At 67.1% G+C, this 57,671-nt stretch carries 39 protein-coding genes (2 of these 39 only partly in view); 22 read left to right on the forward strand and 17 right to left on the reverse strand.

Annotated elements, in window-relative coordinates; genetic code table 11:
* Positions 1-40 carry the final stretch of a DUF6250 domain-containing protein gene (locus tag ASC70_RS17865; protein ID WP_056052566.1) on the forward strand. 644 nt of this gene lie to the left of the window's left edge, so 40 of the gene's 684 nt are visible here — the last part of the coding sequence; its start codon lies off the left edge, out of view; the stop codon is at positions 38-40.
* Here ASC70_RS17865 and ASC70_RS17870 read toward each other — a convergent pair.
* The gene (locus tag ASC70_RS17870) at positions 20-2,623 is read right to left on the reverse strand and encodes a hypothetical protein (protein WP_056052569.1); all 2,604 of its coding nucleotides are present in this window, start codon (positions 2,621-2,623) and stop codon (positions 20-22) included. The genes ASC70_RS17865 and ASC70_RS17870 overlap by 21 nt on opposite strands.
* Positions 2,624-2,720: 97 nt before the next feature.
* Positions 2,721-6,359, reverse strand: coding sequence for a TonB-dependent receptor (locus tag ASC70_RS17875; protein ID WP_056052572.1), 3,639 nt, complete (start codon positions 6,357-6,359; stop codon positions 2,721-2,723).
* Positions 6,360-6,745: 386 nt separating this feature from the next.
* On the opposite strand from ASC70_RS17875, the gene ASC70_RS17880 reads away from it, so the two are divergent.
* Together ASC70_RS17880 and ASC70_RS17885 are read left to right on the forward strand one after the other, a co-directional pair.
* Positions 6,746-8,617 (forward strand): rhamnogalacturonan lyase, encoded by a 1,872-nt coding sequence (locus ASC70_RS17880; protein WP_304439108.1) that lies wholly within the window; start codon positions 6,746-6,748, stop codon positions 8,615-8,617.
* On the forward strand, positions 8,614-9,957 hold the full coding sequence (locus tag ASC70_RS17885) for an oligogalacturonate lyase family protein (protein WP_235519439.1): 1,344 nt from the start codon (positions 8,614-8,616) through the stop codon (positions 9,955-9,957). Before ASC70_RS17880 ends, ASC70_RS17885 begins: the two co-directional genes overlap by 4 nt.
* A 14-nt stretch (positions 9,958-9,971) precedes the next feature.
* On the opposite strand, the gene ASC70_RS17890 is transcribed toward ASC70_RS17885, so the two are convergent.
* The 6 genes from ASC70_RS17890 to ASC70_RS17915 all read right to left on the reverse strand — a co-directional run bounded on the left by ASC70_RS17890 (position 9,972) and on the right by ASC70_RS17915 (position 18,066).
* Complete coding sequence (locus ASC70_RS17890) at positions 9,972-13,031, reverse strand: DUF4982 domain-containing protein (protein ID WP_056052577.1); 3,060 nt, start codon at positions 13,029-13,031, stop codon at positions 9,972-9,974.
* A gap of 231 nt (positions 13,032-13,262) precedes the next feature.
* Positions 13,263-14,492: an SGNH/GDSL hydrolase family protein gene (locus ASC70_RS17895; protein ID WP_082539775.1), complete on the reverse strand. Its 1,230-nt coding sequence runs from the start codon at positions 14,490-14,492 to the stop codon at positions 13,263-13,265.
* A 30-nt stretch (positions 14,493-14,522) separates the two neighbouring features.
* Positions 14,523-15,293: a rhamnogalacturonan acetylesterase gene (locus tag ASC70_RS17900; RefSeq protein WP_056052580.1), complete on the reverse strand. Its 771-nt coding sequence runs from the start codon at positions 15,291-15,293 to the stop codon at positions 14,523-14,525.
* Positions 15,290-16,432 (reverse strand): FMN-dependent L-lactate dehydrogenase LldD, encoded by a 1,143-nt coding sequence (gene lldD, locus ASC70_RS17905; RefSeq protein WP_056052583.1) that lies wholly within the window; start codon positions 16,430-16,432, stop codon positions 15,290-15,292. The genes ASC70_RS17900 and lldD overlap by 4 nt, the downstream gene beginning before the upstream one ends.
* Positions 16,433-16,450: 18 nt before the next feature.
* Complete coding sequence (locus ASC70_RS17910) at positions 16,451-17,212, reverse strand: SDR family NAD(P)-dependent oxidoreductase (protein ID WP_047413288.1); 762 nt, start codon at positions 17,210-17,212, stop codon at positions 16,451-16,453.
* Positions 17,213-17,235: 23 nt separating this feature from the next.
* Complete coding sequence (locus ASC70_RS17915; RefSeq protein WP_056052586.1) at positions 17,236-18,066, reverse strand: IclR family transcriptional regulator; 831 nt, start codon at positions 18,064-18,066, stop codon at positions 17,236-17,238.
* Between the two features lie 226 nt (positions 18,067-18,292).
* On the opposite strand from ASC70_RS17915, the gene rhmD reads away from it, so the two are divergent.
* From rhmD to ASC70_RS17955, 8 genes are all read left to right on the forward strand, one after another.
* Positions 18,293-19,471, forward strand: a complete 1,179-nt coding sequence (rhmD, locus tag ASC70_RS17920) for an L-rhamnonate dehydratase (RefSeq protein ID WP_056052590.1) — start codon at positions 18,293-18,295, stop codon at positions 19,469-19,471.
* A 22-nt stretch (positions 19,472-19,493) separates the two neighbouring features.
* Positions 19,494-20,357, forward strand: coding sequence for a fumarylacetoacetate hydrolase family protein (locus ASC70_RS17925; RefSeq protein WP_056052593.1), 864 nt, complete (start codon positions 19,494-19,496; stop codon positions 20,355-20,357).
* A complete protein-coding gene (locus ASC70_RS17930) occupies positions 20,354-21,106 on the forward strand; it encodes an SDR family NAD(P)-dependent oxidoreductase (protein WP_047413281.1) in 753 nt (250 codons plus the stop codon). Before ASC70_RS17925 ends, ASC70_RS17930 begins: the two co-directional genes overlap by 4 nt.
* 9 nt (positions 21,107-21,115) lie before the next feature.
* Positions 21,116-22,024, forward strand: a complete 909-nt coding sequence (locus ASC70_RS17935; protein ID WP_056052597.1) for an amidohydrolase — start codon at positions 21,116-21,118, stop codon at positions 22,022-22,024.
* A 39-nt stretch (positions 22,025-22,063) separates the two neighbouring features.
* Positions 22,064-22,414 carry an L-rhamnose mutarotase gene (gene rhaM, locus ASC70_RS17940; protein WP_235519443.1) on the forward strand — a complete coding sequence of 117 codons (351 nt, stop codon included), beginning with the start codon at positions 22,064-22,066 and terminating at the stop codon, positions 22,412-22,414.
* A 2-nt stretch (positions 22,415-22,416) separates the two neighbouring features.
* Positions 22,417-26,181, forward strand: a complete 3,765-nt coding sequence (locus ASC70_RS17945; protein WP_156396248.1) for a beta-galactosidase — start codon at positions 22,417-22,419, stop codon at positions 26,179-26,181.
* A gap of 46 nt (positions 26,182-26,227) precedes the next feature.
* The gene (locus ASC70_RS17950; protein ID WP_056052600.1) at positions 26,228-27,337 is read left to right on the forward strand and encodes a glycoside hydrolase family 105 protein; all 1,110 of its coding nucleotides are present in this window, start codon (positions 26,228-26,230) and stop codon (positions 27,335-27,337) included.
* An 86-nt stretch (positions 27,338-27,423) separates the two neighbouring features.
* The gene (locus tag ASC70_RS17955; protein WP_056052604.1) at positions 27,424-29,001 is read left to right on the forward strand and encodes an MFS transporter; all 1,578 of its coding nucleotides are present in this window, start codon (positions 27,424-27,426) and stop codon (positions 28,999-29,001) included.
* On the opposite strand, the gene ASC70_RS17960 is transcribed toward ASC70_RS17955, so the two are convergent.
* The 6 genes from ASC70_RS17960 to ASC70_RS17985 are packed head-to-tail and all read right to left on the reverse strand — an operon-like array spanning position 28,998 to position 34,101.
* A complete protein-coding gene (locus ASC70_RS17960) occupies positions 28,998-29,603 on the reverse strand; it encodes a response regulator transcription factor (RefSeq protein WP_056052607.1) in 606 nt (201 codons plus the stop codon). The genes ASC70_RS17955 and ASC70_RS17960 overlap by 4 nt on opposite strands.
* Positions 29,600-30,769, reverse strand: coding sequence for a sensor histidine kinase (locus tag ASC70_RS17965; RefSeq protein ID WP_056052901.1), 1,170 nt, complete (start codon positions 30,767-30,769; stop codon positions 29,600-29,602). Before ASC70_RS17965 ends, ASC70_RS17960 begins: the two co-directional genes overlap by 4 nt.
* Positions 30,770-30,771: 2 nt before the next feature.
* A complete protein-coding gene (locus ASC70_RS17970; protein ID WP_056052610.1) occupies positions 30,772-31,509 on the reverse strand; it encodes an ABC transporter permease in 738 nt (245 codons plus the stop codon).
* Between the two features lies 1 nt (position 31,510).
* Positions 31,511-32,503: an ABC transporter ATP-binding protein gene (locus ASC70_RS17975; protein WP_056052612.1), complete on the reverse strand. Its 993-nt coding sequence runs from the start codon at positions 32,501-32,503 to the stop codon at positions 31,511-31,513.
* A gap of 46 nt (positions 32,504-32,549) precedes the next feature.
* Positions 32,550-33,476: a pyridoxamine 5'-phosphate oxidase family protein gene (locus ASC70_RS17980; protein WP_056052614.1), complete on the reverse strand. Its 927-nt coding sequence runs from the start codon at positions 33,474-33,476 to the stop codon at positions 32,550-32,552.
* 1 nt (position 33,477) lies between these two features.
* Positions 33,478-34,101 carry a glutathione S-transferase gene (locus ASC70_RS17985; protein ID WP_056052617.1) on the reverse strand — a complete coding sequence of 208 codons (624 nt, stop codon included), beginning with the start codon at positions 34,099-34,101 and terminating at the stop codon, positions 33,478-33,480.
* A 101-nt stretch (positions 34,102-34,202) separates the two neighbouring features.
* Here ASC70_RS17985 and ASC70_RS17990 point away from each other — a divergent pair, with 101 nt between their 5' ends.
* The 4 genes from ASC70_RS17990 (at position 34,203) to ASC70_RS18005 (ending at position 41,441) form a co-directional block, all read left to right on the forward strand.
* Entirely contained in the window at positions 34,203-35,108 is a 906-nt protein-coding gene (locus ASC70_RS17990; protein WP_056052620.1) for a LysR family transcriptional regulator, read from the forward strand.
* Positions 35,109-35,224: 116 nt separating this feature from the next.
* Positions 35,225-38,017: a PAS domain S-box protein gene (locus ASC70_RS17995; protein WP_056052622.1), complete on the forward strand. Its 2,793-nt coding sequence runs from the start codon at positions 35,225-35,227 to the stop codon at positions 38,015-38,017.
* A 70-nt stretch (positions 38,018-38,087) separates the two neighbouring features.
* Positions 38,088-40,418, forward strand: a complete 2,331-nt coding sequence (locus tag ASC70_RS18000; RefSeq protein ID WP_082539776.1) for an acyl-CoA dehydrogenase — start codon at positions 38,088-38,090, stop codon at positions 40,416-40,418.
* A 75-nt stretch (positions 40,419-40,493) separates the two neighbouring features.
* Positions 40,494-41,441: a UDP-glucuronic acid decarboxylase family protein gene (locus ASC70_RS18005; protein WP_056052625.1), complete on the forward strand. Its 948-nt coding sequence runs from the start codon at positions 40,494-40,496 to the stop codon at positions 41,439-41,441.
* Here ASC70_RS18005 and ASC70_RS18010 read toward each other — a convergent pair.
* Positions 41,438-42,508: a sterol desaturase family protein gene (locus ASC70_RS18010; RefSeq protein WP_056052628.1), complete on the reverse strand. Its 1,071-nt coding sequence runs from the start codon at positions 42,506-42,508 to the stop codon at positions 41,438-41,440. The two genes, ASC70_RS18005 and ASC70_RS18010, sit on opposite strands and share 4 nt — an antisense overlap.
* Positions 42,509-42,684: 176 nt before the next feature.
* Here ASC70_RS18010 and ASC70_RS18015 point away from each other — a divergent pair, with 176 nt between their 5' ends.
* The 4 genes from ASC70_RS18015 to ASC70_RS18030 all read left to right on the forward strand — a co-directional run bounded on the left by ASC70_RS18015 (position 42,685) and on the right by ASC70_RS18030 (position 50,066).
* Positions 42,685-44,682 (forward strand): TonB-dependent receptor, encoded by a 1,998-nt coding sequence (locus ASC70_RS18015; RefSeq protein WP_056052630.1) that lies wholly within the window; start codon positions 42,685-42,687, stop codon positions 44,680-44,682.
* Positions 44,683-44,768: 86 nt separating this feature from the next.
* The gene (locus ASC70_RS18020; RefSeq protein ID WP_056052633.1) at positions 44,769-47,213 is read left to right on the forward strand and encodes a M1 family metallopeptidase; all 2,445 of its coding nucleotides are present in this window, start codon (positions 44,769-44,771) and stop codon (positions 47,211-47,213) included.
* A complete protein-coding gene (locus ASC70_RS18025) occupies positions 47,210-47,737 on the forward strand; it encodes a DUF6702 family protein (RefSeq protein ID WP_056052636.1) in 528 nt (175 codons plus the stop codon). Before ASC70_RS18020 ends, ASC70_RS18025 begins: the two co-directional genes overlap by 4 nt.
* Positions 47,738-47,792: 55 nt before the next feature.
* Positions 47,793-50,066: a TonB-dependent receptor domain-containing protein gene (locus ASC70_RS18030; protein WP_056052639.1), complete on the forward strand. Its 2,274-nt coding sequence runs from the start codon at positions 47,793-47,795 to the stop codon at positions 50,064-50,066.
* Positions 50,067-50,403: 337 nt separating this feature from the next.
* On the opposite strand, the gene ASC70_RS18035 is transcribed toward ASC70_RS18030, so the two are convergent.
* Both ASC70_RS18035 and ASC70_RS18040 read right to left on the reverse strand, forming a co-directional pair.
* A complete protein-coding gene (locus tag ASC70_RS18035) occupies positions 50,404-50,925 on the reverse strand; it encodes a MarR family winged helix-turn-helix transcriptional regulator (protein WP_056052642.1) in 522 nt (173 codons plus the stop codon).
* A gap of 102 nt (positions 50,926-51,027) precedes the next feature.
* Complete coding sequence (locus ASC70_RS18040) at positions 51,028-52,797, reverse strand: hypothetical protein (protein ID WP_056052646.1); 1,770 nt, start codon at positions 52,795-52,797, stop codon at positions 51,028-51,030.
* A 481-nt stretch (positions 52,798-53,278) separates the two neighbouring features.
* On the opposite strand from ASC70_RS18040, the gene ASC70_RS18045 reads away from it, so the two are divergent.
* From ASC70_RS18045 to ASC70_RS18055, 3 genes are all read left to right on the forward strand, one after another.
* Entirely contained in the window at positions 53,279-56,167 is a 2,889-nt protein-coding gene (locus tag ASC70_RS18045; protein WP_056052649.1) for a TonB-dependent receptor, read from the forward strand.
* Between the two features lie 384 nt (positions 56,168-56,551).
* Positions 56,552-57,496 carry a 5-dehydro-4-deoxyglucarate dehydratase gene (kdgD, locus tag ASC70_RS18050; RefSeq protein ID WP_056052652.1) on the forward strand — a complete coding sequence of 315 codons (945 nt, stop codon included), beginning with the start codon at positions 56,552-56,554 and terminating at the stop codon, positions 57,494-57,496.
* Between the two features lie 164 nt (positions 57,497-57,660).
* Positions 57,661-57,671 carry the start of a LysR substrate-binding domain-containing protein gene (locus ASC70_RS18055; protein WP_047413578.1) on the forward strand. The gene runs 898 nt beyond the window's last position, so the window shows 11 of its 909 coding nt (coding positions 1-11); its start codon is at positions 57,661-57,663; the stop codon falls past the right edge of the window.

Genomic DNA, 57,671 nt, shown 5'->3' on the forward strand with positions numbered 1-57,671 from the left:
GAACTTCGGGGTGTTCGCCCTACTCCCAGCCGGCCGGTAGGGTCGCGGGCGCGGCGTCGCCGACCAGGGCCATTAGCTCGAACAGGTTCAGCGACCATTGCGACGACTGATTGGTCGAGACGTTGGCCATTTCGTCGATCGGATCCAGCACGGACACGCCCGCGACACGCTCGATCGGCGCCGGGCGGCTGGTCTTGCCGCCCCTGCCCTCGCTCAGGAACTCCTGCCAGGCGCGCTGGGCCAGGACCGGGTCGTTCAGCTTCCGCGCCGCCCAGGCGGTCAGGCGAGCGTGCCAGACGGGATAGGCGAAATAGCGGTCGATCGCCTTGGGTCCCAAGGCCGCCTGCCGCTCTGCCAGGGGCGCGCTGTAATAGGCGCAGAACCGGGTCCAGGCCTTGGCCCAGGCCGGGTCGTCGATCAGGCTGTCCAGCTCGAACACGAACTCGGCCCCGCCCATGATCGTCACGAGGTGATAGCTGCCCGTGAAGGCGCTGCCGAGATCGTAGAGCGTCGCCGTGGCTGGATCGTAGCCGAACGGCGGTCCAGTGAACATGCCGTTGGAAGAGGCCGCGATCGCGTCCAGGCCCTTGACGATCTTGTCGCGCCAACGCGTGTCACCGGTCCGCTCCCAGGCCACCAGCCAGTTGCTGGCGAAGGCGAACCAGTCGGGACCGCTGCGAGCCTGGGTCGGGTAACTGGTCTTGCCGGCGACCTTGCGGACCGGGTTGACCGCGGCCAGGGCGTGGTCGGCGTCGACCAGCTCGGCCATCAGGTCGCCCGTCCGCTCGTCGGCGGTCAGGTAGTAGTAGTGGCGACGCAGCAGCGACTGGCTGATCCGCGCCTCCTTGGCCCCATCGCCCCAGTGGCTGACGTTGTGGCGGGACCCAAGACCCTTGAACGGACCCAGATGGTGGACGTCGACCTCGCCGGTGTGACGGGTCATGGCCTCGGCCATGCGGAACACGTCGGCCCGGCCGGTGCGCATGAACGCGGTCCATAGCCAGAGGTCCGGCACCAGTTCGCTGTTGTCCCAGGCGTAGCCGCCGACATCGTAGCGCCAGACGTGCCGGTCCTGGTCGTAGGTGTGCATCACGTCGCCGTGGTCCCAGAACCCGTACCAACGGCGCTGCTCGATCTCGTGCTGATAGAAGGCCAGCAGGCGTTCGTGCTCGGCCTCAAGCTTGGCCTTGACCGGCGTGGAGCGGTCCACCGGCGCCCAGACGCCAAACACGCCGCAGGCTCGATAGTAGGCCGGGGCGCTGACCGGCAGCGGCGGCTCGGCCGTGGTCCTCGCCATGGCCGAGAGCGTCTCACGCGGCGGGGTGGCGGCCACCGGCCACAGGAAGACCTGGTTGGTGCGGGCGACGCCCAACGGGGTGCTGTGCCCCTCCTCGACATCCTCGTACTGGATCTCGAGGCCGTGGGCGCGGTCGCTGTAGTGACGCAGGTCCATGGCGCCGGCCTGAGGCGACCACAGCCACAGGGTGACGGTGGCGGCGTCGGTCGTCGCGCCCTCGATCTCCAGGCCGGTCGGATGGCGCTGCCAGAAGTGGCGGACGCCAAAGGCGACCCCGCCCGAGACGCCACCGATATAGCCGAGGCCGGGCGCGCGGCCGCCATGGTCGGCGCGCAGCCAGCTGCTCTTGGTGTTGGTCCGCTTGTCGATCGCGAAGGCGTCGGCGTCGCCTTGGAACAGCCGATAGCCGTCCCAGGCGGGCACGGTCAGGAGCTGATCGCGGGTCTTGGCGTCCATCGCCGCGAGATCGGGTACCCGCTCGCCGCGCAGTTGGTCGGGAAACTTGCCGGCCAGGGCGAACTTGGCGGGCTGCCAGCCCGGCAGATTGCGGACCGCCTCGCCCCAAATCCCCTCGCCTTCGCCCGCGAAGCGCACGTGGCGGTTCTGAAGCTCGTCGGTCAACGGGACGTCGAAACGGATCCCGAGGCCGGCGACGAAATCCTTGTTGCCGTCGCCGTCGAAGACGAAGCTGTGGGTCAGGGCCAGCCGCCCCTCGACGTCCACCGCGACCCGCACCGTGAACGGCAGCCAATCCCGGCCCCCGCCGCGATGATGGCCGTCGAAGCGGACCACCGCCCGCACGGGTCCCCGCTGCTCGACGGTCACGGCCTGGACGACCCCGTCGAAGACCTGGGTTTCGCGCGGCCCCAGGTCGCCCGGCGGCAGGGTCTGGTTGAGGCAGACGAGCCGGCCGCCGCGCAGGGTCTCGCGCCCCGCCAGGACGACGCTTTCGATCAGAGCCCCGCCTGAGCGTCCGAAACGGCAGACGAGATCGCCAGCGACGACCTCGATCCGCTCGGGCGTTTCACGCACCTGGACAGGCTTAGCGGGCGAGACAGGCTTGCCCGGCTTGACCTGGAAGCCTTTGCCGGACACGCCCGCCACCGCGTGACCGGTCCATTTCAACGAGCCGTCGGGCCAGTAGGCCAGCGGCCAGGTCTGCAAAGGCAGAGCCTGGCCGTCAGCGTCGATGGCGGTCATGGCGGTCTTCGGCTTCATCGCCCCGCGCGGCCAGGGCGCGCCCCATACCGCCGCGCCAGGCGCGGCGGGCGGAGCGTCGCCCAGCCAGTGCAGATCGGCCGAAACAGTTGGGGCGGCGCTGGCCACGCCGGCCCCTCCCAAACTCACGGGAAGAGCCACGGGAAGGGCCAGGCCGGAACCCAGCACCCCCCGCCGCGAGACCGTCACGCCACTCCGCATCGCCTTAGTTCTTGAAGACGAAGCCGACCGCGTAGCGGGCGCCGCCGAACTGCGCCGACCACGGGTTGGCGCGATCCGCGAAGCCGGCCCGGTCGGAGCCGACGCTCAGGCGAGCGGCGTTCAGCAGGTTGCGGCCTTCCACATAGAGCTCGAGGTTCGGATTGACCCGACGCGAGATCTTGGCGTCCAGATACTCATACTTCTCCGAATAGAGCGGCTCGCCCGGATTGTAGGGGAAGCCGACGAAGTTGCCGATGTTGCTGTTCGGCGAGTTACGGACCGGCGAGGCCGAGGTGGAGGTGCACGGCGAGATGCAGGTCAGGACCCGGTCGCGGGTCTGGTAGGCGATGCGGATCTTGGTGACGTTGTCGTCGTACCAGAACACCAGGTTGGCGAAGTACTTCGACTGCCCGGCCGGATCCAGCGCGTCGGCGGTCAGCGGGTCGATATAGGCCGCCGCCGAGCCCGACTTGGTCGTCGAGACGTTGAAGTCCATACCGGTGTGCTTGAGCTTCCACGGCAGGCGCGTGAAGGCCGTCCGCGCCGCGAACTCCCAGCCCGTCTGCACGTAGCCGGGACCATTGACGAAGGTGTTCAGACCGAACTCGTAGTCGGAGAAGCGCTTGGTCGTTCCCGGCACGACTTCGTCCGAGCCGGCGAACACGGCGCTGTTCTTGACCGGCACCTGGACCGGCGCGCCGATGCGCACCTTTTGGCGGTAATAGGCCAGGCTGAACGAGGTGTCGCGGTTCGGATACCACTCCAGGCTCGTGTTGTTCTTGGTCGCGGTATAGGGCTTCAGGTCCGGATTGCCGAAGGTGGTGCAGGCCATGTCCTGTTCGGTGCCGTCGGAGTCGTTCACGCCGTCGCGACGTTCGTCATAGGTACAGGTACCGGCGGGAAACAGCCGGTTCAACGGCGGCGGGGCGATCGTCTTGGCCCACGAGTAGCGCAGCACGACCTTGTCCGGGATCACCCACAGGGCCGCGTTGTAGGCCGGCATCCAGGCCGTGTACTCGCGATTGATCGCCACCGCCTTGGTGATGGTGGTGCTGGCGATGCCGGCCGCATTGTTGGGGTCGTTCGGGTTGAACAACGGGGTCTTCAGCGTGGCTTGCAGGCCGACGTAGCCCGACCCCGACACTTCGGTCTTCAGCATCCGCATGCCGAGGTTGCCGTTCAGCTCCATGTTGAACGGCAGCTGCTGTTCGAACTCGGCCATCCAGTACCAGGAGAAGTACTTCTCCAGCGCCTTGTTGACCGGCTGGTCGTAGGTCTTGCCGTCGCTGCCCTTGCAGGACTTCACACAGTCGAAGTTGTAGTTCGCGGCGCTGGCCAATTGGCTGAAGGCTTTCGGCACGTCGATGCTGTCCCACACCGTCAGGCCCTTGGTGCCCTCGAAGCCCTTCATGAAGGCGCCGGAGTTGTCCTCCAGGCTGTTCTGGAAGATCGAGATCAGCTTGGATTGCGGCACGGTCTCGACGCCGTACAGGAAGGCGTTGCCGGTCGTGGGGTTCGGGGCGTAGCCATAGACGCAGGCGTTGGTCGCCGTGGTGCTGGCGACGTTTTCGCAGGCGCGGACGTCGCTGCGCAGCGCCATGGTCGGGACGAAGACCCCGGCGGAGGGCGAATAGCCGCCGGCGCCCCACGAGTTGGTATTGGCCTCGCGGTAGAAGCCGCCGATCTTGAAGCGCGTGAAGAAGGGCAGCTTGTCGTCGACCAGATAGCTGATGTCGAGCTTGTACTGGTCCTCGCCGCTCTCGACGATCCGCGGGTTCCACTGCAGGCGCGACAGGGCGCTGTAGCTGGGCAGGCCGGTCGCCGTAGGGGCCAGCATCTGCACGAAGTTCGTCATGTTGGTCTCGTCGTACGAGGCCGGCGTGTCGATCGTCCAGATGCCGTTGTCCAGCGCGCGCATGGTCGCGTTGCCGTAGGTGTAGCTGCGCGAGAGCCGGCGGTCGTAGCGCGTATACGAGGCGTCGGACCGGCCGCCGCGGAATTCTACCTTCAGCGGCCCTTTGTCGTAATCGGCGCCGTAGGTGATGTAGTTCGTCTTCCAGTCCTGGGTATTCTCGATGTGGTCAATGCCGACCGCGGCGTTGGTGATGTCGAACGAGGTCAGGTGGTGCGCGTCATCGACCTTGACGGAGCCCGGGATGATATTGGCCGCCACCCCGTAGATCGGGAACGAGCCATTGGTGACCACCGTGCCGGGCGTGGTGTCGATCGTGGAAATGCCCGTCGGGAAGGCCCCGCTGAAGATCGAATAGCCCGATCCCGCCACGGCCGAGAGCGGGTTTTGCGTACCGGCCGGATAGAAGGTGTTGGTGACCAGCGGTGAAGTGACCGAGCCGACGGTGGCCGCGCCGAGCGAGGTGATGCCACCGCGCGTGCGTTGGCGATTGTCCTCGTGCTGCCTACGGTTGGCGACCTGGTATTTGGCGAAGATCGTCAGGTTGTCGGTGACGCGATAGTCGAGGCGCAGGTCCCAGGACAGGCGATTTTCGTACTGAGACCAGTTCTGGTCGCGCACCAGGTTGGGCGTGTAGTCGTTCCACTGGTTCAAGCAGCTGATCTGCGAGTTGATCATCGCGGCTTGAGCCGCCTGGCGGTTGGCGCCGTTGGAGCCCGCCGCGATGGTGTTCAGCTGGGTGTCGGTCAGCAACGGGAAGGCCGCGAGGCACTCGGCCTTGGACTTGGCGCCCGCCGACTTGGTGACCACTTCCAGCGGGGTCGGCGCGTTGAAGTTGCCCCCGCCGCTGGCCAGGGCCCAGGTTCCGATCGGCGTGCTGGCGTCGATGCCGTTGGTCGCCGCCGGATTGTAGGACCAGGTCTTATTCGGCGAATTGTCGAAGTCGGCGAAGCGCGTATAGCCTTGCTGGTTGTTCGAACCGGCGTTGTTCAGCGCGTGGCTGTCGTTGTAGCGCTTGGTCGAGTTCAGGTTGCCTACGAAACCCAGGCGCCCCTCGAAGAACTGGCGGGCGCCGACGACGCCGATCTCGGGACCGGCCTTCTTCGACAGCGTATTGCCGGCGGCGGCGCCGCGCAGCGACAGATAAGGCTTCTTGAAGTCGAGCCCGGTGCGGGTCTGGATCTGCACCGTGGCGCCGAGGCCGCCAGGCGTCATGTCGGCCGTCTGGCCCTTGATGACGTCCAGGCTCTTGATCATTTCGGCGGGCAGTTCGCGCATGTCGGACGAGCGTCCGTCACCGCCGCCGGCCGCGAGGCTGAAGCCAGAGGCGGCGACGCCCAAGCCGTCCAGTTCGACGCGGGTGAGGTCCGCGCCGTTACCGCGAATCGTAACGCCGTCGCCTTCACCGAAACCGTTACGCTCGATGGCCACGCCGGCGATGCGCGACATGGCTTCGTTGACGTTGCTGTCGGGGAAGGAGCCGACGTCGTCGGCGACGATCGAATCCTGAGCGGTCTTGCTCCGCTTCTTGCGCTGGATCGCATTCTGCTGCGACGCTCGGGCGCCGACGACGATCACGTCGACGGTGTTGTCCGAGGCCGCTGTGCTGGTGGCTGAAGCCTGGCCGCCCGCCTGGGCGGCCGCTTGGTCGGTGAGTGCGAGACCGGCGCTCAGCGCCAGGATCGAAGCTGTGGCGGCGGCCGCGCGGCGGCGCGCCATGGTGAACTGCATGGTGTCCCTCCCTTTAGTTTCCTTGCCCGGAACCCCGTCCCCTGGGATCCCCGGTGCCCCTGTCCCGCGCGAACGATCCCGAAGGTCGACTCCACGCACAACGACGCATTCTTAGTACAATTACAGTAGTGCCACATATTGAGATGTCAACGCAATTTGTGGGAAGACAGAACGCGGGTTTCATGATGTAACCCGGAGCGATCCCGACGGCCTCCTGCGGCGCGCCGGACAGAAGCCGCTCGCCGCGGTCAGCCGGGATCCCCAAAGGGTTCAGGGAGGGCCATACGCTCATGAAAACACGCATGGGAATGCGGCTCGCCGCCGCGGCTTGCGCAACGGCGCTGTCGGCAGGATCAGCCGAAACGGTTCAAGCCGCCCCCCGCTGGATGGAATCACTGGATCGCGGCGTCGTCGCCGTTCCCGCCAAGGACGGCGGCGTGCTGATCAGCTGGCGCCTGCTGGGCGACGACCCCGCCGGCGCGGCCTTCAATCTCTATAAGGATGGCAAGAAGCTGAACGCCAAGCCGCTGAAAGGCGGCACGGACTTCGTCGACACCACGCCTGGCGAGGGCGCCTATTCGGTGCGACTGATCGCCAAGGGCAAGGAAGGCGCGGCCAGCGCTTCGGCCCAGACCTGGGCGGATGGATATCTCTCGATCTCGATTGACCCGCCAGCGGGCGGCGCCACCCCGGCGGGCGAGGCCTATTCGTATACGGCCAATGACGCCAGCGTCGGCGACCTGGACGGTGACGGCCGCTACGAGATCATCCTGAAATGGGACCCGACCAATTCCAAGGACAACGCGTTTGGCGGCTACACCGGCGACGTCTTCCTCGACGCCTACACCCTGGAAGGCAAGCGGCTGTGGCGCATTGATCTGGGCCGCAACATCCGAGCGGGCGCGCATTACACCCAGTTCCAGGTCTTCGACTATGACGGCGACGGCAAGGCCGAGCTCGCCGTGCGCACCAGCGACGGCACGATCGACGGGACCGGCAAGGTGCTGGGCGATCCCAACGCCGATTGGCGCGAGAGCGGCGGCGAGCGACCTCAGGCCGACCGAACCGGCGCCTTCGTCACGCAGGACGGAACCAAGGTCGCCAAGGTCCAGGGCCGTATCCTGCGTGGTCCCGAATATCTGACCATCTTCGAAGGCGCGACCGGCAAGGCCCTGGTCAGCGCCCCATACTCGCCCCCGCGCGACCCGCGCACGGACGCGCCCACGGTCGAGCAGATGACCGAGATCTGGGGCGACGGATACGCCAACCGCTCGGACCGCTTCCTGGCCGGTACGGCCTATCTGGACGGGCAGCGGCCCAGCATCGTCATGGCCCGTGGCTACTATGGCCGCTCGACCCTGGCGGCCTGGGACTGGCGCGATGGCAAGCTGACCCAGCGCTGGCTGTTCGACAGCGCCGCGCCGGGCAATGAGGCCTTTGGCGGCCAAGGCAACCACCAGCTCAGCGTCGCCGACGTCGACGGCGACGGTCGCGACGAGATCATCTACGGCTCGATGGCGGTCGACGACAACGGCAAGGGCCTGTGGAGCGCCCGGCTCTTCCACGGCGACGCGATGCACGTCGGCGACCTCGACCCCACCCATCCGGGTCTGGAGAAGTTCGGCGTCCACGAAAGTCCCAAGATGAACGGCGGCGTTGGCGCGGCGATGCTGGACGCCCGGACGGGCAAGGTCTTGTGGAGCACGCCCACCGATCACGACACCGGCCGAGGGCTGGCCGCCGACATCGATCCCCGCTTCCCTGGCGACGAGGCCTGGGGCACGAACCAGGACGCCCTCTATACCGCTCAGGGCAAGCCGATCGATGGTGTGAAGCATCCTCGCCAAACGAACTTCGCGATCTGGTGGGACGGTGACGACCTGCGGGAGCTTCTGGACAAGAACCAGATCAGCAAATGGGACTGGAAGACCGGCCAGGCAACGCCGCTACTGACCGCCAAGGGCATGCTGTCGAACAACGGCACCAAGTCCACGCCGACCCTGTCGGCCGACATCCTGGGCGACTGGCGCGAGGAGGTGATCTGGCGGGCCGAGGACAATAAGTCCCTGCGGATCTACGCCACGCCCTACCCCACCGAGCGACGCTTGGTGACCCTGATGCACGACCCGCAGTATCGCGTGTCGATCGCCTGGCAGAACACCGCCTATAACCAACCGCCCCACACCAGCTTCCATCTTGGCGAGGGCATGAAGTCGCCCAAGCCCGCGGCCATCGTCATCCGGAAGGCGTCTCAATGAAGTCGTTCCCAATTAGATCCTTCGCCATTGGGGGCCTGACCGCCCTCGCCCTGCTCGGCGCCGCGAGCGCCCAGGACATGCAGACCGCCGCCAAGCCCGGCGCCCCCGAAGCGCCGCTGGAGTGGATCGACAAGACCACCGGCCACCGCATCGTCCGTCTGTCGCGCGAGCCCGGCAGCTCCAGCCTCTATTTCAACTACAACGCCTATACGCCCAAGGGCGACCGGCTGGTCTTCTCGTCGCCCAATGGCATCACGGCGATGGACCTGAAGACCCGCGCCCTGACCAGAATCGTCGAAGGCAGGGTCCGTCTGCTGTTCGTCGGCCGCAAGACCGGCGCGGTCTATTACGAGAAGGCGCTGACCGCCAACCCGATGGGCGCCAAGGCGGTCATGGCCACCGATCCCTATACCAAAGCCACCCGCGAGGTGGCCAAGATGGACCGTGGATCCTTGCAGACCCTCAACGCGGACGAGACTTTGTTGGCTGGTGTGGCCGTCCGCACCGACGTGCCGATCCCGCCAAATCTGGCCGACTCCTTGCCCAAGAACCCCGATGACGTGAAGAGCGCCGACGGCCGCGAGCTAAGCTACGCCGAGGGCCGCGAAGTGCAGCTGAACGCGCGCCTGGACAGCCGCATTCCGATGGAGATCTTCACGATCAACACGGTCACCGGCGAGCGCAAGGTCGTCCATCAGGCCACCGACTGGCTGAACCACCTACAGTTCTCGCCCACCGATCCGGGCCTGCTGATGTTCTGCCATGAGGGTCCTTGGCATAAGGTCGATCGCCTCTGGCTGGTCCGTGTCGACAAGGCCGGCGATACCCCGGTCAAGATCCACGCCCGCGCGATGAACATGGAGATCGCGGGCCATGAGTGGTTCAGCGCCGACGGCAAGACCGTCTGGTACGACCTGCAGACCCCGCGCGGCGAGGACTTCTGGGTCGCCGGCTACGAGATCGCCACGGGCAAGCGCAACTGGATGCACGTCCAGCGCAACGACTGGTCCGTGCACTTCAACAGCTCGCCGGACGGCAAGCTGTTCGCCGGCGACGGCGGCGACAGCGAGATGGTCGCCCACGCCCCGGACGGCAAATGGATCGTGTTGTTGAAGCCGCGCAGCGTACCCGACGTCGCCGGCATCCACGCGCCCGGCGCCGAGCACCTGATCAGCCCCGGCGTGCTGGACTCCGAGCGCCTGGTCGACATGCGCGGCCACGACTATCGCCTGGAGCCGAACGTCAACTTCACGCCGGACGCCAAGTGGCTGGTGTTCCGCTCCAACATGCACGGGGCGAACCAGGTCTACGCCGTCGAAGTGGCCAAGGCGCGGCCGTAGGGCCGCGCCCGCCGCTACTTCACCCGCCGCAGCAGCTCGGCCTCGATGATCCCGAGCGCGCCGCCAGTGGCGACCTTTTCGGCGCCCGTGTCCAACCCGGCGCGGGCGCCGTTCACTTCCACGATCTTGCCGAAGCCGTCGCGATCCACCGTGCGGCCCGTCAGGGCGATGCGCAGGCGGGCGCCCTTCACCGGCTTCAGCGGCAGGGCGACATAGCCCAGGGTCTTGGCCGGCTCGCCCTCGTAAACGACGACGCCGTCCATGGTGACCCGCAACGGGTACGAGCGCAGGCGCCAGCCGATCAGCTTCAGCTCCAGCTCGTCGACCACCTGGGGCTTATCCAGGCGGTACTCGATCCAGGCGTTGGCCAGCTGGCCGTCGCTGGCCCAATGGGTCATCTCGTCATCGTCCCGGGCGCGGCCGACGCTGTCGGCATTCGAGCCGGCGGTCGTCGCGACCGGCCGTACCGTCACGCGCCAGGGCTTGAATGACGGCGTCGCCGGCGTCGGGCCGCGCGCCAGGCTCACCGGTAAGGCGTCGTCGCCCGCCGGCCAGCGGCCGTCGGCGTTGGCCGGCGCGGCCACGTCTAACGTCAGCGAGGCCGCGGGCAGCCCCTCGGCCTGGGCGGTGACGGTCACCTTGCCGCTTTCCAGGGTCGAGCGCAGGGATATGCGGTTGATCCCCGCCTCGACCGGCAGGGTCTTGGCCAGGATGAAGTTGTCGTCGCCGCGCGCCGCGCCCGGGAAACTGGTCACCTGATCGGCGCCCGCCGGCTTCTGCGGTTCGGCGGACGTCGGTTCGGCGGACGTCGGCGCGGCGGGCTTGCGGCCCAGGGAGTCGCCCTGGGCGATGCCGCCCCGCCATTCGACCGGACCCGAGGTCGAGAAGCTGATCGTGTTCAGCGCGGTCGGCACCCGGCGGCCCTGCTTGTCGACGACCTCGACATCGACCAGAGCCAGATCCGCCCCGTCGGCCTTCCAGCCGCCCGGCCCGGTTCGCGGCGTCAGGCGCAAGGCGGCCGGCTCGCCGGTCGTCTCGACCGCATGGCTCGACACGACCTTGCCCTTGGCGTCGTAGCCGACCGCCTCGAGCTTGCCCGGTTGCCACGCAACCTTGTCGAATGTGAACAGGAAGCCGTCGCTCTTTCGACCGAAGCCCAGCGAGCGGCCGTTCAGCTTCAGCTCGACCTTGTCGGCGCTGGAGACCACCAGCACGTCCTTCACCGTTCCGGCCGCGTAGTTCCAGTGACCGATAATGTGCGACCGCGGCCGCTCGACATCGACCCAGCCGTCCCACATCACCTGATGGGCGTAGAACCCCTCTTTGGGCAGACGCATGGCGTCCACCTCGCCGCTGCGGCGATAGTTGTTGTCGCCGCGGAAGTGGGTGTTGCTGTCGGAGAAGATGATGTTGACCCCGCCCGAGCTGACCCGGTCGCCGCCGCCCGGTCGTTCGCGCCAGTAGTCGTACCAGCGGCGGACGTTCTCGACCGCGTGGCTGTCCTGGTTGCGGTTGTAGTCGGGGCTGTCCTTGTGGAACGGCGGCGTGAAATCGTCCTGGAACTTCCGCGCGCCCTCGTCGCGGGAGTATTCCATCGCCCAGACCGGCTTGGTGGCGCTCTTGTTGATGTAGAGCATCTCGCCGCCGTACTCGGCGACCTTGCTGGACAGCATCTCGCGCGATCCGATGGCGCGGCCGCCGTGGGGATCGAACCGGTCGCGGATGGCCTTCAGCTCGGCCATGTGTTCGTCGCTGATATTCTCGTTGCCGCCCTCGTAGAAGACGATCGACGGATTGTTGCGGAAGCGGACGATGGCGTCGGCCATAACCTCCTTGCGCTGCTCCCAGCGGCGGCCGGTGACGTCGCTTTCGGCGTCTCCGGCGGGCATGGCCTGCATCAAGCCCACGCGGTCGGCCGAGGTCACGTCCTGGCGGGCGGGGGTGATGTGCATCCAGCGCACCAGGTTGCCGCCGCTCTCGACCATCAGCGCGTTCGAGAAGTCGCTGATCCAGGGCGGGATATCCGTGCCCAGGGCGGGCCACTCGTTGCTGGTCCGCTGGGCGTAGCCGTGGACTTGGATGACGCGGTCGTTCAGCCGGACCATGCCCTGACCGAAGGCGGTCTTGCGGAAGCCGGTGCGGGTGACGACCTCGTCGATCGCCTTGCCATCCTCCACCAGGGCGGCGCCGACCGCATAGAGATAGCCATAGCCCCAGCTCCAGAAATGGAGGCCCTTCAGCCGCTGCTGGGCCGAGATCACGCGTGTCTCGCCCGGGGCCAGAGTGACGGTCGGGCCGACGAACACGCCGACGGTCTTGCCGTCCACGTCGCTAACGGTGACGCGGTAGCTGAACGTGCGCGGCCGGTCGGTCTCGTTGCGCACCTCGGACTCAGCGTGGACCATCGCGGCGCGGCCCTTGATGTCGAAGTCGTCGGCCCAGACGTAGACACCGGTCGTGCCGAGGCTGGAATATAGCGGCAGGGTCTGGTGCAGGCCGCCGGTCAGGTGCAGCCGTACGGCGCGATGGATGCCGCCGTAGTTCACATTGAAGTTGTTGTTGTTCCACTGGAAGCCGCTGCCGGTGGCGCGCTCCTTGTACTTCCAGTCGCTGTCGACCCGCACCGCGACCACGTTTTCGAACGGCGCGGGCTTGAGCAGCTTGGAGGCGTCGACGCCGAAGGCCGTGACGCCGTTCTCGTGCCCGCCCGCCAGCACGCCGTTGACATAGACGTCGCCCGCCTGGCGCACGCCTTCGAACTCCAGGAAGGCCTTGCCGCCGGCCGCGAAGCTTTCAGGCAGGACGAAACGCTTGCGGTACCAGGTGATCCCGCCCTTCAGGTCATGGATGTCGACCTTGAAGGCCTCGTCCTCGTTGAAGGCGCGCGGCAGGGTGACCGCTTTCCAGCCCGCGTCGTCGAAGTCGAGCTTCTCGGCGCCGGCCACTTCACCTGTCGCCATCCTCCAGCCGTCGTTGAATGTGAACTCGGCCCGTTGGGCTAGGACCTGGGCCGGTGCGACGGCGGCGGCCAGCACGGCCAGAGCAAGGGGAGCGGACCGGGGAAAGCTCGACATGGAACGCCTCGGATTGGTCAGGCCAGTTTCGGCTCATCCGCACGTTTGGCTTGACAGGCCGCGACCTGTCAAGCAATCTCATTATATCGGATGATATCTCATAATTTGGGATTTCGTCCGGGAGCGCCGGTCGCCTCCTCGACCCCGTTCCTCGCGATCGACTGCCCGCCTTCCCCCGTGCGGGCTCATGGAGCGCCTCCTCCAGGCGCTCCATTTTCTTTTCCGTCCAGCCTATTTCGCGCCGAACAGCGCCTTGTCCGCTGCTTCGGCCATCAGGGCGTAGCCGGCGTCGGCCGGGTGCAGATGGTCGCCGCTGTGGAAGCCGTCCGGCATCTGGGCCGGCTTGACCGAATCCTTGCCGACCGCCTCGAAGTCGATCACTCCGTCGAACGCCCCGCTTGTGCGGATCCAGGTGTTGACGGCCTGACGCGTCGCTTCGCCGGCGGGGTGGTAGTACATCGCACCCTCGAACGGCAGGATGGTGCCGCCCCAGATCTTCACGCCTCGGGCGTGCGCCCTTTCGATCAGCTGGCGGTAGCCGGCGATCAGCTCATCGGCGGTGACGGCCTCGCTGGCGTAGCCGGGCTGAGCCGCGCGGCCGATGTCGTTGATGCCTTCCAGCACGGCCACCGCGGCCACGCCGGGCACGGACAGGACGTCCCGATCGAAGCGCGACAGGGCGCTGGGCCCCGAGCCTTCGCGCAGCAACCGGCCGCCACTGATACCGACGTTGACGACACTCCACTCGCCGCCGCGCGCGGCGATGCGGGCCGCCAGCTGCTCGGGCCAGCCCTTGTCGGCGAACGGGGTCGAGCCCGCGCCCTCGGTGATCGAATCGCCGATTGTCACCAGCACTGGCCTCTGAGCCGCGCCGCGCACGTCAACGCCGGAGACGAGGCCGGGTCCGCGCAGGGCTTGCTCGCCAGGCGTGTCGGTCTTGGCGGTGTGGTTGCCCTGCGGCGAGAGGAAGAGGCGCACGCGGTGCCCGGCCGGCGCGGTGGGTTCGACGTAGAAGGTCGAGACCGAGATGTAGTCCATGGCCTTGACCGGCAGGGCGACCGGATCGCTGAGCAGCGGTCCGCCGGGCGGGATCAGGGCTTCGGTGCGGCCGCCGAAGGTCACGCGGATCGGCGCGGCCAGCGGTTTGCCGTCCGGACCGGCCAGGGCGACGCTCATTGCTCCCACCTTCAGGGGCCGCTCGGAGAGCTCGTTGGTCAGGCGCAAGCGTAGCGCCTCGCCGCCAAGGTTGAGGCGCATGACCTGGCGGGCGGTGATGTCGCTGAACGCCCGCACCTCGTTGGGCCGGGCCACCGCCTGCGAGGCGCTCGGCGCCGTGCCCCAGGCGCCCGACCAGGCCGATAGCGGGGCCGCGACGACCGCCGGCTTGGCCTTGGGCGCCGACAGGACCGGCGTGGCCGAAAGAAGGGCGAGGGCGAGCAGGCCGGCGCGCGAGAGCTTCATGAATTCCCTCTTCGGATCAGGAGCAGCGGATCAGGGGCAGGTCGGGCCGCCCAGCTTGGCCTGGGCCGCCACGGAGGCCGGATGGACGCTCCGGGAAATCGGCAGCTTCAGGGCCGCCAGTCGGGTCGCCACCAGGGCCGCGCCGAGGCGCGCGCCCTGCTCGTTGATGTGGGTGTCGTCGCTGACGCCTTCGGGATAGCGCGCGATATGGTCGTAGGGCTTGTATTGGAGATAGAGCCCGCGCGAGGCCAGCTCTCCCCTCGCCTTCAGCGCCGCCATCATGTCGCCGTCCAGGTCGACCAGCGGAACCTTCAGGTCGGTCGCCACCCGGTGGATCGTCGCGGCGTAGGGGCCGTGCGCGTCCTTGGGCTGCCCGTTCTCCCACATCCAGCGGGCGATCGGAGTCACCAGCACCGGCGTCCCCTTGGCCGCGCGGACATCGGCCACGAACCGGCGCAGATTGACGTCGTAGGCCCCGTTCGGATCGGTGAAGCGGACGATCTTCTTGGTGTCGGCGTCGTTATGGCCGAACTGGATCAGGACGGTGTCGCCGGGCTTCAACTGGGCCAGCAACTGGTCCCACAGACCCTCCTCGATGAAGGTCTTGGTCGAGCGGCCGCCGCGCGCCAGGTTCACCACCTCGACGCTCGGGTCCAGCGAGCACTTCAGCACCATGCCCCAGCCCATCTGCGGATAGCGATCAGCGCCGTAGTTGGCGGCGGTGGAGTCGCTGGCGATGATGATCCGTTGAGCCGGCGGCGCGGCGGCGATGGCTGCGGCGAGGGCGAGAGCAGCGATCACGACTTGAACTCCGCGAGGATGGATCGATCGATGCTGGCGAGATCACGGACGCCGGTCAGGGCCATGGCCACGCGCATCTCCTTCTCGATCAGGTCCAAAAGTTGGGTGACGCCCAGCTCGCCGCGCGCGGCCAGGGCGTAGACGAAGGCGCGGCCCAGCAGGACGCCTTTGGCGCCCAGGGCCAGCATCCGCACGACGTCGAGGCCGGAGCGCACGCCGCTGTCGGCCAGGACCGTCAGCCGGTCACCCACCGCGTCGGCGATGGCCGGCAGGGCTCGGGCCGAGGACAGCACGCCGTCCAGCTGGCGGCCGCCATGGTTGGAGACGATGACGCCGTCCGCGCCGATATCGGCGGCGGCCTTGGCGTCTTCGGGATCCAGCACGCCCTTGATGATCAGCGGGCCCTTCCAGAGCTCGCGGATCCACTCCAGGTCCTTCCACTGGATCGAGGGATCGAAGTTCGCCCCTAGCCAGCCCATGAAGTCCTCGAGCCCCGAATTGGCGCCGAGCACCGGCGCGACATTGCCCAAGGTGTGGGGACGGCCCATCACCCCCACGTCCCAGGCCCACGAAGGCTTGAACGCCGCCTGGACCAGCCGGCGGGCGGCGGCATTGGGGCCGCTCATGCCCGAATGGGCGTCGCGATAGCGGGCGCCGGGCACCGGCATGTCGACGGTGAAGACCAGCGCCGTCGCCCCGGCCGCGCTCGCCCGAGCCAGCAGGTCGCGCATGAAGGCCCTGTCGCGCAGCACATAGAGCTGGAACCAGATCGGCGCCGACGAAGCCTTGCTGACCTCGTCGACGTCGCAGACCGAGACCGTCGACAGGCAGAACGGCACGTTCTTCTTCGCCGCCGCGCGCGCCGCCTGGCACTCGCCGCGGCGGGCGTACATGCCCGTCAGCCCGACCGGCGCCAAGGCGACCGGCAAGGCCTGCTTGACGCCGAACAGGGTGGTCGAGAGGTCGGCCGCCGACACGTCCTTGAGCACCCGCTGGCGCAGGGCGATGTCGGCCAGGTCGGAGACGTTCCGCTGCAGGGTCCGCTCGGCATAGGCGCCGCCGTCGATATAGTCGAACAGGAAGCGCGGCAGCTTGCGCCGCGCCGCCTCACGGAAGTCCGTGGTCGAGGAGACGATCATTGGAAGACTGGCACGGGACTACTGGAGGTTCACGAACGCGCCGCCGTCGACCAGCAGGGCCGCGCCGGTGACGTACTTGGCCAGATCCGAGGCCAGGAACACGATCGGTCCGGCCAGGTCGTCGGGCTCGCCGAGGCGACCCAGCGGGATGCGGCCGGCCATGTATTCGCGCTTGGCGACGTCGGCCAGGTCTTCCTTGTTGATCGCCGTCTCGATGGTGCCGGGCAGCACCGAGTTGCAGCGAATGCCGTACTTGCCCAGGGCGATGGCGGTCGACTGCATCAAGCTGTGCACGCCGGCCTTGGTCGGGGTGTAGTGGGTCTGCATGCCGCCGCCGACCAAAGCGCTGATCGAGCTGACAGCGATGATCGCGCCGCCGTGGCCCTGCTTGACCATCTGATTGGCCGCCGCCTGCACCATGTAGTAGGCGCCGAACAGGTTGACCTTCATCGTCCGCTCCATGACCTCGGGCGGCATGTCGAGGAAGGCGTGGAACGGGCAGATGCCGGCGTTGTTGACGAACACGTCGACCTTGCCGAACGCCGAGACGGCCGCTTCGACGAACGCCTTGGCGGTGGCGACGTCGGCCACGTCGCCCTTCACGGCGATGGCGCGACGGCCCAGGGCCTCGATCTGGGCGACGGCGTCGGCCGCGCCGGCTTCGTCGGAGTGGTAGTTGATCGCCACATCCGCGCCGTGCTGAGCGCAACCGATCGCGGCCGCCTTGCCGATCCCCTGCGAGGCGCCGGTCACCAGCACCACCTTGTTCTTCAGAAGCATCGTTCCTCCCATACGCTGGCCGTCTAGCTCTTGCCGACGGCCGTCCTTTTTCCGTTCCAGCCGAGATCGCGGCCGATCGCGTTGGCCGTGTCGCGGACGTCGTTGACCAGCGACTGCATCCGCTCGTCGTCCATGTACTGGGCCGCGCCCGAGACGCTGATGGCGCCGACGACCTGACCCGCGGCCCCGCGGATCGGCGCGGCGACGCAGCGGATGCGGTCCTCGTTCTCTTCCAAGTCGAAGGCCACGCCCTGCTTGGAATAGTCGCGCATCCAGTCGATCCACTGCTTTTCGTCGGGCGCGCCCGGCGCGGGCGGACCTTCCGAGCGATAGAGCGTGCGCCAGCGGTCCTCGGTGTCGTCCAGCACCAGGGCCTTGCCCAGGCCGGTCGAGCGGATCGGCTGGCGGTCGCCGACGCGCGAGCTGATATTGATCCGCCGGCGGCCGGTCAGCTTATCGAGATAGAGGGCCCGGTCGTCGTCGAGCACGCCCAGGTGGACCGTGTCCTCGGTGTCTTCCCACAGCCTTTCCAGGTGCGGGCGGGCGATGCGCGGAAGGTCCATCTGCTGGCTGGCCAGATAGCCTAGCTCCAACAGCTTCGACCCCAGGCTGTAGCCTTCGCGCGGCGCCTGCGAGAGCAGACGGCGCTCGACCAGGGCCGTGGCCAGGCGGTGAGTCGTGCTGCGGGTCAGGCCCAATTGCTTGGCCAGGGCCGGCAGGGCGATGGTCCCGGACTCGGCGACCATGTCCAGCAGATCGAGGCCGCGGAACAGGGTCTGGCTGCCGCTGGGGCTCTTGGTCGTCGCGTTTTCGTCCGCCGCCACCGGTTCCGCTCCCCTTGACGCTGGTTTCATTTTGTAGCACTACCTCTCATATTGTGGAACGCAAGGCAAGCGGAACGACGGCGACTCTCTCGGAGGTCGCCGGCCTCGCGAACCGACAGCGTGTCACAGGTTGTGTTGGGGAGGTAGGCGGCGCCGAACGGCTCCGCCAGGGGCTTGCCGGAGGGGTTCCGGAGGCGCGCCTTCCTTGTCTCGGGCGTCGTCGCGGACGGGCCCAAAGGTTGGAGCCTCGTCGTCCATGGCGTTTCCGGTCATCAAGCACGTACGCGCGTTCGTGGTTCGCGGCGGCGGCGCCGACTATCACGACCAGGGCGAAGGCCACTGGATCGACGACCACATCGCCACGCCGATGTCGCGCTATCCGGAGTATCGCCAGAGCCGCCAGAGCTTCGGCATCAACGTACTGGGCACACTGGTGGTCGAGATCGAGGCCGCCGACGGCACGATCGGCTTCGCGGTGACCACCGGCGGCGAACCGGCCGCCTATATCGTCGAGAAGCACCTGGCCCGCTTCCTGGAAGGCCGCGATCCGGCCGAGGTCGAGAAGATCTGGGACCAGATGTACTTCTCCACCCAATATTATGGTCGCAAGGGCCTGGTCGTGAACGCCCTGTCCGGCGTCGACCTCGCCCTGTGGGACCTGCTCGGCAAGCTGCGCCAGGAACCGGTCTATCACCTGCTGGGCGGCAAGGTTCGCGACGAGCTGACCTTCTACGCCACCGGAGCGCGGCCCGACCTGGCCAAGAAGATGGGCTTCATCGGCGGCAAGATGCCTCTGCACCACGGCCCGGCCGAGGGCGAGGAAGGCCTGCGCAAGAACCTCGAGGAGCTCGCCACCATGCGCGAGCGCTGCGGCGAGGACTTCTGGCTGATGTTCGATTGCTGGATGGCGCTGGACCTCAACTACGCCACCAAGCTGGCCCACAAGGCCCACGAGTATGGCCTCAAATGGATCGAGGAAGCGCTCAGCCCCGACGACTATTGGGGCTATCGCGACCTGAAGAAGAGCGCTCCCAAGGGCATGCTGGTCACCACCGGCGAGCACGAGGCCACCCGCTGGGGCTTCCGCATGCTGCTGGAGATGGAATGCTGCGACATCATCCAGCCCGACGTGGGCTGGTGCGGCGGCATGACCGAGATCATCAAGATCTCGAACCTGGCCGACAGCCGCGGCGTGCTGTGCATCCCGCACGGATCGAGCGTCTACAGCTATCACTTCGTGATCACGCGCCATAACAGCCCGTTCGCCGAGTTCCTGATGATGGCCCCGAAGGCCGATGAGGTGGTGCCGATGTTCCACCCGCAGCTGATCGGCGAACCCGTGCCCGTGAACGGCAAGCTCAAGCTCTCCGATGCGCCGGGCTTCGGCGTCGAACTCAATCGCGAGGTCGGTCTGCACCGGCCTTACGCCCGCTGACCTCCCTGAAGGCGAAACACTGATGAAACTGCTCCGCTACGGCCCCAAGGGCTCCGAGAAGCCCGGCCTCCTCGACGCCGAGGGCAAGATCCGCGATCTGTCCGGCCACGTGGCCGACATCACGGGCGCCCAGCTCTCGCCCGCCAGCCTCAAGGCCCTCGCCGCCATCGATCCCGCCACCCTGCCCGTGGTCGAGGGTTCGCCTCGCTACGGCGTGCCGGTGAACGGCGTCAGCAAGTTCATCGCCGTGGGCCTGAACTTCGCCGACCACGCCGCCGAATCGAACCTGCCGATCCCGGAAGAGCCCGTGCTGTTCACCAAGGCCGTCAGCTGCCTGACCGGGCCGAATGATCCGGTCATGATCCCCAAGGACTCGCTGAAGACCGACTGGGAGGTCGAGCTGGGCGTGGTGATCGGATCGCGCGCCCGCTACGTCTCCGAAGCCGAGGCTCTGGAGTACGTGGCCGGCTACGTCCTGATCAACGACGTCTCCGAACGCGCCTTCCAGATCGAGCGCGGCGGCACCTGGGACAAGGGCAAGGGTTGCGACACCTTCGGCCCGGTCGGCCCGTGGATGGTCACCTCGGACGAGGTCGGCGACCCGCAGAATCTCGGCATGTGGCTGGACGTCAACGGCCAGCGCAAGCAGGACGGCTCGTCCAAGACCATGATCTTCCCGATCAGCAAGCTGGTCTCGTACATCAGCGAGTTCATGACGCTGGAGCCGGGCGACCTGATCACCACCGGCACCCCGCCCGGCGTCGGCATGGGCCAGAAGCCGCAGCCCGTTTACCTGAAGGCCGGCGACGAGATCCGCCTTGGCATCGAGAAGCTGGGCGAGCAGCGCCAGATCGTGGTGGCCTGGACCAAGGAAGGCGTCGCGTGAGCACTCCCTACGCTAATCGTTTTGCAGGCCGCGCCGCGGTGATCACCGGCGGGGCCTCGGGCCTGGGCCGCGCGGTCGCCGCCCGCATCGTGGCCGAGGGCGGCCAAGTCTCGCTGTGGGACCTGGACGCCGACGGCCTGAAAGAGGCCGCCGCCGATGTGGGCGCGGCCCACGTCGTCGCCCTTGACGTCTCCGATGAAGCCGCCGTCGCCGCGGCGGCCAAGGCGTCCAACGACGCCCTCGGTCGCATCGACATCCTGGTCGCCTCGGCCGGCATCACCGGCGCGACCGCGCCGGTGCACGAATATCCGACCGAGAGCTGGAAGCGCGTGATCGACATCAACGTCCACGGCGTCTTCTACTGCTGCAAGTCGGTCGTTCCCTTCATGCTGACCAACGGCTACGGCCGGATCGTCAATGTCGCCTCGGTGGCCGGCAAGGAAGGCAATCCGAACGCCAGCGCCTATTCGGCGTCGAAAGCGGCGGTGATCGGCCTGACCAAGTCGCTGGGCAAGGAATTGGCCACGAAGGGCGTGATCGCCAACAGCATCACCCCGGCCACCTTCGAGAGCCCGATCCTGGAGCAACTACCCAAGAGCCAGGTCGACTACATGCGCGGCAAGATCCCGATGGGTCGCCTGGGCGAAGTTCACGAGAGCGCGGCCATGGTCTGCTTCATGGCCTCGGAGGAATGCAGCTTCACCACCGCCGCCACCTTCGACACCTCCGGCGGCCGGACCACGTTCTAGGAGGGAGCCATGGCGTATACGGGCCCCATCGTCGATCCCCACATGCACCTGTGGGACCTCGATCGGCACTACTATGCCTGGCTCCAGGACACGCCGCTGCCGAACAACCCGGCCGGCGACATATCCTCGATCGCCTACAAGTCCTATGGGCTGGACGACTATCTGGCCGACGCCAAGGGCTGGAACGTCGTCCAGGTCGTCCACGTCGAATGCGGCCTGCCGCCCAAGGATCAGCTGTCCGAGACCGATTGGCTGCAGGGGATCGCCGACCAGCGCGGCGTAATCGGCGGCATTGTCGCCGGGGCCAATCTGGACGACCCGAACGTCGAGCCGATGCTGGCCGCCCACGCCAGCCATGGGGCCGTCCGGGGAATCCGTCAGATCGTCAACTGGCACGCCGATCCGGCCAAGACCTACGGTCCGACCGACAAGCTGCTGGACGCCCAATGGCGCAAGGGGTTTGCCCTGTTGGCCAAGTACGGGCTGTCGTTCGACCTGCAGCTCTACGCGTCGCAAATGGCGGTGGCCGCCGAACTGGCCGACGCGCACCCGAATATCCCGCTGATCGTCAACCACGCCGGCATGCCGACCGACCGCGACGAGACCGGCTTGGCGGCCTGGCGCGAGGGCCTGGCTGCCCTGGCCCAACGCCCGAACGTCAGCTGCAAGATCTCGGGCCTGGCCATGGTCGATCGCTCCTGGACCACCGCCAGCCTGAAGCCCTTCGTGCTGCAGGTGATCGAGACCTTTGGGATCGAGCGCTGCATGTTCGCCAGCAATTTCCCGGTCGAGAAGATCCACGGCAGCTTCGGGGCCTTCTACGCCGCCTACGACGCGATCACGGCCGGCTTCAGCCACGACGAGCGCGAGGCGCTGTTCGCCGGGACCGCCCGGCGGATCTACCGACTGCCCCACTGACAGAACAACGCCGACAACAAGAAAAACGGGAGGAAGACGATGAGCACCCAGATGGGGAGCACGCCGACGGAAAGCCGCCCCCTCGCCTTCCGCATGCAGCTGAAGCCGGGTGTCGCCGCCGAGTACGAGCGCCGCCACGACGAACTCTGGCCCGACCTGGCCGAAGCCCTGCGCAACGCGGGGATTCACGACTATTCGATCTTCCTGGACGAGGAGACCATGAGCCTCTTCGCCGTGCTGCGCCTGCGTCCCGATCACAACAAGGACGCCCTGCCGCTGCAGCCGGTGATGAAGCGCTGGTGGGACTACATGGCCGACCTGATGGAGGTCCATCCGGACAACAAGCCGGTCGAGTGGCCGCTGAAGCCCGTCTTCTACTTCGAGGGCTGAACGTGCGTTCTCCCCTCCTTCTTGGCTTGGCGGCCGCTTTGCTGGCGACGACGGCTGTAGCCGAACCCGTCCGCTACACGATGACGGCGTTCACCAACGCCAGCCAGTCGAACATGAGCGTGTACGACTCGGCCGACGGGACGCGCTTCACGCTGAAGAAGCCATTGGCCTATACCCCGCCCCAGGGGCTCATCCGCGATCCCAGCGTGATGAAGCACACCGACGGCTGGTACTATGTCGCCTACACCACCGGCTGGACCGGCGACACGGTCGGCCTGGCCCGCAGCCAGAATCTGGTCGACTGGACCTTCCTGCGCGACGTGAAGATCGACGTTCCCGGCGCCACCAACAGCTGGGCGCCGGAGTGGTTCGTCGACCAGGACGGCTCGATCAACCTTGTCCTGTCGGTCTCGACCACCGGCATCGCCGGCCAGTTCCAGCCCTACCGCATCACCGCGAGCGACGCCTCGCTGGCGAGCTGGACCGCGCCGAAGCCGCTGTCCGGTCTCGGACCCAACTTCATCGACACGTTCGTGGTGCGCCAGGACGGGCTCTACCAAGCCTTCGCCAAGAACGAGACGACCAAGTTCATCGAACTGTGGACCGCGCCGTCGCTGGACGGACCTTGGGCCCCGAAGGGAACCGGCGATTGGGCCGGCTGGGGCCGGGGCGTCGAAGGCCCGGCCATGGTCCGAACGACGGACGGCGGCTGGCGGATCTATTTCGACGAGTACTCGGCCAAGCGCTACTGGTTCTCGGACAGCAAGGACGGCTTCAGGACCTGGACGAAAAAGGCTGAATTACCTGAGCTTTCCGGCACGGTGCGCCACTTCACGGTGCTGAAAGAAGGCGGCGACCAGGCCGTCTCGGCCAAGCCCGCGGAAGCCCACAAGATCACCTGGGACAAGTATTCGCTGAAGGTCGACGGCCAGCGGGTCTTTTCGTGGGGCGGCGAGTTCCACCCCTTCCGCGTGCCCAGTCCCGATTTGTGGCGCGACATCCTGCAGAAGATGAAGGCCAGCGGCTACAACACGGTCGCGATCTATTTCGACTGGGGCTACCACTCGCCCAAGCAGGGGGTCTACGACTTCAGCGGCGTGCGCGACATGGACCGCGTGCTGACCATGGCCAAGGAAGAAGGCCTCTACGTCATCACCCGCGCCGGCCCCTATGTGAACGCCGAGCTGACCCGGGGCGGCTTCCCCGGCTGGCTGGTCAATCAGCAGGCTCGCGCCCGCACCGACGCGCCGGAATACATCCAGGCCGCCGACGAGTGGCTGACTCAGATCAACGCCGTCATCGCCCGCCACCAGCTGACCACCGGCCAGGGCACGGTGATCGCCCACCAGATCGAGAACGAGCTGGACGTCGTCGGTGCGCCGCAGCAGCGCTACATGCGGTGGCTGGCCGACAAGGCCAAGGCCGACGGCATCACCGTCCCGATCTTCCACAACGACAAGGGCCGCAACGGCTACTGGGTCCCGAAGGGCTCCAACGTGCCCGGGACCGTCGAAGGCCCCAACGACCTCTACGCCTTCGACGGCTATCCGGGCGGCAACTGCCGCGTCGATTCCAAGCCCGCCAGCCCCGGCGTCGCGCCCGACTGGGGGATCTATGGCGCCAGCGGCGCCAAGGGCGGGGCCTCGGCCAGCCCGAACACCCCCGGCTTCCTGGCCGAGTTCGGCGGCGGCTGGTTCGACTATTGGGGCAGCAACGGCGACTACGACTGCACGGCCATCCATCGCGGCGTCGGCTACCAGCGGGTGTTCTACGCGACCAACATCGCCAACGGCATCACGCTGCAGAGCTTCTACATGACCTATGGCGGGACCAGCTGGGGCTGGCTGCCGGCCCCGGTGGTGTTCAGCTCATACGACTACGGCTCTGCGATCGACGAGGCCCGGGGGCTGCGCGACAAGATCCGGGTGATGAAGCAGATGGGCGAGTTCATCGCCGCCGTCCCCGACATCACCCGCATGGACAAGGGTGAGGCGGTCGTTCCGTCCAACGACAAGGTCCGCGTCTATCACAACGTCAACGCCGAGACCGGCAGCCACCTCTATGTGGTCGTCCACAACCCCAGCAGCGCCACCGACGACGAGGCCTTCACCTTCAAGCTGAAGACCCGCGATGGCGAATACGTGGTCCCGTCGCGGATCAAGGGCCAGGACGGCAAGATGCTGATGGCCAGCTACGACCTAGGCGGCCAGCGGCTGGTCTATTCGACGTCCGAGATCCAGACGCACCTGAGGTGGAACGACGGCGACCTGGCCCTGCTCTACGGCCGCGCCGGCGAAACAGGCGAGACGGTGCTGCGCTACGCTAGCGCGCCGAAGGTCGAAGTGCTCGAGGGTGACATCACCTCTGCTTTCAATGCGGCCAAGGGCGATCTGAAGCTGACCTACGCCCATAAGGGCCTGGCCCGCGTGCGGGTCACCGGCGGCGGTCGCCCGCCCCTGACCCTGCTGCTCGCCGACGCTGAGACCGGCCAGACCTTCTGGCGGCGCGACGACCTTCTGGTGCGGGGGCCCGGCCTCGTCCGCAGCGACGCGATCAAGGGCGGCGTGGTATCCCTGACCGGCGACACCGAAGTCGAAAGCCCGCTGGAGATCTTCGCGCCCAAGGCCGTGACATCGATCCGCTGGAACGGCGCGAAGGTCGCGGCGAAGTCCACCACTTCTGGAAGCCTGCTGGCCGCCAAGGCGTTGGCCGGTCCCGCTGCGATCACCTTGCCCGATATCGCCAAGCTCGACTGGAGGACCGCGCCCGGCACGCCCGAGGCCGATCCGAAGTTCGACGACAGCGCCTGGCTGAAGACCGAGGGCCGCCGCAGCGGCTCGACCGTGCGCGGTCCTACGGGTCAGCCGGCCTTGGACATGAGCACGTACGGCTTCCACCAGGGTGACGTTTGGTATCGTGGTCGCTACCAGGCCCAGGCCGACATCGACACCCTGACCCTGCACTACGGGGCCGGCGGCGCGGGGATGCTGCAGGTCTGGCTGGACGGCCGCTTCCTGGGCCAGCACGAGCTGGACGGCGGCCTGCCCCGCCCGATCACCACGGGCGTCGCGACCTTCAAGCTGCCCGAGGACCTGCGCGGGACCGGCGAGCACTTGATCTCGGTCATGGTTCGCAACAACGGCCATAACTGGGATCTGGACGCCGACGACTTCCACAAGGAGGCGCGCGGCCTGGTCTCGGCATCGCTGTCGGGTCCTGGCAGCTACAGCTTCGCCGTACCGATCGCCTGGAAGATCCAGGGCAACAAGGGCGGCGAGGACATCCAGGATTCGGTGCGTGGCAACCCCAACAACGGCGGCCAGTACGGCGAGCGCGAGGGCTGGCACCTGCCGGGCTTCCCGGACGCGTCCTGGGTCAAGGCCGACATGGCCGCGACCACACCTTATGCCGGCACGACCTGGTACCGGACCAGCTTCGACCTGGCCCTGCCCAAGGATCACGACGTGACCCTGGGTCTGTCGATCGGCGATCCGGACAAGCCGCGCTCGCCGAACAAACGCTACCGGGTGCTGATCTTCGTCAATGGCTGGAACATGGGCCAGTTCATCGCCCATGTCGGCCCGCAACGGACCTTCGTGCTGCCCAATGGCATTGTCGATCCGCATGGCAAGAACACCATCGCCCTGGCCGTGACCAGCGACGGCGCCCCCGGCGACGCCTTGGAAGCCGTCAAGCTCGTCAACCTGCGCACGGTGCGCGGCGGCGTCCCCGTCGCCCGCGTGCCCGCGCCCGACTTCAAACCCTAAGACCCGGCGCTCCCTCGCCGCTCTACGACCGATACTGGAGACGAACGTGCCCAATCTCGCCCACGGCCTCGAGGCCAAGGACATCAAGGCCAAGATCGCCCTGCTGATCAGCAACCTGGTCGACATCAAGGACGAGACCGGCGAGTTCCTGCTGCGCCTCGACGACGGCCGGGTGATCGACACCAAGGGCTGGAACGACTGGGAATGGACCCATGGCGTCGGCCTCTACGGCTTGTGGAAGCAGTACGAGATGTACGGCGACGAGCGCGCCTTCGACATCATGACCCAGTGGTTCGCAGACCGCTTCGAAGCCGGAACTCCGACCAAGAACATCAACACCGTCTCGCCGTTCCTGACCCTGGCCTATCTGTACGAGGCCACCGGCGACCACACCTACGTCCCCTATCTGGAGACCTGGGCCGACTACGTCATGTACGAGGGCCCGCGCACCGAGGAAGGCGGCTTCCAGCACATCGTCTTCAACAGCGAGAACCCGCAGCAGCTGTGGGACGACACGCTGATGATGAGCGTGCTGCCGCTGGCCAAGATCGGGCTGCTGCTCGATCGCCCCGACTTCGTCGAGGAGGCTAAGCGCCAGTTCATGGTGCACATCAAGTACCTGGCCGACCGCAAGACCGGCCTGTGGTTCCACGGTTGGACGTTCCTGGGCCGCCACAACTTCGCCGACGCCCTGTGGGCGCGGGGAAACTGTTGGGTGACGATCGCCATCCCCGAGTTCATCGAACTCCTGGACCTCAAGCCGGGCGATGGCCTGCGCGCCTTCCTGCTCGACGCCCTGGAAGCCCAGATCAAGGCGCTGACCGAATACCAGGACCAGGCCACGGGCCTGTGGCGCACGATCATCAACGACAAGACCTCGTACCTGGAAGCCTCGGCCACGGCCGGGTTCGCGTACGGAATCCTGAAGGCCGTGCGCAAGCGCTATATCGGCAAGGAATACGAGGCCGTGGCCATCCGCGCGATCAAGGGCGTGCTGGCCAATATCGACGACAAGGGCGAGCTGCAGCAGGTCTCGTTCGGCACGCCGGTGTTCGACACGATCCAAGGCTACAAGGACATCCCCCTGACCTCGATGCCCTACGGCCAGTCGCTAGCCATGCTGGCCCTGGGCGAGTTCCAGCGCGCCTTCATCTAACGCCACCTCAGCATCACCGGTTCGGCTAGACGGCCGAACCGGAAAAGGGGCGCCAAGACCCCTCCTCAAAGGGAAACGAGACGAACATGGCCACGCCGGACATCCGCAAACCCACCTGGGTCACCTATTGGGGCTGGGGTTCCGGCGACATGCTGGGGGCCGGCGCGCAAGCCGTGATCACTGGCTGGCTGGCCTATTTCTTCATCACCTTCTGCGGGCTGTCACCGGTCGAGACGGGTCTGATCCTGGGCCTGCCGCGCCTGCTGGAAGCGATCACCTGTCCGCTGATCGGCTACATCTCGGACAATCTGCGCCACACTTGGGTCGGCCGGAAGATCGGTAGGCGCAAGATCTTCCTGATCCTGACCATTCCGCTGCTGCCCTGCTTCGCCCTGATCTTCGTCACCGGCCAGACGTTCGTCTATTACTTGGTGACCTTCGTCTTCTTCGAGTTCCTCTACACGATGTTCCTGATCCCGTGGGAAACCCTCGCGGCGGAAATGACCAAGAAATACGAGGAGAAGGCCAAGTTCGCCGGCGCGCGGATGATGATCGCCCAGAGCTCGGCGATCCTGGCCTCGTACCTGCCGACCCTGATCATCAGCCACTTCGGCGGCAAGGACTCGCCTGGCACCTTCCTGATCATGGCCGCGATCTTCGGCGGCCTGTTCAGCCTGGTCGTGCTGCTGGTCGTGCTGCTGACCTGGGAGCGGCCCTATACCGAAGCCGAAAAGCTGATCCAGCCCGAGCCGATGGATTGGACCAAGGCCGCGCTGATCCCGGTCAACATGTTCCGCGACCTGTTCTCGACCCTGCGGATCAAGGCCTTCCGCCAGCACCTGTCTTTGTACCTGGGCGGCTATATCTCGCAGGACATCTTCAACACCGCCTTCCCGCTGTTCGTGGCCACGGTGATGATGGGGGCCACCCTGATCATCTCGCAGCTGATGACGACCATGTACGTCGCCCAGCTGATCTCGGTAATGATCGCGGTCAATGTCGTGATCCGCACCGGCCCGGTGGTCGCCTATCGCATGGCCATCACCTTCGTCTGCGCGGCCCTGCTGCTGTTCCTGGCCTTCTACCTGATCCAGCCGGCGAGCTTCGCCGCGGGCCTGAAGGGACTGGGCGGCAACATCTTCAGCGGCGCCGCGCCGCCGGTGGTGCTGTTCTGGCTGTTCGTGCCGATCATCCTGGCCGGCCTGGGCCGAGGGACGCTGAACTTCGTGCCCTGGAGCGTCTACAACTACCTGCCCGACGTCGATGAAGCTGTGACCGGCCAACGCCGCGAAGGCATCTTCGCTGGGGTGATGACCTTCGTGCGCAAGATCGCTCAGTCCGGCGCGATCGTCCTGACCACTTCGTTGATCGGCATGGGCGGCTACGTCGCCGCCGACAAGAGTCACCCCGGCGTGGCCGTGGTCCAGTCGCCCGAGGCCGTGCGCGCCGTGGTGCTGGTCATGGTCGGCGGGCCGATCCTGGTCATGCTGGCCGGCATGGTCATCTCCTGGCGCTTCCGCCTCAACGCCAGGACGCACGAAGTCCTGATCCACGAGGTCGAGCGCCTGCGCGCCGGTGCCACCGATGCGGAGAGCGCGGAATCCAAGGCGATTGTCGAGGAATTGACTGGCTGGAAGTGGGAGCGCCTCTGGGGTCGGGCCTAAAGCCAGCCGTTCGAGCGGGCGATGCGGCCAGCCTCGACCCGGTTGGCCGCGCCCAGCTTCTGGGCCGCTTCCGACAGGTAGTTGCGGACCGTGCCGGGCGAGAGGTCCAGCACCTCGGCGATGTCCTTGTTCGAGCGCCCCTCCTCGGCCAGGCGCAGGATCTCGCGCTCGCGGTCGGTGAGCGGGTCGGGCGCCGCGTCCCAGATCGTCTCGGACAGCTCCGGCGCGATGGCCCGGCCGCCGGCGGCGATGGTCCGGACGGCGGCGGCCAGCACGCTGCTGGGACCATCTTTCAGCAGATAGCCCTTCACGCCCGCCTCCATGGCGCGGCGCAGATAGCCGGGGCGGCCGAACGTGGTGACGATCAGCACTCGGGTCGCGACGCCGTCGGCCTTCAGCCGCGCGGCGACGTCGATGCCGGTCAGATGCGGCATCTCGATATCGGAGATCAGCACGTCGGGCTTTTCAGACTGCACCAGGTCGAGAGCCTTCTGGCCATCCGGCGCGCGGCCGACCACCTGGATGTCGCCCTCCAGCTCCAGCAACGCACTGAGCGCCCCCAGCACCATCTGCTGGTCTTCGGCGATGACGACGCGGATCACGAGGCGACCTCCCCAAGCGCGCCTTCCAGCGGCGCGGTGGCGACGAGGCGCGTGCCCCGACGATCGGATTTGATGTGCAAGCCGCCTCCGATCGCCGACAACCGCGCGCGCATGCCCTTGAGACCGGAGCCTTCGACCAGCTCCCCGCCCTTGCCATCGTCGGCGATGCTGAGCGTCAGGACCGAAGCGCTGGATTCCAGCCGGATCTCGCAGCGCGTCGCGCCGGAATGACGGATGACGTTGGTCACGGCCTCGCGCAGGGCCATGGCCAGCACGGCCTCCTGCCCCGGATAGACTTCGGTCGCACCGTTCGAGACCTCGGCCGTCACATTGGCCGCCGCCAGCGCCGTCTTGGCGCGCTCGAGTTCGGTAATCAGCGAGGCGCCCTTCATGCCGACCACGGCGGTGCGGACCTCGGCCAGAGCCTCGCGCGCGGCGGTGGCGACCGACTGCATCTCGCGCTCGGCGGCGGCGGCGTCGCGGCTGACCAGGCGCGCGGCCAGCTCGGCCTTCACGGCCACCAGCGTCAGGGTGTGGCCCAGCAGGTCGTGCAGGTCGCGAGAGATCCGCTCGCGCTCGGCCGTCGTGGCCAGGGCCCGGACCTCCTCGTGAGCGAGGGCCAGCTCCTGGTTCTTACGCTCGATGTCGGCCTGCATCAGACCCGCGAAACCCGTGATGGCGCCGAACAGCACGCCCGACGCCCAGATCGGCCAAGTGCGCGACGTGAGGGCGAAGGGCCCCAGCGCCAGCAGGCCCAGCTCCAGCCCGATCATGACCCGCACCGCCATCCGCCGTGACGGCAGGCGGGCGGCGAAAGACATGGCGTAGATCGTGTAGACGCTCCAGCCGGTGTTGAACGACGACAGCGCCACGCCGATGCCGAAGATCGCCAGCACCTGCCACGGTGCTGGCTGGCCCTTGCGGGTCCAGATTCCGCGGAACAACAGCAGGAAGGCGACTAGGCCGGCTACCGAAGCGGCGATCTCGACCGTCCCCGGTTTCCGGAATAGCCATGAGATGAAATAGAACGGCAGGTACGAGAGGAACACCAGGCTCCAGCGGCGCCGGAACACGCCGTCCGCCAACGGTGTGGCGTTCGGTTCACCCTGGGTGCGAGTCGAGGTCCCCTGCTCCATGGCGGCGATGTCGCGCGCGAGGCTCGCCACGGTCAAGCCGTCTGCCGCCGCCAACCCGCCCAGGCGCCGATCATGGCCGCCAGGCTGATCGCCGCCAGCACCGAGACGTGACGCTGGACGTCGGCCATCGGCGCCATGCCCGACAGCATCATCGACAGCTGTCCTAGGTGGTAGGACGGCGTGACCTCGGCGATCTTGGCGACCCAGCCCGGCATCAGGCTGAGCGGCATCCACAGTCCGCCGAACAGGCAGAAACCGAGGAACAGCAGGTTGGCGACGGCGGTCGCGCCTTGCGATCCCAGGCGCAGGCCGATGTTCAGGCCGATCAGGGCGAAGGGCACGGCGGAGGCCAGGCCCAGGCCCAGGGTCGCGGCCCAGCGCCACGGGACCATCACCACGCCGCCGAAATAGGCCAGCACGCCCAGCAATCCGATCGCCGAGGCGACCAGGGCCAAGGCGGCCGCGAGTCGGCCGGCCAGGTAGCCGCCGGCGGGCAGCGGCGCGATCTGCTTCAGCTCGATCAGCTTGGCCTCGCGCTCGGCGGCGACGGCGGCGCCGAAGCCGAACATGGCCGGGGCGATGGCGGCGAAGATCACGTAGTTGGCCAGCATCATGTGGGCGATCTCCTCGCGCCCCTTGCTGAGACCCAGGCCCATGACCCCGTAGAACAGCAGCGGCAGCGCCACGCTGGGGATCAGGAACTGCGGGGTGTGCCAGGTCGAGACGATCTGGGCGCGGGCTTCACGGACATAGACCAGCAGGGTGTGCATCTCAGGCGACCTCGACTTGGCTTTGGGCGTTCTTGGGAGCGGGCGCGCTGGCCTGGACCAGGCGGGTGACGGCGTCCTCGAGCGAAGCTCCGGCCACGGTCAGGTCGTCAACGGTTTCGTCGCGAGCCAACAGCTCACGCAGGGTAGCGGGAGCGGACGTGGTCAGCAGGGTGATCCTGCCGCCCTCCCGGCTAACGCCGGTGACGCGGGCCAGGCCGGCCAGCTCGGCGTCGGACAGGCGGGTGCGGCAGCGGACGGCCACCGCCGAGACACGGCTCTTGATCGCCTCGGGCGAACCGTCGGCGATGACCTGGCCGTGATCGATGACCACGATGCGGTCGGCCAGGGCCTCGGCTTCGTCCAGGTGGTGGGTGGTCAGCAACACGGCCGCGCCTCGGGCGATCTCGGCCCGAACGGCCGTCCAGAGGCCGCGCCGGGCATCGATGTCCATGCCCGTGGTCGGCTCGTCCAGCACCAGGAAGTCCGGCCGACCGGCGATGGCCAGGGCGAACTGCACGCGGCGCTGCTGGCCGCCGGACAGCGCGCCGCAGCGGCGACGCTCGAGCCCCTCAAGCCCCGCGAGGCGGACGATCTCGTCCAGCGGCCGGGGCTTGCGGTAGTAGCCGCGGAACAGGTCCACCTGCTCACGGACGGTCAGGGTGCGTGGTAGGCCCGCCTCCTGCAACATGACGCCCATCCGGCCCCGGGCCGCGACGTCACGCGGATCGCCGTCGAACAGGCGCGCCTCGCCCTCGTCGGGACGGAGGCGACCGGTCAGCAAGGCGACGCTGGTGCTCTTGCCGGCGCCGTTGGGACCCAACAGGGCCACGCACTGCCCCGGGCGAATGACCAGGTCCAGGCCGTTCAGCGCCAGGGTCGCGCCTCGGCGCTTGACCGCCTGGCGGAGCGCCGCGACCGGCGGCTGCGAAAACTCGGCTGACATCGATAGCTCCCTCGTTGTGGAGCCACCATGCCTGCGCGGCGCGTGGGTCATCAGTGCCGGGCGTCACCGGGCCCGCATGACAAAAGTCACCTCGCCTTCAGGCCGCTTCGTTCCACGCCCTGGTCATCAGGGTCACTGGCGAGAAGTCACCGAAGGTCCAGCGCAGCGGCAGCGCAGCCGGCCGCCGCCAAGCCTCTTCCACCGTGAACCGCCACTGGCGCTGGACACCCTCCGGCCAAGCCTTGCCGACGGGCGGATCCCAATCGATTTCGACCCGGCCGCGCAGGTGCAGCAGGTCGCCGGTGTCGAAATCGACGAACAGCAGCGCCGCGCGCGGGTCGGCGACCAGGTTGCCCAAGGTATTGAAGAAGCGGTTGCCCCGAAAGTCCGGCACGGTCAGCACGCGGCCCTCGACCTTGACGAAGCCGGGCAATCCGCCCCGGTGCGAGATGTCGACGCCGCCGTTCTCGACGCCCGCCGCGCCAGAAGCGGTGGCGACGAAGAAGGTGTCGGCCGACGCGATCTGGGCCAGGACCTCCGGCGCGTCCATGGTCACCGCCTCGGCGGGAACCGTCGATGCCGGCGCGACTTCGACCGCGCGCGTCTGGATGTACTGCGGGCAGTTGCCGAAGCTCTGCAGCACATGCAGCCGCAGTCCTCGGCCGTCGCTGGCTTCGATGACGCCGTTGGCTCGGTTGCGCCGCCGGGTCGCGAAGTCCAGGCCCAGGGCGCCGAACGGCCGTCCAGCATGGAACAGGGCGTGACCGGGCTCGCCCTCGCGCGGCGAGGCCTGGACCACGAGCGTCGTCGGATCGGGGCTGGAGATGAAGCCCGGTTCGCCGGTCAGCACCGTGGCCACCGGCCAGCCGTCCTCGTCGCGCGTCGCGATGAACAGGTAGGATAGCAGCGGAAAGAACTCGCGATGCTGGTCCGGCATGAGGGCGCGGATACCGCCCGCGCCGGGCGCGCCCACGCCGGCGCGCGTCTGGGCGGCCAGTTCACCGGCATGGAACGGCCCGTCCATCTCAGGCGGCCACGGCGGCTTGTACGAAGTCGGGCATCGGCTGGAACCAGGGCTGGGCCTCGATCCGCGCCAGCCAGACCCGCACGTTCGGATAGGGCTCCAGCGACACCCCGCCATCCGGCGCGTGGGCCACGTAGCTGTAGCAGGCCAGGTCCGCGATCGTGATGTGCTTGGCGGCCAGGAAGGCGCGCTCGGCCAGATGGCTGTCCATGAAGGCCAGCACCCGGGCGGCGATCCGGGCAGCCCGGATCGGGTCGTCGGGCAGGCCAAACAGGGCGATCATCCGCGCAACCGCCGGACCATGCATCACCTCGCCGGCGGCGATCGACAGCCAGCGCTGCACCGAGGCCGCCGCGACAGGCTCCCGCGGCAGCCAGTCGCCGTCGGGAGCATAGCGGCTAGCCAGATAGACGAGAATGGCGTTGCTGTCGGCCAGGGTCAGGTCGCCGTCCTGCAGCACCGGGATCTGGCCCAGCGGGTTTCGCGCCAGGAAGGCCGGCGATCCCCGGACCTCCTTCGGCGAGTCGGCGAATGCGTAGGACAAACCCAAGGCGTTCAGCAGCAGGGCCACGCGGTGGGTGTGCCCGGACAAGCTCGTGCCGTGCAGGACGATGGTGGTGGCCATTGGAGATCTCCCTCCCGTTTCGAGGTCGGCATTTAGCCATTGCATTCCACGAAATGAATTGGCCAAATCGACAAGAGATTTTTGCAATTTCCGGAATACTGATGGACCGCCTCGACGAGCTCTCCCTGCTGGTGGCGGTGATCGACGCCGGCGGCTTGGCCGCGGCGGGACGGCGGTTGCGACGCTCGCCGGCCGCCATGACCCGCGCGCTGGCGGCGCTGGAGGAGCGGGCCGGCGCGCGGCTGATCGAGCGCACCACACGGCGCCTGGCTCCCACGGAGGCGGGGCGCGAACTGGCGGAGCACGCGCGGCGCCTGCTGGCCGATTACGAGGCGGCGCTGGAGACCTCGGCCCCCAGCGCCGTGCGCGGCCTGCTGCGGGTCACCGGTCCCACCGTGTTCGGCGGCAGGCATCTGGTGCCCGTGGTCAACGCCTTCCTGTCCGAGCATCCGGCCGTCCGCGCCGACGTCGCCTTGCACGATCGCAACCTCGACCTGATCGAGTCGGAGCTGCATGTGGCGCTGCGCATCGGCGCGCTGGCCGATTCCAGTCTGCTGGCTCGACGCGTCGGGAGCGTGCGCCGCGTCACCGTGGCTACACCCGGCTACCTGGCGCGGCGCGGAGAGCCAAAAGCGCCGGCCGATCTGGTCGATCACGACACTATCCTGACCACGGTGATTTCGGCTTCGCCCGAATGGCGTTTCGAGGCGGCCGGACGGCCGCGCGCCGTGCGGCTGGACCCGCGCCTGCGGGTGAACAATGTCGAGGCCGCCCTGGCCGCCGTGCTGGCCGATCAGGGGATCGGCCGGGCGCTCTCCTACCAGGTCGCCGACGAGATCGCGGACGGCCGCCTGGTCCGGCTTTTGCGCGGTTTCGAGCCTTCGCCCCTGCCCGTCCAACTGCTGACTGTCGGCGGCCGATTCATGCCGCCGCTGGTGCGCGCGTTTCTCGACTATGCGACGCCCCGGCTCGAGCGCTTGGCGGTTCTGCGCGAGAAGCCCGCCTAAGTTTCGCTAAATCCCGTTGAGCTGCGCCAATCCGCCGCGCCCGCTCTTAACGCTGCTTCCCAGGCGGCCGCCCTACGATCCGGGAAACGTTTCAGTGATCGAGGCGCCTTCCGACCATGGACCTTCGCGAAGCCCAGCGCCTGGCCGCTCTGAGGTCGTATAAGGTCCTGGACACCCCAGCCGACGCCGCGATCGACCGCCTGGTGAACCTGGCTGGCAACCTGTTCGACGCGCCGATTTCGCTGGTGTCGCTGATCGATCAGGAACGCCAATGGTTCAAGGCCCGGATCGGCCTCGACACCGCCTCCACGCCGCGCAGTCAAGCGTTCTGCGCTCACGCCGTCGCCATGGGTCCGGAAGCCATCATGGTGGTCGAGGACGCCCTGCTCGATCCCCGCTTCGCCGATTTTCCGTGGGTGGTCGGCCCGCCACGCATCCGTTTCTACGCCGGGGCCACCCTGACCACGAAGGATGGGCATAATCTCGGCGCCTTGTGCGTCATGGACGACAAGCCTCGCCCTCGCCCGCCAGAGACCGAGCTGGAGCGCCTGAAGCTGCTGGCGCGGATCATCGTCGACGAACTCGAACTGGCCAAGGCCCACCGCCTGACCGCCGAGAAACAGCGTCTGCTGGAACTGGCCGAGAGCATGGCCGGCGTCGGCCACTGGCGCGTCGACCTCGCCACCAAGACCGTGACCTGGTCGGACCAGATGTACGTAATCCACGGCCTGGATCGCGAGACCTACACGCCGGAACTGGGCGCCGACCTTTCCCACTACCCGCCCGAGCACCGCGCTCACATAAAGCGGTGCTTCGCGGCCGCGATCGAGACAAAAAGCGGCTTCGATCTCCGGGTCCAGTTGACCCGCGCCGACGGGCAACCTCGTGACGTCGTATCGCGCGGCACCAGCGAACTGGGCGACGACGGCGAGGCGGTGGCCCTGTTCGGCCTGCTGCAGGACGTCACCAACTATTCCAACGCCATGCGAGCCGTGGAGCGCACCAGCGACCGGTACCGGCTGCTGACCGAGAACGCCAACGACCTCGTGACCAAGATGGATCTCGACGGCCGGTTCAACTACGTCTCGCCAGCGGTGAAGGCCATTTCGGGCTATACGGCCGAAGAGATCGTCGGACGCGTCGCGCTCGAGTTCATCCACCCCGACGATCGCGCGCGGGTCGCGCGGACCTTCGACGCCGCCCTGCCCGGTCCATCCGGATGGCTGATCGAATATCGGATCGTGCGCAAGGACGGCGCGGTCCGTTGGGTCGAGGCGCGGCCCAAGCTGATCCGTGATCCGGAAACCGGCGCGCCCTGCGCCGTGACGGACGTGGTCCGCGACATCACCGACCGCAAGGCGGCCGACGACGCCTTGGCTGAAAGCGAGGCGCGCTACCGGCTGCTGGCGGACAACGCCAGCGACATGATCACCCGGTTCGACGCCAAGAGCACGATCCTGTTCATGTCGCCCGCCAGCGAAGCGATGTTGGGCTACAAGCCCGAAGAGATGTTGGGCAAGCGGGTCATCGACTTCGTCCATCCCGCCGACCAGCCGACGGTCCTGGCCTACTACACCGCCCTCGTCGCCGCCGGTCCCGGCGCCGCGGCCGAGCCCTTTCAATTTCGATGCAAGTGCAAGAACGGCCAATGGCTCTGGGTCGAGGGGCAGCCGACCCTGTTCTTCGATCCCGAGACGGGTGCCTTGACCGGCATCCAAGACGTCGTCCGCGACATCAGCACGCGCAAGGCGATGGAAGCCGCGCTGGAGGCCGCCCGCGCCGAGGCCGAGGCCGCGGCTGACGTGAAGGCCGAGTTCCTCTCGAACATGAGCCACGAGCTGCGCACGCCGCTGACCGCTGTGCTGGGCTTCTCGCGCCTGATCGCCGAGCAGCCGGAACTGACGGCGACCACGCGCGGCTTCGTCGAGCGCGTGACGAGCGCCGGCAAGGCCCTGCTGTCGACGGTCAACGATATCCTCGACTTCTCCAAGCTGGAAGCCGGCCAGGTCGAGGTCGTCCCACAGCCTTGCGAACCGGCCCTGCTGGTGACCGAAACACTGGAGCTCTTCTCACTGCAGGCCGGCGAGAAGAACATCACGCTTCGCGGCCAAGGCCTGGGCGTCCTGCCGGCCTGGCTGACGCTGGCGCCCGATCGGGTGCGTCAGGTCCTGCTGAACCTGGTCGGCAACGCCGTGAAGTTCACCGACCACGGCGAGATTGTCGTCGAGGCGGACCATCATCACGGTCGACTGCGGCTGGCCGTTCGCGACAGTGGCGTCGGCATCCCGGTCGACCGACAGGAAGCCCTGTTCAAGCGTTTTTCGCAGATCGATGGCTCCTCCACCCGACGCCATGGCGGTACCGGCCTGGGCCTGGCGATCTGCAAGGGCCTGGTCGAGGCCATGGGCGGGACGATCGGCGTTGAAAGCGCTCTTGGCGAGGGCTCGTGCTTCTGGTTCGAGGTCCCCGCCTCCCCGACCGACGCACCGTCGGCGACGACCGTGACCGCTGAGCCCATCGCCGTTGCTAAAGGCTGCAGGGTGCTAGTGGTCGACGACAACGCGGTCAATCGGGCCCTGGTCTCGGCGGTTCTGGGCGCCTTGGCGATCGATCTGACCGAAGCGAGCGATGGCGCGGCGGCGGTCGCGATCGCCCAGGCCCGCGCCTTCGACCTGATCCTGATGGATCTGCGCATGCCGGTGATGGACGGCGAGACCGCCGCCCGCCATATCCGCCAGGGCGATGGGCCCAATCGCCGGACGCCGATCATCGCCTTCTCGGCGGACACCACCTCGCGGATCGACGAGACTCTGTTTGACGGCTTGCTGGGCAAGCCACTGGATTCAGGGGCCCTGCTACGCGGCGTCGCCTCGATCATGACCGGCGGCGGAGTCGCGGCGGCCGCCTGAGAGCCTCGTTTCTCCGGAGCCCACGCGCTCTGCCCGGCGTTGAAGCCTCGCGCAGCAACGAGGTGGCGTCATGGGCAGCTCTTCTTTCCGTCGGGACGTGATCACCCGACCAATCTTCCACTGGGCCAAGGGCGTGCTGCCCGCCCTATCGGAAACCGAACGCGACGCCATCGAAGCGGGCGACACCTGGTGGGACGCGGCGCTATTCACCGGTGATCCGGACTGGAATGAGCTCCTCGCCTTCCCCAAGCCGATCCTGCGTTCCGACGAGAAAGCCTTCTTCGACGGACCGGTCGAGACGCTCTGCGCCATGCTCGACGACTGGCGCATGACCTGGGAGACGCGGGATCTGCCGCCAGAGGTCTGGGACTTCCTCAAGCGCGAGAAGTTCTTCGGGATGATCATCCCGAAGGAGCACGGCGGCCTAGGCTTCTCGGCCTTCGGCCACGCCGAGATCGTCCGCAAGATCGCCACCCGCTCGACCTCGGCGGCGGTGACGGCGATGGTGCCCAATTCCCTGGGTCCCGGCGAGCTGATCCTTCGCTTTGGCACGAAGGAACAGCAGGCGTATTGGCTGCCGCGCCTCGCGGACGGGCGCGAAATCCCCGCCTTCGGCCTGACCAGCCCCGAGGCCGGCTCGGACGCTTCGGCCATGACCGACGAGGGAGTCGTCTGCCGCGGGGCGTGGAAGGGACAGGAAACGCTGGGAGTCCGCCTCAACTGGCACAAGCGCTACATCACCCTGGGCCCGGTCTGCACCGTGCTGGGCCTGGCCTTCAAGCTGCGCGATCCCGACCGCCTGCTGGGCGGCGAGGAGGATGTCGGCATCACCTGCGCCCTCGTGCCGACGGACACCCCCGGGGTCAGCATCGGCCGCCGCCACCTGCCGGCGTTCCAGACCTTCCAGAACGGGCCCAACTGGGGGAAAGACGTCTTCATTCCGCTGGACCTGATCATCGGCGGGGCCGAGCGAGCCGGCCAAGGCTGGAAGATGCTGATGACCGCCCTGGCGGCGGGACGTAGCATTTCCCTGCCCGCGATGTCGGGCGCGGCGGCGGCCTATAGCGCCCTAACCACCGGCGCTTACGCCCGGGTGCGCCAGCAGTTCGGCATTTCGATCGGCAAGTTCGAGGGCGTGCAGGAGCGCCTGGCCCGCATCGCCGGTAACGCCTATCTCGTCGACGGGGCGCGACGATTGACGTGCGCGGGCCTCGACATGGGACGCCATCCCTCGGTGATCTCGGCCCTGCTGAAATCGGGCGCGACCGAGCGGATGCGGATCGTCGTCAACGACGCCATGGACGTCCATGGCGGCAAGGCGATCATGGAGGGACCGCGCAACTACATGGGCGCCCAGTATCGCGCCGTGCCAGTCGGCATCACGGTCGAGGGGGCCAACATCCTGACCCGCAGCCTGATGGTGTTCGGACAAGGCGCGATCCGGGCGCATCCGCACATGCTGAAGGAGATCCTGGCCCTCGGCGAGGACGACGGCGACAAGGGTCTGGCGGACTTCGACGAAGCGTTCTGGGCCCACGTCGCCCACGCCCTGCGCAATGGCCTGAAGGCGACGGCGCGCGCCTGGACCAATGGCGCCCTGTCGCCCGCGCCCGACGCCGGTCGCGCCAGCCGCTTCTACCGCCAGCTAGGTCGCTACAGCGCCGCCTTCGCGCTGACCTCGGACATCGCCCTGCTGACCCTCGGCGGCGCGCTGAAGCGCAAGGAGATGCTGTCGGCGCGCCTGGGCGACATCCTCTCCGAGATGTACTTCCTGTCTGGGGCCCTGAAGCGCTGGGAAGACGAAGGCCGTCAGGACGACGACTTCCCGCTGCTGCGCTGGTGCGCCGAGACGACGTTCGCGACCATCGAGCAGCGCTTCGACGATGTGTTCGCCAACCTACCCAACCGCCTGGCAGGCTGGCTGCTGCGGGCGGCGGTGCTGCCGTTCGGCGCGCGCAAGCGCGGTCCGCCGGACCACGTCACCCGCGCCTGCGCCGACCTTCTGCTGCATCCTTCGCCGACCCGAGACCGCCTGGTCGAGGGCGTCTATGTCGGCGGCAAGGACGGGGCGATCGGCCAGTTGATCGACGCCTTCGAGCGCGTGGTCGCCACCCAGCCGATCCACGATCGTCTCAAGGATCACGGCGTGCGCGCGTGGAAGGACGGCCTGGACAAGGGTCTGCTCACGCCCGAGGAGACCAGCGCCCTGTCGGCCGCCGACGCGGCGGTGTCCAAGGTGATCGCGGTCGACGACTTCGCGTCCGAGGCGCTGTCCCCGCCCCTCGTGAAGGCCGCCGAGCCCCCGGTTCAGGCCAAGCGTTCGCGCGCCTCGGCCATCGCTGAACCCACGGTTGGCCGCGAGCCGCGCGGCTTCGGCGACGAAACGCCGCCCCTCGGCTAGAAACGCGACCTTGGAGCCCGGACCGGCGTCGCGTTACAACCACAATTCAGCGCTGAGTCCCGGGAAGGTCGGTCCATGCATACGCAGAGAGTTCTCGTGACGGGCGGCGCGGGCTTTGTCGGCTCGCATCTTTGCGATCGGCTGCTGGAGTCCGGCGCCGAAGTGCTGTGCGTGGACAACTACTACACCGGCTCGCGCCAGAACGTGGCGCAGAACCTGACCAATCCCCGCTTCGAGCTGCTGCGTCACGATGTGACGATGCCGCTCTATGTCGAGGTGGACCAGATCTACAACCTGGCCTGCCCCGCCAGCCCGGTGCACTACCAGTTTGACCCGGTGCAGACGACCAAGACCAGCGTCCATGGCGCCATCAACATGCTGGGCCTGGCCAAGCGGGTGAAGGCCAAGATCCTGCAGGCTTCGACCTCGGAGGTGTACGGCGATCCGAGCATCCACCCGCAGGTCGAAAGCTATTGGGGCAACGTCAATCCGATCGGCATCCGCTCTTGCTACGACGAGGGCAAGCGGTGCGCCGAGACCCTGTTCTTCGACTACTGGCGCCAGCACAGGCTGCGCATCAAGGTAGCGCGGATCTTCAACACCTATGGCCCGCGCATGCACCCCAATGACGGGCGCGTGGTGTCGAACTTCATCGTCCAGGCGCTGAAGGGCGAGGACATCACCCTCTATGGCGACGGCAACCAGACCCGCTCGTTCTGCTATGTCGATGACCTGGTCGACGGCCTGATGCGGCTGATGAACACCGGCGACGACGTCACGGGCCCGATCAATCTAGGCAACCCCGTCGAGTTCACGATGAAGCAGCTGGCCGAGCTAGTGCTGGAACTGACCGGCGCCAAGTCGGCGATCGTCCATCGCCCCCTACCCTCCGACGACCCGCGCCAGCGCCAGCCCGACATCACCTTGGCCAAGCAGCACCTCGACTGGACGCCGACCGCGCCATTGAAGGTGGGGCTGATGAGGACGATCGAGTACTTCGACGGCCTGCTGAAGGCCGCCTAGCGCTTCCGGAACAGCTTCAAGTCGGATTCCGGACCGTCGCTGCGGCCGCCGAACCAGCCCATCCAAAAGTGGGCGTAGTCGCGCAGCATGTCGCGCGGCACGAAGAAGCCGTGGCGGTAGGGCGTGTCGACGCCGATCACCAGCTTGGGATCAGGCTTGTCCTCGTACCAGGTGCCAAACAAGCGGTCCCAGATCGGCGCGATGGCGAAGTGGCCGGTCGGGCGGCTCATGTCCAGCTTGTGGTGAGCGCGGTGGTGGTTCGGCGACTGGATCAGCCAGCGCCCGACCCAACCCCAATCGGCGTCGATCTTCCCGTGGATCACCAGGCCGATCCCGACCACCAGCACGTTGACATAGATCATCACCTCGGGCGGCGCGCCCAGCACGGCCAGCGGCAGGTTGACGATGAAGATCGCCGTGAACGTCGCCGGATGCTGGCGCACCGAGGTCACCACGCCGAAATCCTCCGCCGAGTGATGATAGCGATGCAGCGGCCAGAAGAACTTCGTGTGGTCCGTCCGATGGGTCCAGTAGTCGAAGAAGCTGTAGACGGCGAAGTACAACGGCAGTTGCAGCGCGAACGGCAGAGGCGGCGGGCCTAGATTGATGCCGGTGGCGGCCTTGATCGTCTCGTGGATCCAGGCGCCGGAGATCATCGAGACGCCCAGCATCATCAGCCGACCGACGATGTCGAGCACGTGGCCCTGGCCCAGGATGAAGACCGCCAGATCGGTGTTCAACGAAGGCGTACGAGCAAACAGCAGCTGGCGCAGCGAGCTGCCCTGCCAGCCCACCGTCACGCACTCGATCCACAAGGCGGTCGGCAGCAGAAGGAAGACCAGGAAGACGTTGTTCAGGTGGTCGTGAACCGAGGCGGTATGCAGGGTCTTGCCCAGCACGGTCAGGGTCAGTTCGGTCGGGATCAGCTTCAGCGCCAACCACCAGGCCGCGCCCGCGGCGGCGATATAGACCGCGAAGCCGGCGACCAGCGCCGCTCGGCCCAGGCCACGCGACGGGGGCGTCTCGACCCCGATCTCGGCGGCCGCCTGAAGCGCTGCTGGTTTCAAAACGTCCCGCTCCCTTGGGATTTCGAGCCGCCATTGATGCCCCAGCGCCGTTAAAACTTGGTGTGGCGCTTCAACGCGGCGGCCTTCGCGCGTCCGCTAAACATTCCGACAGCGCCGACCGACGGTTCGCGGCAGAAAGCTTGTCCCAGTCACAGCTCCAGCCTAACAGCCCGATCATGACGCTCCGTGCGCCCCTCTTCGCCTTGCTGATCGCCGCGTCGGTCCCAGCGATCGCCCAAGCCCAGGCCGTCGAGGCGATCTCGGTCTGGGGCCGCCGCGCCAATGACCTGGGCCGCGCCACCTCGGCTAGCGAGGGTCGCATCGCCTATGCCGACTTCGCCGTGCGGCCGCTGCTGCGCCCTGGCGAGCTGATCGAGGCCGTGCCTGGCCTTGCCGCGACCCAGCACTCCGGCGCGGGCAAGGCCAACCAGTACTTCCTGCGCGGCTTCAACCTGGACCACGGCACGGATCTCTCCGCCTCGCTGGACGGCGTGCCGTTGAACCTGCCTTCGCACGGACATGGCCAGGGCTATCTCGACCTCAATCTCCTGACGCCGGAGTTCGTCCACGACATCGCCTTCAAGAAGGGCCCCTATTCCGCGGAGAACGGCGACTTCGCCACGGCGGGCGCCGTCGCTTTCGAGACGGCGGATCATCTGCATGGCGATAGTCTGCAAACCTGGATCGGCGAGAACGACTATTATCGCGCGGTCGGCTCCAAAGCCTTGAGCGACAACGTCTTGGTCGCGGGCGATGTCTCGACCGCGCGCGGCGCGTGGTCGACGCCTGAGGACCTCAAGAAACTGAGCCTGCTGGGTCGCGCCCTGGTCGGCGGCTGGTCGGTGACCGCCCTCGCCTATGACGCCGACTGGACCGCCACGGACCAGATCCCGCGCCGCGCCGTGGAAGCCGGAACGCTAGGTCGTCTCGACACGATCGATAAGACCGACGGCGGCGAGTCCTCGCGTTACATCCTCTCAGCCCGCCGCCGCGACCTGATGCGCGGCCTGGACGCCGTGGTCTATGTCCAGCGCTACAAGCTCGATCTGTGGTCGAATTTCGCCTACTTCCTCGACGATCCGGCCAACGGCGACCAGTTCGAGCAGGTCGACCAGCGCTGGATCTATGGCGGTTCGCTGACCAAGCGTTGGGCGCCTGTCGATGGCTGGAGCTTTCGGGCCGGCGGCTCGATCCGCGTCGACGATATCGGCAAGGTCGGCCTCTATCGCACCACCGCCCGAGCGCGCCGCGAGACCGTGCGCCAGGACGCCCTGACCGAATGGTCGGCGGCGCTGTGGGGCGAAGGCTCCAGACGTTTCGGTAAGCTGGACGCCACCTTCGGCCTTCGCGCGGACGCCATGGGCGCTAACGTCGAGGCCGGCGATCCCCGCAACAACGGCAAGGTCGGCGACGTCCTGGTCAGCCCGAAGCTGACCCTGGCTTGGCGGATCTCCAGAACCTTCGAGGCCTACGCGGACGCGGGACGCGGCTTCCATTCCAACGACGCGCGAGGCGCGGTGATCGCGGTCGATCCCGTCACCGCCGATCCAGTCGAGCGCTCGCCGCTGCTGTCGCCCTCCGACGGCGCGGAGCTGGGACTGCGCTGGAAGCGTGAAGGGCTGATCGTGACGGCGGCCGCATGGGCTCTGCATGTCGATTCCGAGCTCGTCTACGTCGGCGACGCCGGCTTCACCGAAGCGAGTAGCGCGACCCGACGGGCCGGTCTGGAACTGCTGGCCGATTGGCGACCGAGCGCCCACCTGAACCTGACGGCGTCCTATGCCGCCACCCACGCCCGTTTCGTCGGTGATCCTCCCCAGGGCGATCGGATACCGAATGCCGTCGGCTCCGTACTAAGCGCCGGAGCCAGCTGGAAGCTGGGAGACGAATCGACCGTCTCGCTGACCTGGCGGCGCCTGGGCGCCGCGCCGCTGGTCGAGGACAATTCCATGCGCTCCAGGGCCACCAGCCTGGTCAATGCTCTCTTCGTCCAGGCGTTCGGCCGCGCCAGCTTGATGGTCGAGGTCCTGAACCTGACCAACAGTAAGGGAGACGACATCGCCTACTTCTACGCCTCGCGCTTGCCGGGAGAGCCGTCGAAGGGCGTCGACGACGTCCATTTCCATCCGGTCGAACCTCGCGCCATCCGGGCGGGCTTGAAGATCAATTTCTAACCAAGTCCGCGAAAATGGGATGATTTTCCCCTCGAGCCTCGCCAAGGTCCCGCCCGGGGTTTTTGTCAGGGTTCTGAGCTGAGGGGCTGTCGAACTTGTCCAAGCATTCTATCCGTTGCGCCGTGGCCGGCGTCATCGCGGCCGCGCTCGCGGCCGCATCGTTCGTTTCTGGCGCGCACGCCGACGCCATCAAGCAGACCAAGGCGCCCTTCGAGGACAAGTTCCGCCAGCTGGAAGGCGAGGACTGGCCCACCCCGACCGACTACCGCAACGCCTCGGGCGCGCCGGGCTATCGCTATTGGCAACAGAAGGTCGACTACGACATCGCCGCCAAGCTGGATGAGCCGACCAAGTCGATCAGCGGCAAGGAGACGGTGGTCTACCGCAACAACTCGCCGGACGACCTGCCCTATCTGTGGCTGATGTTGGACCAGAACGACTTCAAGCGTTCGTCCATCAGCCACATGACCGAGACCGTCTCGGGCGACGGCATCACCCTGACCCAGGTCCGCCGCGCCAAGCGCTTCCAGGATTGGGAAGGCGGCATGACCATCAAGTCGGTCAAGGACGCGCAAGGTCGGCCGCTGAAGTTCACCGTCGTCGACACCATGCTGCGCATCGACCTGCCCACGGCCGTGAAGAGCGACGGCGGCGAGGTGAAGTTCTCGATCGAATGGTCGTTCCCGATGGTCGAGACCAAGCTGATCGGCGGCCGCAGCGGCTATGAGTGCTTCACCGCCAAGGGCGATGACGGCAACTGCATCTTCGAGGTCGCCCAGTGGTTCCCACGCCTGGCCGTCTATTCGGACTACGAGGGCTGGCACAACAAGACCTTCCTGTCGGGCGGCGAGTTCACCCTGGAGTTCGGCGACTACAACGTCGCCCTGACGGTGCCGAATGACCATGTCCTGTCGGCTACCGGCGAACTGCAGAACGCCGCCCAGATCCTGACCACCGCTCAACGCGATCGGCTGGCCAAGGCTCGCACGGCTAGCGAGCCGGTCTATATCGTGACCCCGCAGGAAGCCGTCGCCGCCGAGGCGGGCAAACCGACCGGCGAGAAGACCTGGGTCTTCAAGGCCGCCAATGTCCGCGACTTCGGTTGGGCCACCTCGCGCAAGTTCGCCTGGGACGCGATGGGCGTGCATCAGGCCGACCCGTCGGCCAAATATCCGCTGGTCATGGCCATGTCGTTCTTCCCCAAGGAAGCCCGGCCACTGTGGGACGCCTATTCGACCAAGGCGATCGCCCAGACGATCAAGGTCTATTCCAGCTTCACCTTCGCCTACCCCTACCCGGTCGCCCAGTCGGTGAACGGCCCGCAGGGTGGGATGGAATATCCGATGATCAGCTTCAACGGCCCCCGGCCGGTGAAGGACAAGAAGACCGGCGCTCTCACCTATACCGACCGCGCCAAGTATGGGTTGATCGGGGTGGTGATCCACGAGGTGGGCCACAACTATTTCCCGATGATCGTCAATTCCGACGAGCGTCAATGGACCTGGATGGACGAAGGCCTGAACAGCTTCCTCGAGTTCCAGGCCGAGAAGCAGTGGGACAAGAAGTTCCCTTCCCGCCGCGGCGAGCCCAAGGACATCGTCGAGTACATGGTCAGCCAGGACCAAGTGCCGCTGATGACCCAGTCGGACTCGGTGCTGCAGTTCGGGCCTAACGGCTACGGCAAGCCCGCGACCGCGCTGGTCATCCTGCGCGAGACGGTGATGGGCCGCGAGCTGTTCGACCGCGCGTTCAAGGAATACGCCAACCGCTGGCGCTTCAAGCACCCCACCCCCTATGACTTCTTCCGCACGATGGAAGAGTCGTCGGGCATCGACCTGGATTGGTTCTGGCGCGGCTGGTTCTATTCGACCGACCACGTCGACATCGCGCTGGACAAGGTCACCCAGGGCCGCCTGGACAGCGGCGATCCGGACGTCGAGTCCGCCGCCCGCAAGGCCGAGAAGGCCAAGGAGCCCGGCTCCCTAACCGCCGCCCGCAACGCTGATCCGACGGTGGTCGATCGCGATCCCAAGGTCCGCGACTTCTACGACCAGACGGACGAGTTCACCGTCACCGAAGGCGCCAAGAAACGGGCCAAAACGGCGCGCGAGGATCTGACGCCGGAAGAGGCCGCCGCCCAGGACGTGAAGGACAACTTCTACCGCTTCACCTTCCGCAACATCGGCGGGCTGGTGATGCCGGTTATCCTGAAACTGGACTATACGGACGGCACGACCGAGACGGTCCGCATCCCGGCCGAGATCTGGCGCAAGAGCTCCAAGCAGGTCACCTGGCAATACGTCTCGGCAAAGCAGGTCAAGGGCGCGGAGATCGACCCGTTGTGGGAGACGGCCGACGCCGATCGGTCGAACAACGTCTTCGACGGCGTCATCGCCCCGACCACGCTGAAGATCATCAAGCCGCCAGAGGTGGGCTCCAACCGCATGAAGGACGCCAACCTGAAGGTCGACCCCGACAGCCTGACAACCCAGCCGTCGGCGGATCCGAAAAAGGACGAAGGCCCGAAGTGATCCGGCGTGCGGCCGTCCTGATCGCGGCGGCGGGCCTCTGGCTCGCCCCGCTGCCGGCGGCGGCCCACCGCGGCCATGGCGCGCTGAGCGTCGTGGAGATCAACGCCAAGACCGGCGCGGTCACGGTCAGCCACCGGATCCCGGCCCACGACGCCGAGCCGGCCTTGGCCGTGATCGCCCCCGACGCCCAGGCCAGCCTCGACGATCCCGAAGCAATCGCGGTGCTGAAGGCCTACATGCTCAGGCAGTTCTGCGTGGCGGTGGATGGCAAGATCGTCGAATTGACCCTGACGGACCTGACTCTCGGCGCGGACGAGGTGCGCTTTGAATATGTCGGCAAGATCGCGCCGGCCGACGCCACCGCGATGGTGGGGATCAAGGCGGCGATGTTCTCCGACATATACGGCGACGAGGTGAACCAGGTGAACGTTCGGCGGTTCGGCGTGACCCGCACCCTGATCTTCACCGGCGTGGAGGCCGTCGTGGGGCAATATCTCGACCCGATCGACCCGCCGAAGCCCTGAAGTGACAAACGTCACCCCAAACGCGTGACCCCAGGCACTGCAACGCTTTGAGTCGATGCGGCAGTTTCCTCGCCAACAGAGGAGACTTCTCATGACCTTCCCGACCCGCCGCGTCGCCCTGCTGGCCGCTACGGGCCTGGCCGCGATCAGCGCCAACGCCTTCGCCCAAACGGCGTCCTCGGCGACGACGCCCTCCGCACCGCCGGCCAAGAAGGAGCAGAACACCCAGGTTCAAGGCGTGACCGTCACCGCGCCCTCGTCGCAGGACATGAAGACTTCGATCGACCGTCGCAGCTATAGCCTGGGCAAGGACCTGCAAGCGACCACCGGCTCGGTCGCCGACGTGCTGCGCAACGTTCCTTCGGTCCAGGTCGATGTTCAGGGCAATGTCAGCCTGCGCGGCGACGCCAACGTCACCATCATGATCGACGGCAAGCCGTCCGGCATGTTCAAGGGCGAGAACCGCGGCCAGGTGCTGCAGCAGATCCCCGCCGCCAATTTCGAACGGGTCGAGGTGATGACCAACCCGTCGGCCGCCTTCAGCCCGGAGGGCACGGCCGGGATCATCAACCTGATCACCAAGCAGCAGCGCGGGGTCGGCACCACGGGATCGGTGCGCGCGAACTTTGGCACCGAAGGCCGCAAGAACGCCAGCGTCACCCTGGCGCGCAACACCAAGGCTTTGACCTTGTCGGCCGACGCCGGCTGGCGGCGCGACAAGGCCAAGGGCGAGATCGTCGACGACCGCTCACGCCTGGACACGGCCACGGGCCGCTACGCCGACAGCCATCAGAAGATCGGCTTCGCCAGCCGCGGCAAATCGCACAATGCCCGAGCCGGCGTCGACTATGATCTCGACAAGCAGACCCGCATCAGCGCCGAAGCCCGCTACAATGACATGGCGTACGACTCCAAGGCTGGTTCGGACTACGAGGGGAAAGATCCGAACGGCGCGCCGCTCGCCCGCTTCCAGCGCCTCAGCGACGGGCACATGAAGCGCTCGGTGGCCGGTCTTTCGGGCGATCTGCGCCGCAAGTTCTCCGGCGACGAGCACGAGCTCACCGTCCACACCAGCGTCGAGCGCACCCGCGACCGCCAGCTGACCCTGGCGAACGGCTTCAACCAGCTGCCGGCGGTTTCGAATTACGTCGAGAACGTCCGGATCGGCGACGAGCTGGTCCAGACCCGCCTGAAGGCCGAGTACAAGCGCCCCCTGCCAGGTGGCGCCAAGTTGGTGGCGGGCTACGAGCTGCAGATCGACGACAACGATTACGACAACTACGGCGCCCGCGGCCCGACCTCGGGCGGGCTCGTGGTCGATCCGGCCCTGACCAACCAGTTTCGCTACGACCAGGCGGTCCACGCCCTCTACGCCACCTACAATCGTCCGATGGGTGACTGGACCGTGATGCCGGGCCTGCGGATCGAGGAGGTCAAGATCGACACCAACCAAGTCACCTCGAACCTGAAGGACGGCTACGACTACCTGCGGGCCTACCCGTCGTTACATGTGCAGTACCGGGTCGACGACACGCGCCAGATCAACGCCAGCTACAGCCGCCGCATCCAACGTCCGACGGCCCAGGACCTGAACCCTTACCGGATCTACCAGGACCCCTACAGCTATCGGCAGGGTGACCCGCGCCTGAAGCCGCAGACGACGGACTCGTTCGAGGTCGCCTACCAGCTGCGGAAGGGCTTCAACTACTATCTGGGCACCCTCTATTGGCGCGAGGCTCGCGACGGCGTCACGGACGTGGTGCGCGACATCGGCAACGGCGTGCTGCTGACCACAAAGGCCAATCTGGCCAAGAGCCGCGCCGGCGGCCTGGAACTGGTCGCCAACGCCCGCCTGACACCCAAGGTGTCGTACACGCTCAGCGGCAATGCGGCCTGGAACGAGCTGGGCGCGACCGAGCTCGGCTTTCCCGACAAGCGCTCGGCCTTCACCGTCTCGGGCTATGCCGCCCTGAACGTCCAGGCCACGCCCAAGGACTTCCTTCAGGTCAGCGGCTTCGCGATCGGCAAGCGCTTGACGCCCCAGGGCTATCGCGAGCCGACCGGCATGCTGAACCTGGGCTACCGTCACAAGTTCAACGACCGCCTTTCGGGCGTCGTGACCGTGCAGGACGCGCTGAAGACCTTCGGCGACAAGCTGGTGATCAACACCCCGGCCCTGCGTGATCGTCGGGCCATGGACCTGGATCTGCGCGCGGTGTTCGTGGGCTTCACCTATGGCTTCGGCGGCAAGGGCGTTCCCAATCCGCGTCGCCCCCGCGAGCCGTCCTTCGACTTCCAGACCAACCCTGGCGGTGTGGGACCAATGTAGTCGAGGTCGCGGTCGTCGCCTTTCACGAGGCGACCGCTTCGCTTTTTCAACCCATCCTTGCCCGATTGCGGCGCCTTTTTGTCCGAGACGCGTTCTCCGTGTCGACGCTCTAACGTCGTCGCGGGGTGAAATGCGCAGGTTTCGGTTCGAGGTCGTCTCGCCTGAACACTTTCCCGATCCGGAAGGCGTGCTGCTGCGCAATCTCGACGAAGCCAGGCGCGAAGCTTGGCGGCTGGGCGCGGCGCTCGTGCGAGACTATCCCGAAGCCTTCGACAAGCCCGGCCCGTGGCGGATGCTGGTCCTCGACGAGGCCGGTCAGGTCGTGGCCGAGGTCGAGCTAGGGCCGGGGGCGCGAACGCCCCCGCGCCTCGCCGGCGCGCAACCTGCCCCGCTCCAGCCGGGGAAGCGCCTTGGGCCTTGGACCTTCAGCGGCGGCCAGCTTTATCTGGGCCAGCGACCGGGCAAGAAAGACCGATAGGGTGTCGAGGTCCTGACGTGAGAAGCCCGCGAACACGGTCTCGTGGGTCGGCGCGAGGCCCGCCAACACGCGTTCCACCAAGGTCCGGCCGCTCGGGGTCAGGTCGACCACGACCAACCGTCGATCCTCGACGGGGGTCTTGCGATCGACGTAGCCAGCCGCCACCAGGCTGTCGATCGTGCGGGTCAAGGTCGTGCGATCCGCGCCTATGACAGCGGCCAAGGCGGTCATCGACGAAAGCCCTTCCTTGAACAGCGCGTCGAGCACGACCCATTGGCCGAAGACGATGCCGTATGCGCTCAATCGATCGCCGACCAGCAGGCGGCGAGCCTGTTCCGTTTGGAACAGAAGTCGGTTCAGATCGTCGATATCGAGCGACAAAGGCGGCTTCCGGCGTCCCCAGTTAACTTTCAACGCAAGAACCGGGCTTTCAGATGACGTCGTTCCGCGAGTTTCTTAACCACGTTGCAAAGGCGCCATAGTCTAGGTCTGGGCCGAGACCTCCAGCCGTGCCGCATGGCCGCCTGTCAGAGCGATGGTCAGCGGCGCGGCCTGGAACCCCGGCACGAGGTTGAAGATACGCGGAACGACGAGCGGCTCGAAATCGTGCTCGGCGCTCCGGACCACAATCCGCCCCGCCGCGCGAGACACCAGGAAGCTACGCGCGTCCGGCTGGGCCGTCGCCTCGTTCCGCCGCGCGATGATCGGCGCGATCAGCCGCGCGACTTGGCCTGGCCCCAAGCCCAGGACGGTGGCGGTCAGGACGAGACCACTCGGCGTTAGCTCATACCCAAGTGTGTAGGTCACGGCGGTGTCCGGGCCCCGTCCTTCGGGCGTGAGAAGACGGCCGCGCGCGATGACCCGCACCCGTTGCGCATCGCCCTCGACCGTCATGTCGGCGGCGAGGTCCGCCAGGCTGGTGAAGACGTCCTTGCCCTGCACCAGCTCGATGCGCGGGGTCAGCGGCTGATGGGTGGCGTCGATTGGCGCCTGCTGGTTGGTGATCTCGACCGCCTTGTAGCGGGTCATGCTGGCCGCCAGGACCGGCCCGAGCGTCTGATGATACAGCAGCGATAGCGCGCCGCCTGACGCATGACCGCCGCCGGCCGGCGCCATGTAGTCGAAATCGTAGTCCGTGAACGTCGCGCGCCACGGGCCGACGGACGCCAGATGGGTTCCAATCTCGGGAAACGGCTTCAAGCCGTAGGGCGTGTCGCGGGGCAGCGTCTCTCGCGCGACCGGTGCGGACTTGGCCAGGTCAATCACCGCCGCCAGCGCCTTGGCATGGGCGAAGGTATGGTGGATGCAGGGGCGGTAACCCTGCTCACGATAGTGCGGACCGCCGTGCAGCAGGCCGTCGTGCGTGCAGGCCGCCATTTGGGCCAGGTTGCGGGTCGAGACCTCGGCGAAGCGCGGGTCGTGCTCGGCCAGCAGACGATAGGCCGGATGGCAGCCGTCGCTGGTGCGGCTGCCCCACCACGTCCATTTGAAGTTCCGCGTTCCCCAGCTGTTGTCCCAACCGCCGTCCGGCAGCATGAACTCCATGTGAGCGCGTAGGGCGACCAGTGTCTGGTCGAGAACCGCCTTGTCCCCGGTGCGCAATGCGTACATCGCCAGGGCCGGCAGGGATTCCTCGACATTATAGCCGAGGTCGACCGGCGACCGGCCCTTCGGCGTCCGGCCGCGCTGAGGATGGCCTTCGCCGAATACCAGGCCGTTCGGGGTGAAATAGTCGAGGCACGCGTGGGCGAACTCGCGCGCCCTGGTCTCGTAATCGGGCCGCTCGAAGACCTCGGCGCCGAGCAAGAAAGCGTAGGCGGACGAGACCGGATAGTTGATGTTGCCGGTGTCCATCGTCATGTAGCCGACGAGAAAGTCGTAGGCCGCCGCCAGGCGGGCGCGCCACGCCTGCCTTGTCCTGGCGTCCAGCAGGTCGCCGTGATGGATCAGCGCCTCGGCTAGAGCGGTTGCGCGGAAGACGGTCGTGCCCTTCCAGTCGTTGAGGAAGACGTCATTGACCCAACCGCCGTCGGCGCGGCTGACGTTGCGCTCGCTCCAGTCCTGAACCGCCTTGGCCGCCTGCACGTAGCGTGCGTCACCGCTGCTTCGGGCCATGCGCAATAGCGGATAGACGGCGTCGGCGCTGCGGCCGTGGATCATGCCGCACCCCGGGCACAGGAAGCCGCCGTTGGCGCCCTGGCCAACCAGCCCCGCGACCTGCCGTCCCAGCAGGCCGTCGCACCAGGTCTTCAACAGGCTCGCATACGGTTGAAGATCCGCGCGGACCGCCGATCTCCCCGAAGCCTCGGACAAGGATGGGGCCAGAACCGTCGCCGCCGAAAGGCCCAACATGCCTCGCCGAGATGGGCCCGTGGTCAACTCATCCGGCATCGGCCAACCTTCCTCGAGCCTTGGGTGGCCCTCTTCAGGGCCTGACAATGAGCGTCGAAGGCCATTTTGGCCATACCAATTTTCTCAAAGCTTAACGGCAAGGGCAGACCAATTTCGGCTCCGACCACTCCTCGGACCCGCTTTTCGCTATTTGTAGTACATTTTACGACCTCTCCACCACGAAACCGGTCAAGCCATCTCGCTTAGACGAGCTTGCCCGGCGGCCCTGGCGACCAGCGGCCGCAAATTTGGTCATACCACTCTTGTCACCGGTGTCACGATCTGACAAAGCTCACGCTCGCAACGACGCTCGCTTCACGAGCGCAACCTAGGGGAGGTCACAATGCTCGCACGCTCCACGCATCCGCTTCGCGCCGCGCTCTTCGCCTCGGCCGCTCTGGCCGCCGCCATTCCGGCCGTCGCGACCGCCCAAGCCACGACCACCCCGCCCGCCGCCGAGCCCGCGCCGGCGCAGGTTGAAGAGTTGGTCGTCACAGGTATTCGCGCCACCCAGCGCAACTCGCTGGCCACCAAGCGCAACACCGAGACGGTGGTCGACGCCATCGTCAATGACGAGATTGGCGCCCTGCCCGACAACTCGGTGGGCGACACATTGGAGCGCATCACCGGCGTCACCGCCGACCGCTTCAAGGGCAACGCCAACGAGCTGTCCGTCCGAGGTCTTGGCCCGACGCTGAGCTTTTCCACCTTCAACGGCCGCGAGGTTTCGACCGCCGGCCCCGACCGTTCGGTCGCGTTCCAGCAGTTCCCGTCCGAGCTGGTCAACGGCGTCTTGGTCTACAAGACCCAGCAGGCCGACATGGCCGAGGGCGGCATCGCCGGCGTCATCAACCTGCGCTCGATCCGTCCGCTTGAGTCCAAGCCGCGCATCCAAGCCGAGTTCCGCGAAGTCTACCTGCCCAAGGACGCCGCCATTCGCGGCCGCGACGGCCTGGGCTACCGCTACAATATCTCGGCCACCGACCGCTGGGACACCAAGCTGGGCCGCGTCGGCGTCTCGATCGGCTGGCAGCACCAGGACCAGGCCCAGCCCGAAGACTACTACAGCACCAATTCGTCGTTCATCCCGTGCAGCACCTCGGCCAAGGACCCGACGCTGATCACAGGCACGGCGGCGGCCCAGACAGCTGCGGGGACCAGCTTCAACTGCGCGGTGCGCCCGACCCTCTCGGCGGCCAACCAGGCCGGGACCAACGAGTCGCCGCTCTACTTCGCCACCACCTCGCGGACCTTCCGCCAGATCAACACCAGCGAGATCCGCGACGGCGTCATCGGCGCCCTGCAGTGGCAACCGAACCACCAGCTCGATTTCGTGCTGGACGGCCAGTACTCCAAGCGTTCCAGCCTCGAAAACCGCAACCAGTTCGCGATCACCGAAGCCGCGCGCGGCGTGCAGCCGCTGATCATCGGCGGCCAGGGCAACGACTACAGCGACGGCGCGCTGATCAAGTACACGGGCAACTCGAACCTGGAGATCCAGCTCGAGGATCGCCTGCGGGAAGAGGAATATGTCGGCGGCGGGTTGGCCACGACCTGGACCGGCGACAAGCTGACCCTGAACGGCGATCTCTCGTATTCGAAATCGCATCGCACCGAGCTGCAGAAGGCCACCAACATGCGATCGGGCCGCCGCGTGGTCTACACGCTGGACGGCACGAACGACGTGGTTCCCGAGGTCAGCTTCGTCGGCTTCGACGTCAACGATCCGGCCAACTATGTCAGCGCGGTCCCGGCCGCCAACACCAACTACGCCCGCTATCGCCTGGTCACCGACCGCAAGGACGCCATCAGCGCCGTGCGCCTGGACGGCAAGTACGACCTGGGCGAAGGCTTCTTCCACACCCTGAGCGGCGGCTTCCGCTACTCGGTCCACACCCGCAAGACCGACGCCAACAACAACAGCGACGTGGCCATTCCGATCGCGCGCGACGGCCTGACCGCCGCCCAGATCGTGGCTCAGGCCAACGCCAACTGCCGCGTTCCCTACGCCACCACGCGGTTCATGAAGGAATCCCAGACCAACATCCGATCCTGGGCCCAGTTCGACAATAGTTGCCTGTTCCGCGCCTATACCGGCCGCGACACCAATCCGCTGCTGGCCGACAGCCGCGGTCCCGAGGACACCGACGTTACCGAAAAGATCGGCGCGCTTTATGTGATGGGGCAGTTCCGCTCCGAGGTCGGCGGACTCCCGGTCAGCGGCAACATGGGCCTGCGCTATGTGACGACCAAGGTCGAGTCGACCGGCTATCGCTCCGAAGTGCTGGTGATCCCGTCGGTCGGCGGCTCGATCGCCACGGTGACCACCGTGGCCGGCACGATCTCGACCGTCGAGGGCGAAGGCAAGTACCACTACTGGCTGCCCAGCCTGAACGTGAACTTCGACCTCAATGACAAGACCCGCCTGCGCTTCGCGGGCTCGCGCGCCATCGCCCGGGTGGGGATCGAGGAGTTCAACGTCGGCATCACGCCGGTCGTCGACGCCACGGCCACCACGGTCCAGGGCGCGCTGGCCAGATCGAACACCGGCAATCCGAAGCTGAAGCCGCTGGAGAGCTGGAATCTCGACGCTTCGCTGGAGTTCTACCTGACGCCGGAAAGCGCCCTGTCGTTCGCGACCTACTACAAGTGGGTCAAGGGCGCGGCCTTCGACGCGGTGCAGCCGTTCACCACCTCGATCATCGCCAACGGCCAGCTCGTCGAGTTCAACGCCGTCGCACCGGCCAACGACCCGGAAACGCGCCACCTGTATGGCTTCGAGGCGACCGGCAGCTATGTGTTCAGCATGCTGCCCAAGCCGCTGGACGGCCTCGGCGCGACCATCGGCTACAACTACGCCAAGGCCGATTTCGAATTCCCCGACCCGTCGACCGTCGCCCCCTATGTCGATCCGGCCAACCTGCGGGGCCTGTCGAAGCACAACGTCAACGGCTCGATCTACTGGGAAGGCAGCAAGCTGCAGCTGCGCGCCTCGTACCGCTATCGTTCGGACTATTCCAAGCCCAACAGCGGCACCAACCGCAGCGTCCGCGGCTCGGGCATCCTGAACCTCTCGGCCCAGTACGACCTGACCAAGCATGTCCAGCTAAAGCTGCAGGCCCTGAACGTCACCGCCGCGCGGGACATCATGTACAAGGCCGGCGAGGACTCGATCACCGAGGTCAGCGAGAGCGGGCCCCAGTACTTCGTGGGGCTGCGCGTCCGCTTCTAGCGAACGGCGTGAAACGGCCCGCCTTGGTCCCCATACGGATCGAGGCGGGTCAGCCGCCTATGGCGGTGCAGCCCACGACCGCGATCACCAGCCATCCGAGCAGCAAGCTGCTCGTGAAATTTCGAACCAGCCAACCCTTGGCCTTGCCTAACGCCACCATGGAACGCCCCTCAAGCAACTGACACTCAAGCTGCCTTGTGATTCTATCCACAGGCAAGCTCGCCTCAGGCGGGAACCGGCGCCTTCTTCCACATCAAGCCAAATCCTGTATCGGTCGATAGCGCCTTTGGCTTAGACCGCGACCTCGGCCCTCTCTACCGTGATGATCAACAAGCGGCCTCCCGGGACGACCCGAGACGAGCGCCGCCGCTCGGAGAGGACTTCATGAGCCGAATGTCGCCGACGGAAATGGCCCGCCAGCTCGGCGGCGGCCTGCTGTCGTTTCCCGTCACTCATTTCGACGATCAGCACCAATTTCTGGAGACGCCCTACCGCGAGCACTGCGGCTGGATGCTGGAGCGCGATCTGGCCGGCCTGTTCGCCGCCGGCGGCACGGGCGAGTTCTTCTCGCTGCGCCCGCAGGAAGTCGGCCAGGTTGTCCGCGCCGCCGTCGCCGAGACCGCCGGCAAGATCCCCGTCATCGCCGGCTGCGGCTACGGCACGGCCATCGCCACCGACCTGGCGCGCGACGCCGAGGCCGCCGGCGCGGACGGCGTGCTGCTGCTGCCGCCCTACCTGACCAACGCCACCCAGGATGGCCTCGCCGGCCACATCGAGGCGGTCTGCAGGTCCACCAAGCTGGGCGTCATCGTCTACAATCGCGACAACGCGATCATCAACGAGGACACCCTCGAGCAGCTTTGCGACCGCAATCCGAACCTCGTCGGCTTCAAGGACGGCGTCGGCGATCTCGAGTTGATGATGCGGGTCTATGCCCGCATGGGGGACCGCCTGACCTATATCGGCGGCCTGCCGACGGCCGAGACCTTCGCCCTCCCCTATCTGGAGATGGGCGTGACGACCTATTCGTCGGCCATCTTCAACTTCCTGCCAGAGTGGGCCCTGTCTTTCTACAAGTCGGTGCGGGCCCGCGACCGCGAAGCCGTCATGATCGGCCTGCGCGACTTCGTCCTGCCCTACATCACCCTGCGCAATCGCGGCAAAGGCTACGCCGTCTCGATCGTCAAGGCCGGCATGAAGGCCATCGGTCGCGACGCCGGTCCGGTGCGCCTGCCGCTCACGGAGCTGACCCCGGCCGAGTTCGGTGAGCTGCAGGGCCTGATCGCTCGTGTGCAGCCCGGCGACCAGCGCCGCGCGGCCGCCGGGTGAGCGCCGGATCAGGGTCGATGCTCACGACGCATCGACCCTGATCGCAGGACCTCGCGCCCACGATGAACGCATTCACACCCCTGCCCGGTAAGAAGGCGCTGGCGATCGGCCCGAACGAGCGTCTAGCTTCGCGCCTTCAGGGTGTTGTGAACGGGCGCTTTCCGATGTTCGAGCT

It is taken from the genome of Caulobacter sp. Root343, assembly GCF_001425745.1.
Taxonomy (GTDB): domain Bacteria; phylum Pseudomonadota; class Alphaproteobacteria; order Caulobacterales; family Caulobacteraceae; genus Caulobacter.

Bases quoted from the DNA above. Each gene is read 5' to 3' on its own strand.
- ASC70_RS17875 (WP_056052572.1), bottom strand. From the start codon at position 6,359: ATGCAGTTCACCATGGCGCGCCGCCGCGCGGCCGCCGCCACAGCTTCG.
- ASC70_RS17880 (WP_304439108.1), top strand. From the start codon at position 6,746: ATGGAATCACTGGATCGCGGCGTCGTCGCCGTTCCCGCCAAGGACGGC.
- ASC70_RS17885 (WP_235519439.1), top strand. From the start codon at position 8,614: ATGAAGTCGTTCCCAATTAGATCCTTCGCCATTGGGGGCCTGACCGCC.
- ASC70_RS17890 (WP_056052577.1), bottom strand. From the start codon at position 13,031: ATGTCGAGCTTTCCCCGGTCCGCTCCCCTTGCTCTGGCCGTGCTGGCC.
- ASC70_RS17895 (WP_082539775.1), bottom strand. From the start codon at position 14,492: ATGAAGCTCTCGCGCGCCGGCCTGCTCGCCCTCGCCCTTCTTTCGGCC.
- lldD (WP_056052583.1), bottom strand. From the start codon at position 16,432: ATGATCGTCTCCTCGACCACGGACTTCCGTGAGGCGGCGCGGCGCAAG.
- ASC70_RS17910 (WP_047413288.1), bottom strand. From the start codon at position 17,212: ATGCTTCTGAAGAACAAGGTGGTGCTGGTGACCGGCGCCTCGCAGGGG.
- ASC70_RS17915 (WP_056052586.1), bottom strand. From the start codon at position 18,066: ATGAAACCAGCGTCAAGGGGAGCGGAACCGGTGGCGGCGGACGAAAAC.
- rhmD (WP_056052590.1), top strand. From the start codon at position 18,293: ATGGCGTTTCCGGTCATCAAGCACGTACGCGCGTTCGTGGTTCGCGGC.
- ASC70_RS17925 (WP_056052593.1), top strand. From the start codon at position 19,494: ATGAAACTGCTCCGCTACGGCCCCAAGGGCTCCGAGAAGCCCGGCCTC.
- ASC70_RS17935 (WP_056052597.1), top strand. From the start codon at position 21,116: ATGGCGTATACGGGCCCCATCGTCGATCCCCACATGCACCTGTGGGAC.
- rhaM (WP_235519443.1), top strand. From the start codon at position 22,064: ATGAGCACCCAGATGGGGAGCACGCCGACGGAAAGCCGCCCCCTCGCC.
- ASC70_RS17955 (WP_056052604.1), top strand. From the start codon at position 27,424: ATGGCCACGCCGGACATCCGCAAACCCACCTGGGTCACCTATTGGGGC.
- ASC70_RS17970 (WP_056052610.1), bottom strand. From the start codon at position 31,509: ATGCACACCCTGCTGGTCTATGTCCGTGAAGCCCGCGCCCAGATCGTC.
- ASC70_RS17975 (WP_056052612.1), bottom strand. From the start codon at position 32,503: ATGACCCACGCGCCGCGCAGGCATGGTGGCTCCACAACGAGGGAGCTA.
- ASC70_RS17980 (WP_056052614.1), bottom strand. From the start codon at position 33,476: ATGGACGGGCCGTTCCATGCCGGTGAACTGGCCGCCCAGACGCGCGCC.
- ASC70_RS17985 (WP_056052617.1), bottom strand. From the start codon at position 34,101: ATGGCCACCACCATCGTCCTGCACGGCACGAGCTTGTCCGGGCACACC.
- ASC70_RS17990 (WP_056052620.1), top strand. From the start codon at position 34,203: ATGGACCGCCTCGACGAGCTCTCCCTGCTGGTGGCGGTGATCGACGCC.
- ASC70_RS17995 (WP_056052622.1), top strand. From the start codon at position 35,225: ATGGACCTTCGCGAAGCCCAGCGCCTGGCCGCTCTGAGGTCGTATAAG.
- ASC70_RS18000 (WP_082539776.1), top strand. From the start codon at position 38,088: ATGGGCAGCTCTTCTTTCCGTCGGGACGTGATCACCCGACCAATCTTC.
- ASC70_RS18005 (WP_056052625.1), top strand. From the start codon at position 40,494: ATGCATACGCAGAGAGTTCTCGTGACGGGCGGCGCGGGCTTTGTCGGC.
- ASC70_RS18015 (WP_056052630.1), top strand. From the start codon at position 42,685: ATGACGCTCCGTGCGCCCCTCTTCGCCTTGCTGATCGCCGCGTCGGTC.
- ASC70_RS18030 (WP_056052639.1), top strand. From the start codon at position 47,793: ATGCGGCAGTTTCCTCGCCAACAGAGGAGACTTCTCATGACCTTCCCG.
- ASC70_RS18045 (WP_056052649.1), top strand. From the start codon at position 53,279: ATGCTCGCACGCTCCACGCATCCGCTTCGCGCCGCGCTCTTCGCCTCG.
- kdgD (WP_056052652.1), top strand. From the start codon at position 56,552: ATGAGCCGAATGTCGCCGACGGAAATGGCCCGCCAGCTCGGCGGCGGC.